Genomic DNA, 57,671 nt, shown 5'->3' with positions numbered 1-57,671 from the left:
ACGGGTTGCTCGCACGGCTCATCGAGCGTTCGCCGCTGCCGTTCGGCCGGCATCGGTGGGTCTTGGATCGTGGGCCGGCGGACATCGATATCGCCGAGCGTGCCCGTCCCCGCGCGGAGCTCAGCGACTGGACCGATGAACGCTCACAACGGCCCGTTGATCCCGAAGCGGGGCCCGGCTGGCACCTCGGTGTCCTTCCTCTGACCGACGGCTCGACAGCGGTCACCCTGGTGGCGTCCCACTACGTGCTCGACGGCATCGGTCTGCTCATCGCGGCGATCGAGGCGATGCTGGGTCAGACGCGCGAGCTCGGCTACCCGCCGCCGCGCTCACGGGGGCGATTGCGCGCGGCGGCGGAGGATGCCCGCCAAACGGCCCGGGACCTCCCCGACGCTGCCCGCGCGATGATCGCGTTTGCACGACTCTCCCGGCGTCAGCGGCGCGACACTGCCCGCCCCGCACTGGCACGGCGGCCCGTCACCCCGCGTGGAGACGGCGGCGGTGACCCGGTCATCTTGCCCGGTGCCTCGATTCTCGTCGACGTGGATCACTGGAATGCCCGTGCGCAGGCTCTGGGCGGATCGAGCAACACGCTGGCCGCCGGGTTGACCGCGAAACTCGCGGAGCACCTCGGGCGCCGGCGCGGTGATGACGGCGCCGTCACCCTGCAGGTCGTCAAGAGCGACCGCACCGAGGGTGATACGCGTGCGGTCGCAGTGTCGTTCGCCCGCGTCACAATCGACCCGACCCGGGTGACGACGGATCTGCGTGAGGCCCGCGCAGCCATCAAACAGGCGCTGCAGGATCTGCGGGAAGCCCCAGGTCTGTCGTCGCAGCTGGCCGCGCTGACCCCGTTCACTCCGAAGCGGACGTGGAGGCGGGGCGTCGATGCCGCGCTCAACGACCCGGATCTGCCGGTCGTTTGTTCGCATCTCGGCGACGTCGGCTTCTCGGTGGGCCTTCTCGACGGCACCCATTGCGACTACGCCTGGGCACGAGGGACGAGGCAACACGTCACGCGACAATGGCTGGAGAGAACCGGCGGGCACCTGCAGGTGTTGTCCTTCAGCTCGCCGGGCCTCGGCAAGGTGTGCATCCACGTCGTCACCTATCAACCGGGCGTCGTGACCACCAAGCCCGCTTTGCGCGAACTCGCCCAGCGCACGCTCGCCGAGTTCGAACTGACCGGCCAGATCGATTGACGACCTCAATTGATGTTCGTGCCGCGGGGGCCTCGGTATGATCACCCGGACCGCACCCTGGGTGTACGCGTGCCGGTCAGCTATTTTCCTCCACAGAGGAACCGGAGGCGTCGGCTGTTGTCCACATCAGTGCTCATCACTGGCGGGGCAGGATTCATCGGGTCCGCGCTCGCGCGGCGTCTCGTCACGGCCGGCTATGACGTCGCGGTCATGGATGTTTTGCATCCGCAGGTGCATGGCGAACGTCCAGCGATCGACCTGCCGCCATCCGTGCGGTTGTTCACCGGCGATGTCACCCATGCGCCCGACTGCGATGCGGTGCTTCGGCTGTGCCGGCCTTCCCAGGTCGTGCATCTGGCGGCGGAGACCGGAACGGCGCAATCGCTTTCCGAGGCCTCGCGCCACGGTTCGGTCAATGTGGTCGGAACGACACAACTCCTTGACGCCCTGAGCCGCTCAGCGCAGGTCCCCGACCAGCTCGTCCTGGCGTCGTCCAGGGCGGTCTACGGCGAGGGTGCCTGGCAGTGCGGCTCCCACATCTTTTATCCGCGGCCTCGCGACCACGCTCAACTCGTCGCCGGTATCTGGGATCCGCACGGGCCCACGAACGATGCGCCCGTCCCGCTTGCGAGCTGTGCCGGTCGAACGGAGCCGCGGCCGACCAACATTTACGCCGCGACCAAACTCGCCCAAGAGCACATCCTGACCGCCTGGGCCGCCGCGCACGACACCCGTCTCAGCGTGCTGCGGCTGCAAAACGTATACGGGCCGGGCCAGTCGCTGACCAATTCCTACACGGGAATAGTCGCTCTTTTCGCACGGTTGGCGCGCGAGAAGCAGCCGTTGGAGGTCTACGAAGACGGGCGGATCGTGCGCGACTTCGTCTATATAGAAGATGTCGTCGAAGCTTTGTTCGCTGCAATCGAGAATCCTGCGAATCGATCACGCTGTGTCGACATCGGATCGGATGTCCCGACAACCATCCATGAGCTGGCTCGCAAGATCGCCGCAATCTGCGATGCGCCCGAACCGGCCGTCGTGGGCAAATTCCGCGACGGCGACGTACGCGCGGCGAGCTGCGACATCGAGCCGGCCAAAAGCGAGCTCAGCTGGCGTCCGCGGTGGGCCCTCGAGGACGGTCTGCGGGCTCTGCTCGATTGGATCGGCGATCAGCCCGAATCATCTGCCGAGCCAAGCGATCACTCGCACATGACGGCTTTGCTGAAGTAACCGATCCTCTTACCGAGTAGGTGATCTTGCCCCAAGCGGACAGCGTCAGCCCCGCCGAAGGGCTGCGCGGTCAACACCCGACACCATCGAGGTTCCGGCCGGACATCGAGGGATTGCGCGCCGTCGCGGTGGTCGCCGTTGTCCTGTTTCACGCCGAGGTCCCGGGGTTGGGTGGCGGGTTCGTGGGTGTGGACGTCTTCTTCGTCATCTCGGGCTTCCTGATCACCGGGATGCTCTGGCGGGAGGTGGACGCCAATGGCACGGTTGGGCTACGCCGCTTCTATGGCGCGCGGGCCCGCCGACTGCTACCTGCATCGGCCGCGGTAGGCGTCGCCACCCTGATCGCCTCGACGGCCCTGTTACCTCCCTTACAGGCAAAGGTCGTCATTGGTGACGGCATTGCCAGCGCGCTGTATGTCAGCAATCTGTGGTTCATCGGGCAGAACGTCGACTACTTCGGCGGGCACCTGGCCGCCTCGCCGTTCCAGCACTATTGGTCGTTGGGCGTCGAGGAGCAGTTCTACCTGGTGTGGCCGGCGATGATCATCGGGATGGCATGGCTCATCCGGCGTCGGCGCAAGAGTGCCGATGGCCCTGCTTCGGGGGGCCCGTATCTTGCAATCCTCGCGCTGGTCGCGGTCTCTTCGTTCGCGCTGTCGCTGCTGATGTCGTACTTGGTGCCCGCCGCGGCGTTCTTTTCCTTACCGACCCGTGCCTGGCAATTGGCCGCCGGCGGTCTGGTGGCCCTGACGGCCGGCCGGTGGCGCCGACTGCCGCCGCGAACTGCCGCAATCACCGGATGGGCAGGGCTGGCCCTCATCCTGCTGGCCTGCACCTGGCTGGGCCCGGCCACCCTGTATCCAGGTATCGCCGCGCTGCTGCCGACCATCGGCGCCGTGCTGGTGATCGGCGCGGGCTGCGCCGCAGCTACGCAAGGATGCGGTCGCGTCCTGGCGATACCGCAGATGCAGGCCATCGGCCGGGTGTCCTACTCCTGGTACCTCTGGCACTGGCCAGTGCTGGTCCTGACACCCGCATTGCTGGGCCACCCACTCGGGCTGGCCGGCCGGCTCACAGCGGCCCTGGTCTCGGCCGGGTTGGCGGTGCTCACCCTGCGTTACCTCGAAAACCCGCTGCGATTCGCCGCCCCGATCCGCCGATCGGCCCTGGCCAGCCTCGGACTCGGCGCCGCCGCAACCGCGACCGCGGTGGCTGTGGGCGCGGCACTGCTGGAACTGGTACCGAACCCGGTCGGGCACGGCTCTGCGGCCGCGGCGCTGACCATCACCGCCGCACCTCCCCGCGCGGGCTCGAGCATCGACGCCTACGACGCCGCAGTGCGTCAAGCGTTCGCCCAAGTGCACGCCGCGGTCGCCGCGTCGACCGACCTCAAAGCCGTACCCTCCAACCTCAACCCACCGCTCGCCGACGCAGCGGCCGGTCAGAAGGCCATGCGGTTCAACGGCTGCTTTCGGACAGACAAAGAAAGCGGGCAGCCCGAATGCGCCACGGGCGACACCGCCTCGACGACGACGGTGGCCCTGCTCGGCGACTCGCACGCCGCAATGTGGAACGCGGGCTTCCAGGAGATCGCCACGCAACGGCCCTGGCGGCTCGAGTTCATGGCCAAGGCGGGTTGCCCGCCGATAGACGTGCCCGTTACCAATCACCTCGATCGGGTGGTTGAACATTTTCGCCACTGCGAGCAGTGGCGCGCGCAGATCCTCGCCCGGTTGGCGGCCGAGCACCCCCGGCTGGTCGTGCTGAGCATGTGGCGGGGTTACGGTGCCGGCAATTGGCAGCCCGGTTTCACGCCCTACAACACGACGTGGATCGCGAGCCTGACCCGCCTCGTGCAGCAGCTGCGTAGCACCGGCGCGCAGGTGCTCGTACTGGGGCCGGTCCCGGATCCGCGATCAATGGTGCCGGTCTGCCTGTCCGGCCACCTCGATGACGCGAACGCCTGCTCGCCGCCACGATCGGCTGCGGTGAACGAATCCGGCATCGCCGCCGAGGCCGCCGCCACCAAGGCCGGAGGCGGGCAGTACGCCGACCTCACCGAACTGTTCTGCACCGTGGGCCGTTGCCCGGTCATCGTGGGCAACACGCTGGTCTACCTCGACTTCGATCATGTGACCCCCGAATACTCCCGCCAGTTGTCACCGGTAATCGGGGCGTTAGCCGACCGCGCGCTGGCCAGTGGGATGTGACAAGAGCTCGACGCCCTCGCCGATCTCAGCCGACACGTTTGGTGCGGGCGAAATCTTCGACCAGATCAGCGGCGACCCTTACGCTGTCGGCCGATTTGGTCATCTTGGAGGCGAGTTCGCGGGCCCGGGTGAGGCATTGCGGGGCAAGGGTGGTGCGAAGGTCCGCGACCAGCGACTCGCGGGTGGTCGCCGAAAATAGCCGCCCGGTGCCAACCTTCAGCCGCTTGACCCGGGCTCCCCAAGCCCCCTGATCGGGCAGCGTCCAGAGGATCAACGTGGGGAGTCCGGCGCGCAGGCCCGCGTTCGTGGTGCCCGCGCCGCCGTGGTGAACGAAGGCGCGGCAGGCAGGCAGGGCGGCAGCGTAATTCATGACTCCCACCACCTTCACGTGCTCGGCCCGCGAGATGTTGCTGAAGTCGGTGCCGGCGGCGCAGATCAACGCCCGCTCGCCCAACTCTTCGCAGACCGAGCTGATCATCGCCAGCGTATCGACCGCGGATTCCACCCCGACGCTGCCGAACCCGAAACAGATCGGCGGTGTTCCCGCCGCAATCCAGGAGGCGACCTCGTCATCGGTGTCCGTCGGCAGCTCCATGGTCAGCGCTCCGACGAAGGGGCGCTGGCCGTCCCATTTCGCCCATTCGGCCGCCAACCCCGGATAGCAGACCTCATCGTAGGCCTGTATCTCCAGGGATCCGCGTTCGGCGATCCGCCGCGTCCAGGGGGTTGTGGCCTCCGGCAGCCCGAGTTCACGGCGCTGCGCGTCCTCGACCTTCTTCGGTCCGCGCCACGACAGCCACTCGAACGCCGTCATCGCGGCGCGGCCCAGCGGCGCCGGCAGGTATGGCAGGAGTTGGCCGTTGGCCCGCCACGGGAAGATATGCAGCGTGGCCAACGGGATGCCGTAATACTCCGCGACGTTGGCGGCGGTGTCCTCATAGTTCATGCCGGTGAGGATCAGTTCGGCGCCGTCGGCCAGTGACGTCAGCGTCCTGCTGACCTCGCCGCGGCACTCGGTCAGCGGCCCGGAAACCTCGCTCCACATCCTGCCCAACTCGCGGATCTTCCAGGGGTTGCCGAAGAAGTAGGTCCAGAAATCGCGGTGCGGGTCCAGGATGGCTTTCAACTCCGGTCCATAGGCAAGCGCAGCCGGCCCCGCCGACTCGACGAAGTCGACCATTTCCGGCGCGACAGCCATGCGCACGTCATGCCCGCGGCGCACCAGTTCGCGGCCGACAGTGACATAGGGCTCGACCTCGCCGCGCGTTCCCCAGTTCGCGAGCACGAATTTCATCGCGGATCCTGACCTTTCACTTCCCCTCGCATTCTGTGGAATGAAAGCGGCGGCCCCGCACCCCTGGCTCAGCCGCCCAGGAGCATAACCCGACGGCCGCGTGGCACCGACGTGAAAGCCAGAAGATCTTTGGACAGGTGGTCAACAGCACCGGGCCGGTCGGGAGCGCCGGGAACCAGTGCGCGGCGTCCGCTCGTGCCGGAATGGCCGAAAGGTATTGGACGGGTGTGTGATAATGCCACGACTCGAACAACCCGTCCTCGTCCAGGTAGGTGACCGTGCGCCAGGCCGCGAGCGCTAGCCCTACCGAAAGACGGGAACCTCAACGCTCGGAACGGTCGGGGTTTCGTCCGGACATCGAGGGCTTGCGCGCGGTCGCGGTGCTGGCGGTGGTCCTCTTCCACGCCGAGGTGCCCGGCATCGGCGGTGGCTACGTCGGCGTGGACGTGTTCTTCGTCATCTCGGGCTTTTTGATCACCGGGCTGCTGTGGCGCGAGGTCAGCTCCACCGGCACCGTCGGACTGCGCCGCTTCTACGGGGCACGCGCCCGCCGGCTGCTACCCGCGTCGGCCGCGGTAGGCGTTGTCACCGCGATCGCGGCGGCGGTCCTGCTACCCCCGCTGCAGGCGTCGAGCGTCCTACTGGAGGGCATCGCCAGCGCGTTGTACATCAGCAACTACTGGTTCATCGGCGAAGGCGTCCACTACTTCGGGGGTCACCTGCCGCCGTCGCCGTTCCAGCACTACTGGTCGTTGGGCGTCGAGGAGCAGTTCTACCTGGTGTGGCCCGCATTGATCATCGGCACGGCATGGCTCATCCGGCGTGGGCGTCGGCGCCGCGCCGCCGACGACTCCTCGCAACACCCGTATGTGGTGGTCCTTGCGCTGGTCGCGGCCGTATCGTTCGCCCTGTCGCTGGTGATCACGTACGTGATGCCCGCGGTGGCGTTCTTTTCGCTGCCGACCAGGGCCTGGCAGTTGGCCGCCGGCGGCCTGGTAGCCCTCACGGCCGGCCAGTGGCGCCGGCTGCCGTCACACGCCGCCGCCATCACCGGGTGGGCGGGGTTGGGCCTGATCCTGCTGGCCTGCACCGTGTTGAGCCCGGCGACCTTCTATCCGGGTATCGCGGCGCTGCTGCCCACGCTGGGTGCCGTTCTCGTGATCGGCGCCGGCTGCGCCACGCCCACGCAAGGATGCGGCCGCGTGCTGGCCGTATCGCCAATGCGAGCGATCGGCCGCATCTCCTACTCGTGGTATCTGTGGCACTGGCCGGTGCTGGTGTTGACACCCGCACTGCTCGGCCACCCACTGGGCCTGGCCGGGAGGTTGGCGGCCGCCCTGGTCTCCGGCGGGCTGGCGGTGCTCACCCTGCGGTGCATCGAGAACCCGCTGCGATTCGCCGCACCCATCCGCCGGTCTCCCCTACGCAGTCTCGCGCTGGGCGGTGGCGCCACCGCGGTCGCCGTGGCGGTCGGCGTGGCTCTGCTGGTCGTCGTCCCAATCCCGGTCGGCCGCGGCGCGCCGGCCGCGGCGCTGACCATCAACGCGACACCCCCTCCCGCGGGCTCCGACATCGATGCCTATGACGCGGTGGTGCGGCAGGCGTTCGCCCAGGTGCAGGCCGCTGTCGCGGCGTCGGCCGACGTCAAAGCGGTGCCATCCAACCTGGCACCGCCGCTGGCCGACGCGACAGCCGAACAGCACGCGTACTCGTTCAACGGCTGCCTGCGCACGCCTTTCCAAGGCGGACAACCCACCTGCGCGACGGGCGATACCGCCTCGGCGACGACGGTGGCCCTGGTCGGCGATTCGCACGCCGCGATGTGGGATCCCGCGTTCGAGCAACTCGCCACCCAACGGCACTGGCGACTGGAGCTGTTGAGCAAAGGGGCCTGCCCACCGCTGGACCTGCCCATCACAAGTCACCTCTTCAGTCGCCTGGTTGAAAACGTCGAACACTGCGATCAATGGCGCGGCCAGATCCTCGCCCGGCTACGCGCCGAGCACCCGCGGCTGATCGTGGTGAGCATGTGGCGGGGCTACGGCGCCGGCAACGGCAACGGCTGGCTCTCCGGCTTCTCGGCGTACGACCCGGCGTGGATCGACGGCCTGACGCGCCTCGTGCGCCAGCTGCGCGGCACCGGTGCCCAGGTGCTGGTGCTCGGGCCGGTGCCGGCTCCGGACACATCGGTGCCGGTCTGCCTGTCCGGCCACCTCGACGACGCGACCGCCTGCTCGCCGACGAGGGCGGCGGCCGTGAACCAAACGGGCATCGCGGCCGAGACCGCCGCCACCAAAGCCGGCGGCGGACAATACGACGACCTCACCGAGTTGTTCTGCACCGCCAACCGCTGCCCGGTGATCGTCGGCAACACGCTGGTCTACTTCGACTGGGAGCACCTGACGCTCGAATACTCGCGGATGTTGGCGCCGGCGATCGGGGCGCTGGCCGACCGCGCGCTCATCCCCGGCTGAGAGATCGCGGGTATTGGCAACGAGGTTCCGAGAATGATCGGATCAAAATTTGCTCACCTAACGCGTCACTAATGCCGCGAAAGCGCAGGCCTCGCGACACCTGAAGCTCTGATCGGCTTGCCTCATGGACGTTGCGCGACCTGCCGCCGCGTTCCCGGACACGGTGCCATACTGCACCAATGAGGCAGGCGCATCAGATCGTCAACCGCTACTGGTATCCCTTCCATACCCGCTTCCTCAGCAACGACGACAGGGTTTTCATGAACTGGGGCTACGAGGAAGATCCGCCGATGGCCCTGCCGTTGGCAGAGTCCGATGAGCCCGATCGGTACTCCATTCAGCTTTACCACCGCACAGCGACCCAAGTGGATCTCACCGGCAAATGCGTGCTGGAGGTTAGTTGCGGCCACGGCGGCGGCGCCTCGTACGTGATGCGCACCCTGAGCCCCGCCTCCTACACAGGGCTGGACTTAAACCCCGTCGGCCTGGAGTTCTGCCGAAAAAAGCACCAAGTGCCCGGCCTGGATTTCGTGCACGGCAGCGCCGAGGCGCTGCCATTCACAGATCATTCGTTCGACGCGGTGATCAATATCGAAGCGTCGCACTGCTATGCTCGACTCCCCCGATTCCTCGCCGAAGTCGCCCGCGTATTGCGACCGGGAGGCTATTTCCTATACGCCGATGTCCGCAAAAATCGAGATATCGCCGAATGGGAGAAGGACTTAGCCGACGCCCCGCTGCGGCTCGTTTCCAAAAGGATCATCAATGAGGAGGTTGCGCGCGGCGTGGAGAAGATATATCTGTCTGAGTCCAGTAGTCGGCGCCGCCTTCTGCCGTCTTGCGGCTCTTGGTTATGGACGGAATCCCGCCGCGCGTTGCAAAACAACGAGACCAGCTACCGGACGTACTGCTTTGCCAACGTGTGAACCGGCCTCCTGGCCCGCCTCGCGAGCGAGCGTCAGGCACTGGTTATCGTCAGCAGTCATCGTTGCCCCGCAGGCTCCTGGTCGCGCGAACCGGTCCCCATGCTGATCCCGTTTCTTACGCCCGATACCCAGGGATTCTTCGCGCTACCGCCCGATTGCCCGCGCCCACGGGCTCGACAACATCTGCTGCTATCATTCGGCGATGCAGTGGCAGCGAAAAGAGCATGCTAAGCAGATGCCGGAGAGCAACGGGCCGGCATTGAGCCGCGGAGAGTCGGCGCAACGAGGCAGTTATGTCGACAGGAAAGCATTCCTGAGAATTGGCGCGGCCCTTTACGAATCCATGCCAACGCCATGGGAATTCGTGAAGAAAATTGCCGCTCCTCCGCTGGCCCGCTACTTTTACCAGCCGACGGGCTCGGAACCTAATGAATACCATAAGTGGTATTACAACACTGAAGTGTTCAATAAGATTACCTGGATGGGCGTCCACTGCCAGAAGTCGGCCAGCGATATGTGGAATTACCAAGAGATTTTATTTGAGTTGAAGCCGTCCCTGGTAGTCGAATTCGGCACACATTACGGTGGTTCGGCCTTGTTTTTCGCGAACGTCATGAGGCAAATCGGCCGACCATTCAAGGTGCTTTCGGTGGACGTCTACCACGGTCCCCTTGAGCCCAAAGCCCGCCAGGATCCCGATATCACGTTCTTCGAATCGCGGTCCACGGTCCCCGCTGTCGCCGAGTGCATCCGGGACCTGAGAAGCCAGTTCCCCGGCAAGGTCTTCGCGATCCTCGACAGCGACCATTCGATGAATCATGTGCTGGCCGAGATGAAGCTGCTGCGGCCGTTGCTGTGCGCCGGCGACTACCTCGTAGTAGAGGACTCGAACATGAACGGACACCCTGTCCTTCCTGGATGGGGCCCGGGCCCGTATGAGGCAATCGAAGCCTACGAGCATGAATTCCCAGACGACTACACGCACGACGTGGCGCGCGAGAACAAGTTCGGCTGGACGCAGGCGCCCAACGGGTACTTGATCCGCAACTGATGCACAGCCGGATACGGGCGTTGCGCCCTCATGCGCCTCGTCCGCGCGTCTTCGGCCGTGTTACGGCTGATCCCCCGCGGGTGCCTTGAGGTACCACGGGTTGGCCCGCGCCCACTCGATGGTGCGCCGGATCCCTTCCTCGACGTCGACCTCGAGGCGCCAGCCCAGCTCGCGTTGGGCTTTGGTCGAGTCCGGGATGCGACGAGGGATGTCCTCATAGCGAGCGCCGTAGCGCGCCGCGGTGTCGACGTGTTCGACGCTGGATACGGAGTCGACATTTGCGATCTTGATCGCCAGATCGACGGCCTCCCCGATGGTCGTCTCGGTCATGCTGCCGACGTTGAAGGCCTCGCCGATCGCCGCGTCGCTGTCGGCCGCGAGCAAGGTGCCGGCGATGGCGTCATCGACGTAGGTGAAGCAGCGGGTCTGGTCACCCGAGTCATACAACAACGGCGGGAGGCCACTGAGGATGCGGTGGATGCTCTGCGAAACGACGAAGATCGGGCTTTGCCGCGGGCCGTAGACGTTGAAGTAGCGCACCACCGTCACCGGTAGCCCGTAGGCCGTGTGCATCGCGAAAACGAGGTGCTCGGCCATTGCCTTGCTGGTGCTGTAGCTCCACCGCGCGGTCTTCGTCGACCCGAGGACGCGGTCGTCGTCCTCGGCGAACGGCGGGTTGGGGTTTTTCCCGAACACCTCTGAGGTGCTGGCGAACAGCACGCGGATTCCGTGCCGTTGGCTGAGCTCCAGCACGTTGCGGGTGCCGGTCACATTGACGTCGAGCACCCGCAGCGGATCGTTGAGGTAGTTCTTCACGCCGACGACCGCGGCCAGGTGGAAGACCGTGTCGACGTCGGGCGTCAGCGCCCGTTCGAGCGCACCGATATCGGTCACGTCGCCCTGCACGAACCGGAAGTTGGCGTGCCGGTCGAAGTCGATGCTGGTGTCACGGGTGTTCTTCGCGAAGTCGAACACGGTCACCGTGTCGCCGCGGTTCAGCAGGGCGGAGACCAGGTGTGATCCGATGAAGCCGTAGCCGCCGGTCACGACGACATTGGACATATTCGCTCTTTCGTTTCTGCGTACAGTTTGCGCTCCACTGCCTAGCGGCTAGCGGCCGATCCCTTTGTAGACGAAGCCGGCGGCGCGCACCGCCGCGGGGTCGAAGCTGTTGCGTCCGTCGAGGAACACGGAACCGGGTGCTGCCAGGTCCGCGAGCCGCGCCAGCGGGATCTGGTGAAATTCGCGGTGGCCCGCCAGGACCACCAGGGCGTCGGCGTCCTTGACCGCGGACTCGATGTCCGGGGTCAGCGGGACCTTGGTCACCGTGTGGGCCTCTTCGTCCGGCACCCACGGATCGTGCACCGTGAGCTGGCAGCCGGATTCCTCGAGCAGGGCGACGACATACTTCGTCGGCGTCAGCCGACAGTCGCCGGTGTTGTTCTTGAACGCGATGCCCAGCACCGCGATCTTGCTGGTCTCGATCGTCTTGCCCTGCTCGGCCAGCAGCTGCGTGAGCAGCCCGTAGGTGTAGGCCGGCATCGTGTCGTTGACCGTCCTCGAGGTCCGCGGAATCGACAGCTCCAGCCCCACGGATTGTCCCAGGTGATTGACGAACCACGGATCCTTCGTCAGGCAGTAGCCGCCCACACCCATGCTCGGCCGCAAGATGTTGGCATCCCGGCCGCCCTTCGGCATCGTGTTGGCCGCCTCGATGACTTGCAGGGCGTCCATCCCGAGCCGATCGCACACCTTGGCCAACTCGTTCGCCAGCGCGACGTTGAGGTCGACCCAGAGGTTGTCCGCGAGCTTGACCATCTCGGCGGTCCGCGGATCATTGACGACGACGGAGTCCACTCCCAGGGCGTGCCGCCACAGTGTGGAGCAGGCGCGGGCGCTGCGCTCCTCGACGGCACCGACCACCACCGGGATCGACGTCAGCTCGTGGATGGCTTGACCCTCGGCGAGCCGCTCGGGGCAGAACGCCAACCCGAAGTCGACCCCTGCCCGCAGGCCTGAGGTCTCTTCCAGGATCGGCCGGACGAGCTTTTCGGTGGTGTCGGGCGGGACCGTGCTCTTGAGGATGACGAGGTGCCCGGCGTGCAGGTGCTCGCCCACGGCCCGCGCCGCGGCCTTGATGTCGTCGACGATGGGCTCGAAGTCCGGGCCAAGCGGCGTACCGACGGTCACGATGATGAAGTCGTTGTCGGCGAGGGCCCCGAAATCGGTCGTGGCGCGCAGCCGACCGACTCGCGCGGCGTTGGCGACGAGTTCGCCCAGTCCCGGCTCGGGCACGGTCGTCTTGCCCAAGTTAATCTCGTCGACGACGCTCGGTCGGACGTCGATCCCCGTCACGGGCCAGCCGCGATCGGCCAGCACGGCACCGATCACCGTGCCGATGTAGCCGAAACCCACCACTGCGATCCCGGACCGCATGCCGCGCACCAAGAGGTCGATCTCAGCGTCGCTGCGCCCGAACACGCCTTCAGCCATCGCGGAACCTAGCCCTCCAGTCCCCCGTGGCGTTTTGTGAGATATGGGCCCTCCCGGCCTCAGGCTAACCAACCCAGCACTCTAATCCAACACTCGTGCAATAGACCCGAGATCGGCAAGGTTGGCGACCTTGCTCGGATCGTCGGTCATTCGTCGAGGGGCTTGCTGTCATGCAGCCGGTAGCGCGGCGCGGACGCAATTAGACGCGTGTGCGATGATGCCGCGGGTGCATACCGCGTCCTCTTACCAGTTAGGTGACCGTGCGCCAGGCCGATAGGGTCGACCCAACCGCGGGACAGCGGCATCCGCTCTTTGGGCCAAAGTCTTTTCGGCCCGATATCGAGGGGTTGCGCGCCGTTGCGGTGGTGGCCGTTGTTTTGTTTCATGCTGACGTGCCGGGGGTGGGTGGCGGGTTCGTCGGAGTCGACGTGTTCTTCGTGATCTCGGGCTTCTTGATTACGGGGATGCTCTGGCGGGAGGTAAGCGCCACCGGCACGGTCGGACTGCGCAGCTTCTACGGGGCGCGGGCCCGCCGATTGCTACCGGCATCGGCCACGGTAGGCGTGGTCACATTGATCGCCTCGGCAGTCCTGCTATCCCCGCTGCAGCTGCGTACCGTCACTTATGACGGCATAGCCAGCGCGGTTTACGTGGGCAATATGTGGTTCGTCGCGCAGAACACCGATTACTTCTCCAGCGAAGCGACGCCTTCCCCGTTCCAGCATTACTGGTCTTTGGGCGTCGAAGAGCAGTTCTATCTTGTGTGGCCGGCGTTGATCATCGGGACCGCTTGGTTTGTCAGGCTCGCGCGTCGGCGCACTAACGCCGCCCAGGCCCGGTCGGCGGTGGGGCCGTATCTTGTGATCCTCGTCGTGGTCGCGGCGGCGTCGTTTGCGGTATCGCTGGCGCTCACTCGCATGTGGCCTCCGGCTGCCTTCTTCCTCATGCCCACCCGGGCATGGCAGTTGGCCGTGGGCGGTTTGGTGGCCGTTTCGGCCGCCCAATGGCGCCGGCTTCCCGCGCCATTGCCCGGGATCGCGGGATGGGCGGGTCTTGGGGTGATCCTGCTGGCATGCACTCGATTGAGCGCAAAAACGCCTTATCCGGGTACCGCTGCGCTGCTGCCCGTGCTCGGCGCGGCACTTCTGATCGGCGCGGGCTGTGGCACCCCTGCTCAGGGGGGTGGGCGTGTGCTGGCGTCACCACCGATACGGGCGGTCGGGCGCATTTCTTATTCCTGGTATCTGTGGCACTGGCCGGTGCTGGTGCTCGCACCGGCGTTACTGGGCCACCCACTGGGGCTGGCCGATAGGCTGGCGGCGGTCGCCGTCTCAGTCGGGTTAGCCGTTCTCACACTGCGATTTATTGAGAACCCGCTGCGTTTTGCCCCTTCCGTGCGCCGCTCGGCAATGCGAAGTCTCGCACTCGGCGGGGCCGCCACGGCGGTCGTGCTTTGTGTCAGCGCAGCACTGCTGGTGTTTACGCCCCCGCCGGTCGGGCGCGGCACCGCGGCTCCAACACTAAATGTCAATGCGGTGGCCGCGGGGACCGATATTGACGCCTACGACGTGGCGGTGAAGCAGGCGTTCGCCCAGGTGCAGACGGCGGTAGCCGCATCGGCGGACGTAAAGGCCGTACCGTCAAACCTCGCCCCGCCCCTTGCCGACGCGGCAGCCGAAGAGAAGGTCATGGGACGCAAGAGCTGCGCGCTCAATCTTTTCCAAGTCGCACAACCCGACTGTGCGATGGGCGACGCCGCCTCGACGACGACAGTGGCTGTGATCGGCGATTCGCATGCCGCGATGTGGAGCGCGGCGTTTCAGCGGATCAGCACGCAGCGACACTGGCGGCTGGAAATGCTGACCAAGGGGTATTGCCCCGTGCTGGATTTACCCATCTTCAGCCCCCTGCTTCGCCGCGAATACACCGAGTGCGAGCAATGGCGCCGTCAGATCGTGATCCGGCTCCAGGCCCAACATCCGCGACTCGTGGTGCTGAGCATTCGCCGCGTCTACGACGCCCAAAGTTTCGCTCCTTACGACCCTGCATGGATCCTTAGCCTGACCCGCCTGGTACACGAGCTGCGGGGCACGGGCGCGCAAGTGCTGGTGCTCGGGCCGATCCCGGATCCGCACTCAGTGGTGCCGTTTTGCCTGTCGCGCCACCTCGATGACGCAACAGCGTGTGCCCCGCCACGGTCGAGCGCGGTCAGCCAGTCCGGCACTGCCGCTGAGAACGTTGCCACCACGGCCGGCGGCGGACACTACGCCGACCTCACCGAGCTGTTCTGCACCACTGCCCGCTGTCCCGTCATCGTCGGCAACGCGCTCGTCTACCTTGACTCGAATCATCTGACGCTCGAATACTCCCGACTCTTGGCGCCGGTCATCGGGCTGCTAGCCGGCCGGGCGCTCGCCCACGGTTGACGCGCGCAGGGAACGACGGTGGGCCGTTGCTGACGGCGGGTGATACGATCCCGATTCGCTCAGACCAGGCCAAGCTTTGGCCGATCATCCGCTGAGGAGCTTGATTGCCGGACGGCGAACTGAATGCACGCGACATCGAACGCTTGGTGTGGGACGTCATCGTCGTGGGCACCGGCATGGGCGGTGGGATGCTGGGCTACCAGCTGGCCCGCTTCGGCCGCCGGGTGCTGTTCGTGGAAAAAGGGCGCTCGACACTTCCCGGTACGCCCGGAACGATCCGCTCCGCGATCCCCGAACTTGCCGAGCCGTGGACCGCCGGGTCCCCTCAGGCCTACTACGATGCCCTGGCGCGGGCCGGACGCTCGACCGACGAGATCGAAGACGTCAGCGGGCGGCGCTCGAAGCGGTTTGTGCCGTTCATGGGCAGCGGAACGGGGGGGTCCTCGGCCCTGTACGGGATGGTCTGCGAGCGCTTTTTCGCCGGCGACTTCACCCCGCGGCAAAACTTCCGCGACCCCGGCGAGTCCACCGTGCCCGAGGCCTGGCCGCTTACCTACGAGCAGATGAGCCCCTGGTACGCGCAGGCCGAAAAGCTGCTGGGAGTCCGCGGCCAGCCCGACCCCATGCGCCCGGAGGCCGCCGAAGTGGGCCTGCCCCCGGCACCGCCGTTCTCGGTCGATAACCAGCCGCTCGTCGACTATTTCTCAAGCCGCGGACTGCATCCCTACCACCTGCCGATGGCCTGCGATTACACCGACGGTTGTACCACCTGCCAGAGCTACCTGTGCCCGCAGTCGTGCAAACACGACGCCGCCCGCAACGGCGTGCTCCCCGCCGTCGCCGAACACGGCGCCCACCTGCTGACCGAATGCCGGGTCGTGCGCCTGGACGCCGACTGCACCCAGGTCCGGCAAGTGATCTGTCAGCATCGCTCCGGCACGCTGGCCCTCAAGGCCAAGGTGGTGGTGCTGGCCGCCGGGGCGCTGGTCACCCCGGTGCTGTTGCTCAATTCCCGCTCTGGCGATTGGCCACGTGGATTAGCCAACGGCTCAGACCTCGTGGGACGCAACCTGATGCGCCATCTGGCTGACCCAATCCAGATCTGGCCGCAACCCGGCAGCAAGATCACCGCAGAGAATAAGGAGATCGGGCTCAACGACTTTTATTTCTGGAACGGCCAGAAATACGGCACCGTGCAGTCATTCGGTGCGATACCGCCCATGGAGATGGTGACGCACCGCCCCAACTGGCAGGGGAAGGCCATGCGATTGATGAGCCCCGCGGTGCGGCGGGTCTACGAGCGGTTTTTCACGGGCGGATTGGTGCTCGTCGCGATCATGGAAGATCTGCCCTACCTGGATAACCGCGTCCTGCCCTCCGATCGGCCCAAATCGGACGGTCGCCAGCGGCTGCGGCTTGAGTATCGACTACACGCGAGCGAGATCGAGCGCCACGCGGCATTCTTGTCGGAGCTGAAAGACGTGTTGAAGCCGTTTCGGCAGATCGGCCTCGGCAGCGGCGAAGAAAACGTGAACCTTGGCCATGTCTGCGGCACATGCCGCTTTGGTACAGATCCCAAAACCAGTGTGCTGGACCCGCACAACCGGGCCCACGAAGTTGACAACCTCTATGTGGTGGACGCCTCGTTCTTCCCGTCCAGCGCAGGTTTAAACCCCAGCTTGACCGTCGCTGCAAACGCCCTGCGGGTAGCCGCGCATGTCAACGACGCCCATTTCGCCGCGTGACCCGACCGATCCGCTCCGCGGATGTGGCGCCCCGCTGATCGTCCGGATACCAACGGCGCGAAAGGATTCCGTTCAGAGCGGCATTCGGGGCGAAAGGCCCGCAGCGCGATACATCGCATCGATCACGGTCATGTTCTCGACCGCGTCTTGCGGGCCCGTCTTCACCGGTTCCCCGCGCAGGACGGCCGCGGCGAAAGCCTCCAGTTGATAGGCATAGGTGGCGCGGGCCGGGAACTGCTCTACACGCTTGCCGTTGGCCGAGCGGACGGAGAACCGCTGGAATGGCATCAGCGGATGCAGCCGCAGCTTGCCGCGATCGCCAACGAGCCTGGCGGTGAACCGCGGGAGATCGGTCGACCACATCGAGCAGTGAATCCGGCCGGTGTGGCCGCCCGCGAACCGCAAATCCGCCGTCATGACCCGGTCCACCTCGGGACTACGCAGTTTCGCCCGTGCCGAAACGACTTCCGGGGTCGAACCGCCGAACGTGCGCGCCATATCGACCGCATAGCAGCCCAGGTCCATTAGCGCACCACCGCCAAGGGAGTAGTTGTAGCGGTTGGCGGAGAATTTCGGCATCCAGTAACACCAGTCCACCTCTACCCGCCGCAGCTCGCCGAGTTCCCCCGAAGCAATGATTTCCTCGACGCGCGAAGCAAACGGGTGATAGCGGTAATGAAACGCCTCCATTACCACCCGGTCTGCCTTGGCGGCCAATTCGGCGATCTCGCGGGCCTCATCGGCATTGGCGGTCAACGGCTTTTCGCATAGCACGTGCTTGCCCGCATCAAGCGCAGCCCGGGTCCACCTGCCGTGCAAGCTGGTCGGCAGCGGGTTGTAGACCGCATCCAGGTCGGGGTCGTCGAGCAGCGCCTCATAGCTTTCGTGCACCCGGCCGATACCGTGTTCTGCGGCAAAGGCTTGAGCATGCGACACATCGCGAGCGGCGACCGCCGCCACCACGACTTCGTCGTTTTCCTTGGCCGGCTTGATGACCGCCGACGATGCGAGGCGCGCTGCCCCGAGCAGGCCGATCCGCATCGGGGCGCCGGGTCCAGACATGGACGGGATCGTAGCACCGGGATCCGGCTCGCTACGGAGATCGGCTGAGACTATGCGGCGCACTTGTCTGACCCATGAGGGACCGATGTCGGCGCATAACTCGGGCCCCGTGCAGATCGCGCGGTAACGCCAATGGCGGAGAACGTCCCAAAGACTTCTTGCTCCGAGAGATCACAGCTAGTCCTGTGGATGTCGACGACTTTGCGGATACGCATGCTTCAGGCGAAAACGCCACTCAGCAAAAGCGGGCCTGGTACGAGAACCGGCCTGTCGTGCATGAGCTGGGCCGTGCGGAGCAGCACCGCCCAGCGCGCAGGACGCCCGTCGGACCAGCGCCTCACAATCTCGGCATTCTCAGGACCTCGCATGCACACGTGAAACGACAGATGCAGCAGACGCATTGATGTACGGTCGCGCCGAGCTGGCGGTTGTCCGTCAGCTGAGTGACGATGACTGATTCGGACACAGCCCGATTTTGGGCGACCGGGGCGGCGCTTACACAGCGCCGCAGCGTGTTCAGCCCGAAACGCCACTGAGCGGCGACCCTGCTACGTTTCTAAAAACCGTAGTCAACACAATTATCGCCAAGTCGGTACATGATTGGAACGCACAAGTCGAGCCGCAAGCCAAGACCGGATACAGCTTGTCTAAGAAGACCGAGAGACAACGGCCAGACTGACAATAAATGCCCAATTTCGCTGGTTAGCGCTCGACCTCGTCCTATGCATTTCGCGCTGTCTCTGCTAACAGACGCCTGCAGAAAGGGCGGGCACGCATCCGCAGGCGTGTGCTTCCAGGCGTTCGTGACGCGGCGTATTGGCAAGGTTCCACAAGTCCACTACACGGGATTCATAGGCTTTCGTAGGACCACCGCATCCTGCGGATCAATCCCACGTTCAATATAATCTACTATGTCGAAATACGCCGACCACTCCTTATAAACGTACTCCTTCGTATGAAAAGCGGCCTGGTAAAAGTCAGGGAATCCATCGAGCTTAAACCTTCCTTTTGACAAGGTAACGAATATAAATCCACGCTCATTAACCGTGTCCGAATAAGAACTATCCTTGCGAAGCCATTTCATTGTATTTTCGCCCTGCACCGTTAATATTAGAATTGCTCCAGGTCGCGCGACGCGTTGGAGCTCGCGAAGCCATGCATGCTGGAAGTCCTCGTCCAAGTGGGAAAAAACAGATATGCCGTAAATCAAATCAAATGCATTTGCGCCAAAAGGCAATGGTGGTCGGTGACCATTTACACTCCAACGGATATCAGGTAGGTTGCCCTTGCCCCAGCTCGCCAACTCCGGATCAATGTCTGTGGCGTACAAAGTGCATGACGTAGACCGACCTCGGAAATTTTGGATTACCCGCCCGCAACCACTTCCGAAATCTAAAATATCCGTGAAAGAGTCGAAATCGCGGCCCGCAATCGCGCACAGGTCCTGAATACTCTGCGCAATTACTTTCCCAGCTTCGAGGTATGCATTCAGGTCCTCATTCGCCTGGATTCGCCATCGCAATCTAGCCGGAGGGACCGGCCTCAGCGTCGGATCTCTACTAGCTCTTCGGTCGCGAAACGTTGCTAATAAGAGCCGAATTCGAAACAATGGATATGCACAGGCATAGAATGCGTTTAAGGCTGGCTTGAACTCTATTAACGTTCTGCGGATCCCCATTGCACCTCTCGCACGTAGTCCGACCCGGACCGTATCCCGGGCAGGCTCGCCGGTCAAGAGGTGGCCGAAGCCTCATCGCCAAGCGACGCGAAGCGCTTTAAGACGCAAGGGTTGCGTCAAGGGCGGCGCGGGCAGCCAGCCCAGCGTCCTAAATCAGCCAAGCTCCGCCTGTCAGCGTATGAGAGCTATTGAAAGGGCTAATATCGAGCAAATCAGCCGGGGAAGCAACCAGCTTTTCAGAGTTCGGCCTGCGACCCGGTGTGCATGGGTTTGAAAGTCCGTTGATGACTGAAGTAGGCAATTTACAGGCGTAAGAGTCTCCATGCGGCCAGCAAACTGCGCTGTAGCTTTGCTCAGCGGAAACAATCACGCAAACCAGCTGTAACCCCGAAAACACGGTAGTCGGTGTCAGCTTGCGCACACGTCTTCACGGCCAGGCTGTCATCACGGATGCAGAGATGCCATCTCTGCCCTGGGTGATCTCGTCAGCGACATTGTGTCACACGTCGATTCCTGGCCAATAGGCAAGCCGGACGCACGTCGGTACCGTGCGCCGCCTGGAACCTGGGCTTAGCTCGCGCAGATTTCCGGCGCACATTACTACGAGCCGAACTCGAGCAGGGGCAGGGCCGCAACCGTCGGCCACACCAATTGGTCCAGCACCGGTCCGCCCCCGCGGGGCGGCCTCACATTTTGGACAGCCCGAATGCCCGGCACGGCGTTCGGCAGGCCGGCAATCTCCCTCGCGGAGAGGCTGAACGGCGTCCGCGGCCATCCACCGCGCAAAGTTGTCCAGACACGCTGTCGGGCCAGGAAAGCCTGAAATTTATTCGGCAGGTCGAAGATCATCTGGCCGCCTGGGAAGCGGCGCGCGCATTCGCGGATCACGCTGAACGCCTGCTCGGGCTGCAGGTACGGCAGCAGGCCCTCGGCGGTGATGAACACGCCGTTTTCCGGGTCCACCCGATCCATCCAGGTGAAGTCCAGCACCGACTGCGCGCATGTGGATATGCGCGGCGAATGCGGCAACAGCCGCTCGCGAAGCTCGATAATCGGCGGCAGATCCACAGTCAGCCAACGAAATTGACCACCGAGGCCGGCGGCGTCGAGACGCCAGAAGCTTGTCTGCAGCCCTTCGCCGAGAGCGACGACGGTCGCTTCCTGGTGGTCAGCGAGATAGCGGTGGGCGTGGTTATCGAACGCAAGGGCCCTCAGCGCGATGTCCTGGCGAGTGCCAGGGGCGCTGAACTTGCTGAAGTCGTAGTCGATCGAATCCATCAGCCGAACGGCCATCGGATCGTCAATTATTCCGCCTTGGCGCCGCGCTTCGTTCGCGCGGCTCCACAGCGTCAGCAACGCCGTCTCGGGCAGTGTGATGGTCTCGGCCTTGGTCATCGTGCTGACGATACTCGGCGGACCAGCAAGAATTTCAATCGTTCTCCGACATGGATGGCGTCATTTCTCTGTGGCCGTAGCGCAACGATCGGCCCGCACGCACTGGCCTCCTGATCATGATGATTAGTCCCGAAGCGGCTAATCAACAGCCCGGGACCATATCGATCAGGCCGGCCGAAACCTTTCAGATCGCCTGTCACAGCCGCACGCTCGATCGACGCCCCGCTAGCACGTCGGATTGACACTGGTTGGCATTACGCAAATGCGCCATTCGCATACACTCAGCACAAATGTTCGCCATCGATACCTTGCGCCGCATGGGACCTCGGCTTCGAGCAATCAGGGCATTAGGCAGACGGAGCCCGCTGCCCCGGGTAGTGGTGGTCTCCAACGTGGGTACCTTCGGCGGCGGCGGCGTCGTGGGATTTCGTGACATGCTGTTGGCGCTCCAGAAAAAACGCCCGGACCTGGAACTTGTCGCCGTCGTTCCGCAGAAGGGAAGCGTGGCGGAGCAGTGCGCTCTGGACGGTATCCAGACCGAGATCGCGTGGACACCGTGGTGGGCTTTTGGGAAGTGGCCGCGCATGCCAGGCATTCACGCACTCGTCGGCGCGCTTCCCTACTCCGTGATTCTGGTTCCAGGCATCGTTCAAGCAGTGTTCCTCCTTGCTCGCCTGCGTCCGACGGTTGTCCTCAGCAACACCATGCTCATTCCGTCGCATGCGATCGCCGCCAAAATGCTCGGCATCCCGCACTACTGGATGGTCCGCGAATTTGGAAGAGACGACCATGGGCTTTGGTTCCTCTTCGGTTACCGCAGGACCATCCGCCTGATCAACCAGCTGTCTGAGTCGGTGATCTGCAATTCGCGTGCGGTCGAGCAGGCTCTGCTCGCAATGGAACCAAAGATGAAGACGCGCGTGCTCTACCCGGTCGTCGACACCCCACTCGGCACGCCACCCGAACGGCACCCCGGCGAGCCCATGCGCGTCGTCCTCATCGGTTATTTATCTCAAGCCAAGGGACAGCGCTTAGCAATCGAGGCTATAGGCATCGCCCGGAAGGCCGGCGTCGACATCGAGCTGACGCTCGTCGGTGCCGGCAGCCACAAACCACTTCGCAAGCTCGCACGACGCTTGGGCGTCGAGGACCTAGTGAATATTCACCAACCAACCCGCGACCTCGGACGCTATTGGGCGGCTGCCCATGTCGGTCTGATGTGCAGCCAACGCGAGGCATTCGGCCGCGTTACCGCCGAGGCGATGAGAGCCGGATTGCCGGTGTGCGGGACGAGCTCGGGTGGTACCTCGGAGATCATCGAGCCGGGAGTCAACGGACTGCTAAGCCCCGCCGGGGACGCGCACGCACTCGCAGCAAACCTCATGACGCTCCAGTCCGACGAGGATCTGCGGCGTAAACTCGCTGTTCGTGCGGCGGAAACGACGCAGCGCTTCGAACGTGAACGTCACGACGACGAACTCGTCACCATTCTTGGCCTGCGTTGAGATGCATGCCCGAGATGGATTTCCGGCCGAAGACAGACCGTTGCTCTCAGACGCGGCTGACGCCAATCAGCTAACCCGCCGCAAGCGGGCGAAATCCTCCACGAGATCAGCGGCGGCTGTGACGCTTTCGGCGGGTTTGGTCATCCGGGTGGCCAATTCGCGGGCCCGGGTGAGGTATTCCGGCGCAAGTATCCGACGCAGGTCCGCAACCAGCGACTTCTCGGTAGTCGTCGACAAGCGCCGGGCGGTGCCAACCTTCAACCGTTTGACCGCGGCTCCAAAAAGCGGCTGATCGATGAACGTCCAGAGGATCAATGTGGGAACTCCTGCGCGCAAACCGGCGGCTGTGGTGCCACCGCCACCGTGATGCACGACGGCGCGGCAGGCTGGAAAGATCGCGGCGTAATTCATCGTGCCCACCACTTTGACGTGCTCGAAATGGGGGGCGCGGCTGAAGTCAGTTCCGCCAGAGCCGACCAACGCCCGCTCGCCCAGCTGTGCGCAGGCCGCGCCGATCATCGCGATCGTGTCGGCGGCAGATCCGAGCGGAATGCTGCCAAAGCCGAAGAAAATCGGTGGTGTACCCGCGGCGATCCATGAGGCGACCTCCTCGTCGACAGCTGTTGGCAATTCCAACGCCAGCGTGCCGACAAAGGGCCGCTGGCCGTCCCACTTCGCCCATTCGGCCGCCAGCCCGGGAAAGCACACCTCGTCGTAGGCCTGGATTTCCAGAGATCCGCGCTCGGCGATGCGGCGGGGCCAAGGGCATGTTGCGTCGAGCAGTCCGAGTTCACGACGCTGCGCCTCCTCAACGTCCTTCACCGCACCGCCCCAAGACAGCCGTTCGTACATCGTCATTGCGGAGCGGCCCAACGGCGCCGGCAGCAATGGCAGAAGGTGGCCGTTGGCCCGCATCGGAAGGAAATGCAGCGTGGCCAATGGAAGGTCGTAATGCTCCGCTACATTGGCAGCGAACTGCTCGAAACCCAGACCGGCGATAAGTAGGTCGGCCCCTTCAGCCAGTGACTTCAGCGTCGTGGTTGCCTCCTGTGTCCAGCACTGGGTAACGAAATCCGAAATCTTGCGCCCCAATCTGTCCAGCTCCCGGGTCCGCCAGGGGCTGCGGAAGAAACACGTCCAGTAGTCGCGCTGCGCTTCCACAAGCGGTCGCGAGTCCAGTCCGTAAGCGAGCGCCGTGAGCCCGGCCGCCTCGGCGAAGCCAACCAAGTTTGGCGGCACGGCCATCGACACGTCATGCCCCCGGCGCAGCAACTCACGACCCACGACGACGGCGGGCTCGACATCGCCGCGCATTCCATAACTTGCCAGCACAACTTTCATAGTGGATCTAGCCTTTCAGCCTCATGCGCATAGGCAAAGTCAGTGGCATCGGTCATTATTACCGGTTCTTCGGCGGTCGACTGCGCGTTCGGCCAGTCGCCTCGGGGGTGGATCGTTCACCGTTGGTTCCGGCGCGGAGTGGACCGTTCTGCGCTGCAAAGCGCCCACGCGGACGGGATGCCGCTGCCCGCCTATGGCTGGGAGGCGTTGAGAGCGAGGTGCGCCAGGCCCATCCGCGACCTGCGAGCCGCCGCGTATGTCGCGCGTTCGCGCCGATGCAGCCGTCCTGAGCGGCAACGCATTCCGGCCGCCTCGGGCACCGAGGTTTGTGCCATGGTCGGGTACGCAGCAAATGGTACGATCTCGGTTTGCCCAGGCCGGGCCATGCTTGGGCCATCATCCGCTGAGGAGCGTGATTTGGCTGACGGCGACCTAACCGCGCGCGAGGCCGAACGCGTGCTGTGGGACGTAATAGTCGTGGGCACCGGGATGGGTGGCGGGATGCTGGGCCACCGACTGGCCCGATCCGGTCGGCGGGTGTTATTCGTCGAAAAGGGGCGCTCGACACTCCCCGGGGCGCCCGAAACCATTCGCGCTGCCATGCCCGAACTGGCCGAGCCGCGGGCCTACCGTTCGCCAGATACCTATTACGACGCCTTGGCCCGGGCCGGACGCAGCACCGACGAGATCGAAGACATCAGCGGACGCCTCCCGAAGCGATTCGTACCGTTCATCGGCAGCGGCACCGGCGGCTCCTCAGCCCTGTACGGCATGGTCTGCGAACGCTTTTTCACCCAAGACTTCACCCCCCGGCAAAACTTCCGCCACCCCGGCCAATCCAGCGTGCCTGAGGCCTGGCCCATCACCTACGACCAGCTAAGCCCCTGGTACGCCCAAGCCGAAAAACTGCTCGGAGTGCGCGGCCAACCCGACCCCCTACGTCCCGAGGCCGCCGACGTCGGCCTGCCCGCGGCACCGCCGTTCTCGCCCGACAACCAACCGCTGGTCGACTACCTGACCGGGCGCGGACTACACCCCTACCACCTGCCCATGGCCTGCGATTACACCGAGGGCTGCGCCACCTGCCAGGCTTTCCTGTGTCCTCGCTCCTGCAAAAACGACGCCGCCCGCAACGGCGTGCTGCCCGCGATCACCGAACACGGCGCTGGGCTGCTGACCGAATGCCGTGTCGTACGCCTGGAAGCCGACCGCACCCGAGTCCGCCACGTCATCTGTGCGCATCGCACCGGCATGCTGACCCTGCAAGCCAAAGTCGTGGTACTCGCCGCCGGCGCCCTGGTCACCCCGGTCTTGCTACTCAACTCCCGCTCCGCTGATTGGCCACGCGGACTGGCCAACGGCTCAGACTTAGTCGGACGCAACCTGATGCGCCACCTCCACGACTGGATTCAGGTCTGGCCGCAACGGGGCTCCAAAATCACGGCCGAGAACAAGGAAGTCGGGCTCAACGACTTTTACTTCTGGGAGGGGCAGAAATACGGCACCCTGCAGTCAGCGGGTGCGATGGCCTCGCTGGCGTCCATGGACATGCTGACCAACCACCCCGGCTGGCAAGCGACGGTGCTGCGCCTGATGAGCCCGGCGGTCCGGCCAATCTATGACCGCTTCGTCAACGGCGGACTGGTGCTGGCCGCGATCATGGAAGATCTGCCCTACCTGGACAACCGCGTGCTGCCCTTCGATCGGCCCACCGTCGATGGCCGCCAGCGGCTACGGCTTCACTACCGTCTGCACCGCAGCGAGATCGAACGCCGCGCGGTTTTCTTGCGCCAGGTGAAAGAAGTGTTAAAGCCATTTCGCAAACTCACCCTGCGCACCGGCGAAAACAACACGACCCTGGGCCATGTTTGCGGCACCTGCCGCTTTGGCACCGATCCCAAGGCCAGCGTGCTCGACCCCCAAAACCGGGCGCACGACGTGGACAACCTCTATATCGTGGACACTTCGTTCTTCCCCTCCAGCACCGGTCTGAACCCAAGCTTGACCGTCGCCGCCAACGCCCTGCGTGTGGCCACCCACATCAACGAGGTGCATTTCCCCACCTGACAGCCGAGCTGGAAATAGCGTCCATCTGCGGCTTCGTTGTTGGCGGGCACGGTACGGATCACTGCTGGGGGTGACGCGGTGTACGCATTGCAAATCGCACCCGGCACCGCTAGTCAGCGATCACAACACACACCGGCTGACTGGACCGCAGGAACGAGTCGTAGCGAAACTGCAGTTGTCTTCCTTCCACGAACTCGGTGAACGCTTTGTGCTCATGCAGTTGCCAGCCGGGATAGTTGAAATACTCGTCAAACAGCAGAACTGCGCCAGACCGGATGCGATCACCTAGCTGTGCCAGCACGAATGCGGCTGATGAATACAGGTCCGAGTCGATATGCGCAAACGACACAGGTTCGGGATGTTCGGCGAGAAACCTCGGCAACGTATCGGAGAACCATCCCTTTACCAATGTCACATTCGCTGGAACGGGCGGAAGGTCGTCGCGGGCGAACGCCCCGCGCTGATATTGGCCATACCACGATTCGGGCAACCCCTCAAACGAGTCGAACCCGTACACCGGTCCAGTATGGGAGTTGGCAATAACGCTGATGGTTCGTCCCGTGGCCACGCCGAACTCCAAGAATAAGCCATCAGTTTTGGCTAAACCGACAGCATGCCGCAGCAGATCATCGTGGCGCTCGAACTCCCGCGCCGTCAGCAGATGCTCAGTGTAGAAGCGCGCCGACTGCAGACCGGCTTCATAGTGGGCGAGCGCCACGACATCGTAGTTACCTCGAAAATGAGATTGCCAGCCCATGTAACGGCCAAGCTGGCTAAGTTTGTCTTGAAACCGTTGCTTCACCGCATTCCCCTCGACACACCCGACTTGTCGCCCGGCGACTCTACGCCAACTCCTGGGGCTGATCCCGCCGACCCCGGAGGCCACGCCGACGATGGTGATGGCCATTTCTAGGAAACGCCGCAATCGCCTTGGGCTGGCGTCGACGTTTTGACCACTAGCTGATGCGATTTGAAGATTGCTATGTGCCAGGGTGCTAAACAGTTGAGGACAACCAAGTCGGCAGAGCTGTGAAGGTTGCCCCGCCCGTAGTATCAGTATCACCAGCGCGGCTAGGTTCGTCGGCGCGAACAAACGCGGCGCTGCCTTTCGGCGCCCCTCGCGCGCTTCCATCGATCTCTTCACAACCGCCGCAAGACGCCCTCTGGGGCCGTGCTTCGCACCCCCAGGCCAGGAAAATCGGCCACCTACATTGCAAAACACCGTGATACAGCCAGTCAGAACCGGACGAAGAGCAATTTCACATGTTGGGGGGGAAAATGGCACGGACGTCATCCAGGAAGTCAGCAGGCTCCTGTGCAATTGCTTGCCGATAGGTGTTGAACCGCATTTGCTGGCGCTCAAAGTCGTTCATCAAGAAATGAATCTTATCCGCGGCAAGGCTTTCGAAAGCAGGGCTTCGGTCTTCGATCTTTAAGTCTTCGGCGATCGGCACATCAATCGAATTTGCGGCACTACCTCTTCGGTTTACCAGGATGCAAGCACCAAGCGCAGCCGCTTCCCGCGGTATCCGGTCCTTACCGGGGTGGTCACCGAAATCGATATAGACCTTGGCGCGTCCAAGAAGCGCTCGCACCTGATACAGTGACATACCCTTTAGGGGAACAACTTTAGGCATCGGCCTACCGCTATCATTCAGCGCCTTAAGGATCAACTCGGTCCGTTGCAGCCCCTTCGCCGGATTGTAGACAAGAATATCTTCGCGAGGCCAATTGGGCGGGTTCGCGATCGCCTGAATATACTCATCTGCTAGGCAGTCCGAGAGGCGGCAAGCTGGCTTTAGCAAAACAGAATCTAAGAACTCGCGCGCATACTCACTCTGATACATGTGCCTTGCGGCTCGGCGTTGGAGGAGCCCTAACTGCCTCTTTGCGACGCGCTGTGCTCCCAAGAGTCTTCCCATAAAAGTACGACCCGCTGACCCGAAGAAATTGTCTACACTCATCCACCAGAGATATACTTGGGCCTGTGGAAACCGATTAACCAGGAAGACCAAGACCTCCGGTAGAACAACTATCGAGCCAGGCTCAACATCACGTAAGCGTGCACTATCGACATTGTATTTTTGGTAAGGTTCGGGGGTTTCCCATTTTCGGTGAAATGGTGTGTATATGATAAAAGCACGTTTGGAGTCACGATTAAGCCTATCAGCGAGCTGATGGCACAGTTCTACGCCGCCCGTGACGTTGCTGGTTGCAACGATGAATATCTTCTTCATGGATTAGCTGGGAGCCAAGACGGATCGGCCGCATCCGTGAGTGGAACACTCACTGACGGCGGCCTGTTCGAATAATACATGTGGTCGTGTCTATCACTCGGGCGTGGATCGGGGTACCGAAACGCCTCTTACACGCTGGACTCGGCGGCGAGCCGATAGCCGCGGACGGCCAACGGGATGAACAATGCCACTAGCGCGAATGCCCAGATGAGCGTCACCGCCAGAGGCCACACAAGGGGGCCGCCATGGGCCAGCGCCCGCATCACCTCGATGGGTGGCGACATCGGTTGCACGCGGACCCATGGCTGAAGCCACTTTGGGAACAGGGCGATTGGAGTGATACCGGGATTGATGAACGCCAGCGAGACGGTCACGGTCGTAAGCAAGGTCATGGCGGTACGAGCACTCTTGCGGATGGAAAGCGCCATCACAAGCGCCGCGAACCCGGCCACTACGATCGGCGGGATCAGAATGTACAGCAGTGCCGCCGGCCAGCCGTGCGTGAAGCGTAGTCCCATGGCCACTCCGAGGGCCGTGATAAGGATCGTTCCGATGAGCGCGCGCACGGCCTCGGCGGTCAACCGTCCGGTGAGCGCGCTTGCCCGGTGTATCGGCAGCACCCACATCCGGCTGAGCAGCCCCAACTGGCGGTCCATCACGATGCTGTCCGCTGTGCGCAGGGCGCCGAGCACCCCCGACAGTACGGCGCACACTGGGACGAGGCCGTAAACACTGGCTACGCCGGTGACCTTATGCACCTGCTCGCCTAGCACCGCTTCGTAGGTGAGCAGGATGCAGACAGGCACGACCAGCGATCCCGTCATCACGGCTCGCTCACGCCGCCACCGGGTGAGGAGTCGACCGGCTTGCACCCCGGTCTGAGTCAGCAACGAGCCTTGCATTTTGAGCTGCGTTATCACTTAACCCCGCCTCTGCAAGCGCAGGGTGATCGCGCCGAAGACCAGCACCATGCCGAGACACCAGGCCAGGCTGGCCGCCAAGTTGGGGACCGCCACCGTCCCGGTAGCCAGGCCGCGCAGTGTTTCGGCGAGCTGTGACACCGGCTGATTACGCACGTACGGGCGCAACCAGTCGGGAAAGGTTTTCTCCGGGGCGATTCCGGTGGATAGCAGAAGAAGCAGCAGCTGGGGGGCCCTCACTAGCTGGCCGGTCCCCTCGACACTTTTGGTCCCCGACCCCAGCGCGTCGGCGCCCAGCGCCACCGCCAGGCAGAGGAACAACGTGACGAGCACAAAGGCCAGCGCGTAACCGGGTCCGCCCGTCATCCGGAATCCGAAGGCATAGCCGGCGACCAGGGTCGCCGACAGGGCGAATGCGGCCCGAATCAAGGTGGCCAGCATGCGAGCGCCCAGGGGGACTGCCATGGCGATCGGGAGCGTCGCCAACCGTTGGGTCAGCCCAAGCAGGTGATCATAGGCGGCACGGCCGCCGGTTAGAAGCGCGACGAAGATCACCGACTGGATGACGACAACAGGCACCAGATACTGCGCATAACTCATGCGGCCGGTGTCAACTAGGCCGTGCAACGCCACGGTGAAGAGTGCCAAATACGCGGCGGGCGAGAGGATCTCGAAAATCATGCCGCCGTCGCGCGCGGCGGCGATCAATGAACGTTCGGTCAGGGCGACCAGGGCGTTCATATTTGGGCGACGGTCGGTTCGGTCAGCTGCAGAAACGCCTCGTCTAGCGAAGGTTTGCGCAGCGAGATGTCGACGAGTTCGATGCCCAGCGCATCGACACGGCGAAACACCTCCCCCAGCGTGGCCACCCCGTCTGGGGCCAACATAGATACCGAGTTCGTCTCGGCCTCAATATCAATCCCGTCAAACCCGGCTAGCGCCGCCACGACCCGGGGCAAATCAGCCGGATTGGCCGGGGTCACCTGGCAGTAGCTGCTGCCTACCTGGCGCTTAAGATCGTCGGCGGTGCCGCTGGCGATCACCTGCCCGTGGTCGATGACGACGATCGAGTCGCTGAGCACGTCGGCCTCTTCCAGATACTGCGTGGTCAGCAACACCGTGACGTCTTGCTGAGCCAGCGAACTGACCAGGGCCCAGACATCGCGGCGGCTGCGCGGGTCCAACCCCGTGGTCGGCTCGTCAAGGAAAAGCACCTTCGACGGCACCACCAGAGCGGTCGCCAGATCAACGCGCCGCCACATGCCCCCCGAAAAGGTGTTTACCCGCCGGTCGGCGGCCGCGACAAGATCGAACTGTTCGATCAACTCGTCGGCGCGAACTTTGGCCTGGCGGCGAGGCAGTCCGCGCAGCCGGCCGAACAACACCAGATTCTCCCGGGCCGTAAGCAGAGGGTCCATCGCGGTGAACTGCCCGGCCATCGCGATGCTGGCGCGTACTCGGGCGGCCTGGCCGACGACGTCGTATCCGGCCACGACGGCACGGCCCGAATCCGGGCGGATAAGAGTGGACAGAATGTTGATGGTGGTCGTCTTGCCGGCGCCATTGTGGCCGAGCAGGCCGCACACCGTCCCCGCCGGAACCGAAAAGCTCACACCACAAAGTGCAGGCGTGGATCCCCCGAATGTCTTCGCAAGGCCAGAAACCTCGATCGCAAGTGAGCTCACCGCAGAAAGTATTTCATAGTAGCTGTGGTACGTGGAAAAGGATGGTCGAGGGATGACGCCCTGGGAGATACCGTAAGGCTTCTCCGCTGCTGTATTTTTCCCATGTCCGTTCTGTCAATATTTTCAGGGCCCCTTCCGGCTTAAGGCCCGGCCGCCTGACCGGCTATCCGCGGGTCGTGGACGCAACTACTTCAACGGCGATTTTTCGAGCCAAGCCTGAATCATGTCGTGCAACCGCGGCGAGTTTGCAGTCGGGCGAAACGCTCCACATGGTCAGCGGCGGCCACCGCGCTGTCGGCAGGCTTGGTGATGCGGGGGGCGAGTTCGCGGGCCCGGGCGACGTATTGCGGAGCCAGGATCCGCTGCAGGTCCGCGACCAATGATTTCTCGGTGGTCGTCGAAAAGCGCCGCCCGGCGCCCACTTTCAGGCGTTTGAGCTGAGCCGCGAAGAACGGTTGGTCGGGCAACGTCCAGAGGATCAGCTGAGGAACTCCGGCCCGCAGGCCCGCCGCCAGGGTGCCCGCGCCACCGTGGTGCACGATCGCACGGCAGGCCGGAAATATCGTGGCGTAGTTGACCACGCCGACCACCTTGACGTGGTCGAACTGGGGAACGTTGCCGAAGTCGGTCGAGCCGGCGCCAACCAATGCCCTCTCCCCCAGGCGCGCGCAGGCCGCCCCGATCATGGAAATCGTGTCGGCCGGCGATTCCACCGGGATGCTGCCGAACCCGAAGAAGATCGGTGGCGTCCCCGCGGCGATCCAGGACATGACCTCCTCATCGGCATCGGTTGGCAACTCCATCGCCAGCGCGCCGACAAAGGGCCGGAGACCATCCCATTTCGCCCACTCGGCGGCCAGCCCGGGAAATATCACCTCGTCGTACGCCTGGATCTCCAGTGACCCGCGTTCGGCGATCCGCCGGGGTACGGGGCCGGCGGCCTTCGGCAGGCCCAGACCACCTCGCTGCGCGTCCTCGCGCTCCCGGGTCCCGCGCCACGCCAACCAGTCGTTCGCGGTCATTGCCATCCGGCTCAGCGGCGAAGGGAGGAAAGGCAGCAGCCGGCCGTGGGCCCGCACCGGGAAGAAATGCAGCGTGGCCAACGGAATGTCGTGATACTCAGCGACATTGGCTGCGGGCTGCTCGAAGATCAAGCCGGTGAGTAGCAGGTCGCTCCCGCCCGCCACCGATGCCAGCGTGGTGGACATTTCCGCCCAGCACCGGGTGGCGAACTCGTGGGTCTCTACTCCCAACGCGTTCAATTCCCTGATCTTCCAAGGGGTGCGGAAGTAACACGTCCAGTATCTGCGCTGCACTTCGAGGATGGCCTTCGAATCCAGCCCGTAGGCGAACGCAGCAAGCCCGGCCGCCTCCGCGAAGCCGACCAGGTTGGGCGGCACGGCCATACACACGTCATGCCCGCGGCGCAGCAACTCACGACCCACGACGACGGCGGGCTCGACATCGCCGCGACCGCCGTAGGATGCCAGCACAAACTTCACGGCGGGCTGCCCTTTCGGCTGTCGACTGGCGTGGCCGGTTCGCGGAGCGAGAGACCGGCGGCGCGGTAGATCGCATCGATGACGGACATGTTCTCGATCGCGGCTTCCGGCGTCGTCTTCACCGGTTCGCCGCGCAGCACCGCCGCGGCGAAGGCCTCGAGCTGGTAGGCATAGCTGGTACGCCGCGGGAAGCGCTCCACACGCTTGCCGCCGGCCGAGCGGATCGAGAGCCGGGGCAAAAGGTGCGGGGCCGCCGGACTGAGGTAATGCAGCCGGCCGCTATCGCCGACCACCTTGGCGCTCGCCCAGAACAGGTTCGACGACCACAGCGCGCAGTGCAGGCGGCCCGTGTGCCCGCCGGCAAACCGCAGCTCGGCCGTCATGACCCTGTCCACCTCGGGGCTCTCCAGTTTCGCCCGCGCCGCAACCACTTCCGGGGTCGAACCGCCGAACGTGCGCAGCATGTCGACCGTGTAAATTCCGTCGGTCATCAGCGCGCCGCCGGCAAGGGAGTGGTCGTAGATGTTGCTGTTGGAACGCTTGGGCAGCAATACGCACACGGCGACCTCGACCCGCTGCAGCTTGCCCAGCTCCCCCGAAGCGATGATCTGCTCGACGCGCAACGTCAACGGATGGAAGCGGTACTGGAGCGCCTCCATGACGACCCGATCTGACTTCGCGGCCAACTCGGCGATTTCGCGGGCCTCGGCGGCATTGGCGGCGAACGGCTTTTCGCACAGCACGTGCTTGCCCGCGTCAAGCGCAGCCCGGGTCCACCTGCCGTGCCAGCCGGTCGGCGCCAAGATGTAGACCGCGTCCAGGTCCGGGTCGGCGATCAGCGCCTCATAGTTTTCGTGCACCCGGGTGATGCGGTGCTTGGCGGCAAAGGCGCGCGCACGGGACACATCGCGTGATGCCGCCGCGGCGACTACGACGTCGGTACATTCCAGAGCGGGGTTGATGAGCGTCGTCGGCGCCCACTTCGAAGCGCCCAGTACACCAATGCGCACCGGGCCCGGGCTTTCAGGCACTGATCCGACGCCCGCGCTTATCCCCGGCCGACATCATTACTTGCGCCAAAACACGCCGGTGCCGTCGATCTCGACGATCTCCGCGGTAACTCCGTGTTTCGCGCGATAGTCGGTGACCGCTTGCTCACACGGCTTCAGGGCGTGGTAGTCGTCGATGATGCAGAAGCCCCCGGGGGACAGTCGCGGATAGAGCGCGTCGAGCGCTTGTATCGTCGATTCATAAAGGTCGCCGTCGAGCCGCAGTACGGCGATGCGTTCGATCGGTGCATCGTGCAGCGTGTCCTTGAACCAGCCGGGAAGAAAGCGGACCCGGTCATCCAGCAGCCCGTAGCGCTCGAAATTCGCCCTCACTTCCGCTTCCGAGACGCCCAATATGCCCGCGGCGAGTTCCGCCCTAATCCCTTTGTCCGCTTTGTAATTCGCGGGGTCTGAGCGTGGCACGCCTTGGAAAGAATCGGCCAGCCACACAGATCGGGTCGCGTCGCCGTAGGCTGCCAGCACCGCGCGCATCAGGATGCAAGCCCCTCCGCGCCACACTCCGCATTCGACCAGATCACCCGGGATGTCGTCGGCCAGCGCTGTCTGAACGCATTCCTGCAGACTCGTCAGTCTCTGCATCCCGATCATCGTCTCGGCCTCCGCCGGCCAGTCCAGGCCCAGCTCGCGGGGCGTGGCCCCGGTGAGTCGGTGCGCATTGTTCCGCTCGAGGTGGCGGTTGAAAGCTTTCCAAAGCAGGCGCCGCCGCAGCGGCCAGTCAGCGGGCGTCCGCTCTTGCATGCCGTATCTGGTGAGGTTGCGCCGAAGCAGGTCGAGGTAGAGGGATCGGACGTCGTAGTCGGTGATGGTCAAAACTGCCCCTGTCTCGCATGCCGGCACTTCCGGCGCTGAGTTTAGACGCCTGTTCGACGCATGTTTAAGAGTTTTCCCAGATTAAATTGCCGGGACGTTGGGCGGTTAACAACGCCCATAACTAACCCCGTCTGCCGCGGCAGACGGGTGATACGATCCCGATTCGCCCGGACCGGGCAAAGCGTTTGGCCAGCACCCGTCGAGGAGTTCGATTGGCTAACGGCGAACTGGACGCGCGTGAAGCCGAACGCGTGGTGTGGGATGTGATCGTCGTGGGCACCGGCATGGGGGGAGGAATGCTGGGCTACCAGCTGGCCCGGTCAGGCCGGCGGGTGCTGTTCGTCGAGAAGGGACGCTCGACACTGCCCGGGACCCCGGGCACGATCCGCTCCACGATCCCCGAACAGGCCGAGCCGCGAGCCGTCCGATCCCGCGAGACCTTCTACGACGCCTTGGCCCGGGCCGGACGCTGCACCGACGAGGTCGAAGACGTCAGCGGGCGCCGCTCGAAGCGCTTCGTGCCGTTCATCGGCAGCGGAACGGGCGGGTCCTCGGCCCTGTACGGCATGGTCTGCGAGCGCTTCTTCGCCGAAGATTTCACGCCGAGGCAAAACTTCCGCGACCCCGGCGATTCCACCGTGCCCGAGGCCTGGCCGATCACCTACGACGACATGCGTCCCTGGTACACGCAGGCCGAAAAGCTGCTGGGGGTCCGCGGTCAACGCGATCCCCTGCGTCCGAACGCCGCCGAGGCCGATCTACCCCCGGCACCGCCGTTCTCGCTGGATAACCAGCCGATGGTCAACTATCTGGCCGGGCGCGGGCTGCATCCTTATCACCTGCCGATGGCGTGCGATTACACCGACGGGTGCACCGCATGTCAGACCTATCTGTGCCCGCAACCGTGCAAGAACGACGCCGCCCGCAACGGCGTGCAACCGGCGGTCGCCGAGCACGGCGCCCGCCTGCTGGCGGAATGCCAGGTGGTGCGGCTCGAGGCCGACCGCAGCCACGTCCGGCACGTGGTCTGCGCGCATCGCGGCGACATGCTGGCCCTGCGGGCCAAGGTGGTGGTGCTGGCCGCCGGGGCGCTGGCCACCCCGGTGCTGTTGCTCAATTCGCGCTCCGGCGATTGGCCGCGCGGACTGGCCAACGGCTCCGACTGGGTGGGGCGCAACCTGATGCGTCATCTGCTCGAGCCGCTCGAGGTCTGGCCCAATCCCGAACGCAAGATCACCGCCGCCAACAAGGAGATCGGGCTCAACGACTTCTATTTCTGGGAGGGTCAGAAATACGGCACGGTTCAGTCATTCGGGGCCTTGCCTCCCTTCGAGTGGGTGACCAACCGCCCCGGCCGCCTCGGGAAGGCGCTGCGGCTGGCTACTCCGGCGATGCGCCGAATCTACGACCGGGTCGTCACCGGCGGCCTCGTGATGGCCGCGATCATGGAGGACCTGCCCTACCTGGACAACCGTGTGCTGCCGGCCGATCGGCCCGGCGTCGACAACCGCCAGCGGATGCGCATGCAGTACCGCCTGCACGCCAGTGAGATCGACCGCCGCGCGGTGTTTTTACGTCAGGTGAAAGAGGTGTTCGCGCCGTTTCGCAAACTCACCCTGGGCAGCGGCAAGGAGAACGCGAACTTGGGCCACGTGTGCGGCACCTGCCGCTTCGGCACCGACCCCAAAACCAGCGTGCTCGACCCGCATAACCGGACCCACGAAGTGGACAACCTCTACGTCGTGGACACCTCGTTCTTCCCCTCCAGCACCGGCCTGAACCCGAGCTTGACCGTCGCGGCGAACGCCCTGCGGGTGGCCGCGCACGTGAACCAGGTGCATTTCGCCACCTGACCGCGGATCGTCGAGATAGATGGGAGTGCCTGCTGTGGCGCAATTAGGCAAGGGTGGTGACAGCGCGGGCCCGCTCCGGATCGGCATCCTGGGGGCTTCGCGCTTCGCGCCGATGATTCTCATCAAGCCGGCCCGGGAGAACGCCGACGTCGTTGTCGCCGCCGTGGCGGATCGTGACGAGTCCCATGCTCGGGCGTTTGCCGCCAAGCACGGCATCCCTCGGGTGCACGACAACTACGACGCGCTGATTGCCGATCCGGATCTGGATGCCGTCTACATCGTCCTGCCGAACAGCTTGCACGGCAGATGGACCCGGGCCGCGCTCGCCGCGGGCAAGCACGTTCTCTGCGAGAAGCCGTTCACCGCCAATGCCGCCGAGGCCCGCGAGATCGCCGAACTGGCCGCGAAGTCGGATCGGGTCGTGATGGAGGCAATCCAATACCGCTACCATCCGTTGACTTTGCGCGTCGAGCAGATTCTCGAGTCAGGCGAGCTGGGCAAGCTGGAGCGGGTGGACGTCTCGCTGTGCGTCCTGCTGCCGAAGCGCTCCAACGCCAACGTCTACGACTACTCCCTCGCCGGTGGCGCGCTGATGGATGCCGGAGTCTACGCGGTTGACATGCTCCGCACGTTCGGCGGCTCGACGCCGGAAGTCGTTGCGGCACAGGCGAAACTGCGCGGCGCGCAGGTGGACCGCGCGATGACGGCCGAGTTGCGGTTCACGAGTTGGCTCACGGGCCGAATCCGCTGCGCGCTGTGGTCGTCGGATCTGTTCCGGGCGAGCGCCAAGCTCGTCGGCGACCGCGGCCGGCTGCACTGGCTCAGTCCGGCGGCACCTCAAGTTCTCCCTCGGCTCTCCGTCCAATCGGCCGACAGCAAGCGCGTGGAGCGCTTCCCGCGGCGCGCCACCTTCGCGTATCAGCTCGAGGCGTTTGCCGCGGCGGTGCTGCGTGGCGAACCGGTCAAGACGACGCCGCAGGATGCGGTCGAGAACATGAGCGTCATCGACGCGATCTACCGCGCCGCGGGCCTCTCACCGCGTGAGCCGAGCTGAGCTTCGCCGCAACGGAGGGCATCAGCGACGAACCGAGTCCGGCAGCGCGATCTCAGGCGGCAGGGCCGTACCGGTAAGCCAGCCGTCGACGGTGCGGGCGAAGAGGTCCGGACATTGCAGGGGCCATTCGTGGCCCATACCGGTTGCCAGCCCGTCGACCCCGTTGGGCATTCGCCGCGCGAGCGCCGCCCCCGAATTGCGGACGAGCCGCATCTCGTGGGCGCCGGTGAGGAACAGCGTCGGCGAATCAGATTTGTCGAGTCCCCCGGGAATGGTGAAGCCGCCGGACGCCGCGACGAGATGGGCCATCTGCGCGGGCGGCAGGAGACGCACGTCCTCGCGGTAGCCCTCGGGCTCGGCCGGGGGAACCTGCGCCCGGCGCGCGTTCCGGCGGATGGTCACCGACTGTTTGGCCCAGGCCACCAGCCCCAGCAGTGGCGCCGTCAGCCGAACAGCCGGCATCGCGTTGACGATGGTCCCGCACAGCACCGCCCGACCGACGAGTTCTGGCGCGAGCGCCAGCAGCTGGACCCCCACCTGGGCCCCGAGCGACAACCCGACGAGATGGGCCCGGCCGTCGCTCGCCCGGGACCGGACGAGTTCTGCCACCGCAGTGGCGGCTCCCTCCATCGTGAACGGTCCGTTCTGCAGGCTCTCGCCGTGCTGCGGCAGGTCGGGCACCAAACAGTGATATTGCTGCATCCGCTCGACGACGGGCTGCCAGGACTGACCGCTGAATTCCCCTCCGTGGAGGAATACGACTGTGGGCGCCCCGGCCGGACCGGATTCGCGCACAAACAGGTCCATGAGAGGCGATCCTATTGTTATCTGCCGGGCCGAGAGCGCGGAGTCGCACAATCAGCGAACACGCCGCAGGCGGGCGAAACCTTCCACAAGATCGGCAGCCGCCGCAACGCTTTCGGCGGGTTTGGTCACCCGGGTCGCCAGCTCACGGGCGCGGGCGCGGTATTCGGGGGCCAGGATGGTACGCAGGTCCGCGACCAACGACTTCTCGGTGGTGGCCGAAAACCGCCGGGCGGCGCCCACTTTCAGTCGTTTGACCGCAGCTCCCCAGAGCGGCTGATCGGGCAACATCCAGAGGACCAGCGTGGGGACTCCGGCCCGCAGGCCGGCGGCCAAGGTTCCCCCACCGCCGTGGTGCACCACAGCGCGGCAGGCCGGAAAGATCGCGGCGTAATTCACCGTGCCCACCACCTTGACGTGCCCGGAAGGAGGGACGTCGCCGAAGTCGCTCCAGCCGGAGCAAATCAACGCCCGCTCACCCAACTGCGCGCAGGCCGCGCTGATCATGGCCAGCGTGTCGCTCGGGGACTCGACCGGCACGCTGCCGAACCCGAAGAAAATCGGCGGAGTCCCCGCCGCGATCCACGACAAGACCTCCTCGTCGGCATCCGTCGGCAACTCCATCGTCAGCGTGCCGACAAATGGCCTTCGCGGGGGTGTCCGCCCATTCCATTCCGCCCATTCGGCGGCCAGCCCGGGAAAACACACCTCTTCGTAGGCCTGCAGTTCCAACGATCCGCGTTCGGTGATCCGCCGTGACGCGGGACTCGTGGCCGCCGGGAGACCGAGTTCACGGCGCTGCGCATCCTCGGTCTTCTTCGACCCGCGCCAAGAAAGCCACCACAAAAGGTTCATTGCGGAGCGGCCAATCGGCGCCGGGAGGAATGGGACCAGCTGGCTGCCGGCTCGGACCGGGAACCAGTGCAGCGTGGCCAAGGGGATGTCGTAGTACTCCGCGACGTTGGCGGCGGGGGCCTCGAAATTCAGGCCGGCGAACAGCAGGTCGGCGCCGTCGGCCATCGATTTCATCGTCGCGCCCATCTCCTCCGAACACCGACCGAGGCCCTCGTTGAGTTCGCGCTGCAACCTCGTCAGCTCCCGGAGCTTCCACGGGTTGTCGAAGAAACATGCCCAGTATTTGCGGGAAATTTCCATGATGGCGTGCGTTTCGGGCCCGCACGCGACTGCCGCAAGCCCGGCCGACTCGGCGAAGCCGACCAGGTCGGGCGGAATGGCGATGCGCACGTCGTGCCCCCGGTTCACCAGTTCGCGCCCCACAGCGACGCAGGGCTCCATATCGCCACGCCTGCCCCAGTTCGCCAACGCAAATTTCATCGCGGACCCGGCCTTTCACTTCCCGAACGCCTTTTGCCGATGAAAGCCCCCGCGGCCCCGGAAGTATAGCGCCCGATACCCGCGATTGAGGGCCGCATGGAAATTGCCGAAAGTCCTTCAGGGGCCGCAACGCCGGCCGGCCCGAATTGACCCAGGTAGGCCCCGGACAATTCCATTCGCAAAATCCGACACGGTAGTGTTCGGCGCGTGTGGGGTAGTTCAGTACTGCTGGTGCTGACGCTTCTGCTGACGTTTGATCCGGTGCGTCTGGGCGTCGTTCTTCTTTTGATCTCCCGGCCACGGCCCGTGTCAAACCTGCTCGTTTACTGGATTGGTGCAATGACGGTGAGTGTGCCTTACGTGGTGATTCCCTTGATAGTGCTGCACCTCGTACCCTCCTTCAGGTCTTTTGCCCAGCGCACCGCGCGCACCTTCGCCAGCCCCGCCGTCCATCACATTCAAATCGGTGTCGGCGTGCTAGCAATAACGGTCGCCGCGCTGCTGGCAGCCCGCTTCTGGGCACGCCGCCGGGCGCTCCTGACGGCGCCGAATGGCGGCGCGTCGACGTTGGCGCCTGACTCGAATACGCCGATCCCACCCTTGCAGCGGGATGCGCCGGCGCAGGACGCATCCGTTATTCGGCGGTTTCAGGGTCGGGCCATCACCACGTGGGAGGGCGGATCTTTGAGGGTCCCGTTGGTGATCGGCCTCGCAATGGGACCTCCTCCTCTGAGCGTGCTGTTGGTGCTCACCACCATCGTGGCCTCGGGAGCCGCGATCGGTACGCAGGTCGCCCTCGCCTTCGCATGGGTGTTCGTGATATTCGCGGTCGTCGAGATCCCCCTTCTGAGCTATCTGGCCGCGCCAGCGAAAACCCAAGCGGCACTGCAACTTCTGCACGACTGGGTGTCGGCGAACCGCCGCCAGGTGGTAATCGGCGTGGTCGCGTTGGCGGGGGTCGCCATGTTCGCCGTAGGCATCGGCGGCGTCTGAGCGGAAGGCTTAGAGCAAATCAACCTATACCCTTGAGGCCGGCGAACTCTTCTACAAGGTCCGCGGCAGCCGCGACGCTTTTGTCGGATTCGGTCATACGGGTGGCAATCTCGCGGGCCCGGGCGGCGTACTGCGGGGCCATAATGGTGCGCAGGTCCGAGACCAGCGATTTCTCGGTAGTGCTCGAAAAGCGCCGCGCCGTGCCCACTTTCAGCCGCTTGACCGCAGCGCCCCACATGAACTGAACGTCCGCCATCCAGAGGATCAACGTGGGGACGCCGGCGCGCAGGCCCGCGGCCGTCGTGCCCGCACCGCCGTGGTGAACGACGGCGCGGCAGGCCGGAAAGATGGCCGCATAGTTCACCGCGCCGACAACCTTGACATGCTCGATGTCGGGAACATCGCTGAAGTCCGACCAGCCGGCGCTGACCAACGCCCGCTCCCCCAATTCCGCGCATGCCGCGCCGATCATCGCGATCGCATCGGCCGGAGATTCAACCGGGATGCTGCCGAACCCGAAGAAGATCGGCGGCCTGCCCTCGGCAATCCACGACGCCACTTCCTCATCGGCATCGGTCGCCAACTGCAGCGTCAGTGTGCCGACGAAGGGTCGCCGGTCTCCCCATTTCGCCCATTCGACGGCCAGGCCGGGAAAGCACACCGCGTCGTACGCCTGGATTTCCAGCGCTCCGCGTTCTGCGATCCGTTTGGGCGCCGGGCCTGTCACCTTCGGCAGGCCCAGCTCGCGACGCTGTGCGTCCTGGGCCTTCTTCACCCCGCGCCAAACCAGCCACTCGTACACCGTCATCGCCGATCGGACCAACGGCGCCGGCAGGTTGGGAACAAGGTGGCCGTTGACCCGTGTCGGAAACCAAAGCAACGTCGCCAACCGGATATCGCGGTGCTCGGCCACGTTTGCGGCCAACTCCTGGTAACTCATGCCGGTGAGAAGGACGTCTGCCCCGTCTGCCAGCGAGGTCAGCGTCGCGCTCATCTCGGCCCAGCATCGGATACCGGGCTCCCGAGCTTCCCGCAACAATCTCTTGACATCTTGGATCTTCCAGAAGTTGCGGAACAGTCGCGTCCAGAAGTTGCGCGTTACCTCCAGCCAAGCCTCCATATCCGGGCCGTAGGCGGTCGCCTCGAGTCCAACCGACTCGGCGAACCCAACCAGGTCGGGCGGCACAGCCATGCGCACCTCGTGGCCCCGGCGCAGCAGCTCACGACCGACTGCGATGCCGGGCTCGACATCGCCGCGGGTTCCATAGAACGTCAGCACGAATTTCATGGCCCGGTCTTGGCCCTCCACTTTCCGTGCGCCTTGTGCGCGGCGACGGGGGCAGACTCACACTCCCGGCTCAGCCGACGGGCAGCATAACCCAGGACCGGACACTCGTGCCGAGCACTCCGCTCAACGCCTAGGCCCAGGTTCCGCTGCGCCTGCGAACGATAGCGTTGGCCTCGAGGAACAGGTTCACGAGCGATATCGGGACGAGCCGGTAAAGCTTGCGGAGGTGGTAGTAGTCGTCAAGTGCATTCCGGAAGCCTTGGCCGCTTGCGCGATACGACTCGTAGACGCGATCAAGCGCGGATTGATCCTCTGGCTCGTCGCGGGCGGCCGCACTCAGCGCTTCGTAGGCCGCGGACATCCAGTCCGTGCCGAAAAACTCGGTCACCGGACCGAAGTGTCGGTGGTGGCGTAGCGCGGGCGCGAGAAACTCCTCGACGGCGCTCCCATCGCGGGTATCCAGTTCGGTTGCGATCGCCGCGGAAATTCGCTTTACCTCCCGACGCCAATCGTCCATGAGGTTGTCGTACTCGACGAACACGCGGGGCAAATCGCGCGTCGTCTTCTCGGCCAGCAGACTGTATTTCAACCACAAGGCGCCGCCGAACTCCGGTGAGGTTCGAGCGGCCGCCGCAATTGACTTACTGGCCTCGACCGGGTGGCGCACTGCAATCACGGCCGCGGGATCGAATCCGGCCTGGCGCGCCGCTTCGAACCACATGTCGGAAAGTGCCGTTATCTTCGGGTCCTTGATGACCACAAGCGGCGCTGCCGGCAACGTGCTGAGGTACGCCCGAATCTTGGCGATGTAGGCGGCCTTCGCATCGGCGTCGAGCGCGCCCTCCTCCTGCAGGCGCAGCGTCGGGTCGAACCCAGCGCTGCCGTGGCGGCGCAGGATTGCCCCGTTGAGGTGGACGGCTGGACGCGGCTCCCAAAAGCCAGCGGGGTAACGCGCGGTGGCACCCAGCAGCCTGGGCGGGAGCGTCGCACCGCACAGCGAGAGAACGCGCGTCAGCGCCGATGTGCCGGACCGGGCAAAGCCCAGGACGAATAGGGCGACCGGACGGACCGCAGGCCCCGACGGCGGGATGTCACTCACCGGCAAAGCTCGCCGCTAGACGCCACGCTCGGCACGCGACCCCCTGAACCGATGGAGGAAGTTCTCGCAACGCACTCCGAGACGGTTAGTCGACCCTTAATCACCACAACACCGTAAGTGCCCTACCGGACGGCCGTGCGATTTCTGCAATATCGGGAGTGTCGCTCCGTATTCGGGCGCCTACGGCCAACGCGGTGGCGGCGGGTCTCAACATCTCGCAGGTAAATCATGGGCTGGCGCTGTCTTCGTCAAATCCTGGGCCGCGCCGAAGTCCTCGGGGCTAACCTGATTCGATTCGTTTGGTTCCACCCCATCGAGGCCCACGCCGTCCTGCGCGGTGTGGGCCGCCATGACCGGGTCGACGCCCCGCGGCGGCGCGGCCCCACGCTGTGATATCGGAGGCAGTCAGTGACAACCCGGACCCGCCCCGCGCGCAAGTCCTTACGCCGTCGAGCACCCGGCGGCGATAAGCGGCCGGACAACCTGCTCGCGTTGACGGACCAAGCCTTCTACTGCGGACAACGCGCCATTGGCCAAACGGAAGTCATGCAGGTCGTATGGGTTTACGAGCACCCAATCGACTTCGATGGCTTGAGACGTTTTCACCACAATCTCGGCTACGGGTTGTCCGGACGGCTCATCGAACCTTCACCGCTGCCGTTCGGGCGGCACAGGTGGGTCTTGGATCGGGGGCCGTCGGATATCAATTTTGCCGAGTGCGCCCGTCCGCGCGCTGAACTCAGCGACTGGGCCGACGAACGCTCGCAAGTACCGGTTGACCCCGAATCGGGACCCGCCTGGCATCTCAGCGTGCTCCCTCTGACGGACGGCTCGACCGCAGTCACCTTGGTGCTCTCCCACTACTTAATTGACGGCGTCGGGGGTCTCGTAGCCGTAGCCGATGCGGTCCTGGGCAACAATCGCGATCTCGGCTACCCGCCGCGACGCTCCCGCACCCGGTTGGCCGCGGTGCTTCAGGACGCCCGTCAAGTGGTTCGAGACGCACCCGAGGTCGGCCGGGCACTGGTCGCGGCCGCGAAATTGTTCCGCCGCCAGCGACTCGATGTTGCCGCGTCACCAACGCAACCCCCGCCCGTCGTCCGCCGCACAGACGACGGCGACGAGCCGGTGATTCTGCCCGGAGTCGCGGTCCTCGTCGACCAGGCCGACTGGGATGCGCAGGCGGCGGCCCTCGGCGGCACGGGGACCACGCTCGCCGCCGCATTCGCCGCGAAACTCGCGGAGCACCTGGGTCGTAGGCGTAGCACCGACGGCGCCGTCACCCTGCGAATCGTGATGGCCGAGCGCACGGAGGACGACACGCGTGCGGTCGCGGTGAACTTTGCCCGCATCAGCCTCGACACGACGTCGATAACGAAGGATCTGAGCGAGGCACGGGTCGCTATCAAGGAGGCACTAAACGGTCGACTTGAAACGCCGGACGAGGCGTTGCAACTCGCTCCGCTCGCCCCGTTCACGCCCGAGCGGATGTGGAGACAAGGAATTGACGCGCAGCTCAACGACCCCGATCTGCCGGTGGTTTATTCCAACCTGGGCGACGCCGGCATGGTGGTGAGCCGTGCCGACGGCACCCAGTGCGAGCACGCCTGGGCGCGGGGCACGAGGCAAAACGAAACCCGACAGCAACTCGAGCGGACGGGCGGCCACATGCAGGTGGTGTCTTGCCGCACGCCGGGGATCGGCAAGATTTACATCACCGTCGTGGCCTACCAACCGGGCGCCGATAACACCAAGCCTGCTTTGCGTGAACTCGCCTTGCGCACGCTGGCCGAGTTCGGCCTGACGGGCGAGGCGGACTAGCGAATCGGCCGGCCGAGACCTGAGCCACGTACCGGCCCCCGGCCAGTCCTCTAATTTCGTTCGGAAATCGCTATTGCACTTATGTTGACTAGATGGCCTGGAAGCCGCGCCGATTGCCAGCATCGGCCCTGAACAACTTCGGGCCCGCGTCGGCGATCTCGACGGTGCCGCCGAGCCTGGGCGCGCCGATCATGCTGGCCGTCATCCACGGCGTCATCATGTCGCGCACGCTGCACCTGGGCGGCGTCCATGCGCCGGTGAAGTCCATGAACGATGCCCAATTGCACGGCGCTGGATCACGGCTACACCTACGGCTTTCCTGTGGCTGAGCGGGATGGCCATCCTCATCGGCGCGGCGGCGCTCCTCATCCGCTACACCGCGCAGCAGGTGGCGCACGCGCAAGAAGAAGAAGTCGAGGTGGCGATCAACGCCCGGGAAGCGTAGCCGCGTGCCGGATTTCGCCGCCCGCGCGCCGCTCGCAGGGCGGACACCTGGAACTTTATGGAAAAACTCAGGTAGACCGTGTTGGCCTGGACTATGTTAAGAATCCGTTATTGGACTCGTGTCGGCTTAAGGTGGTGCGGTGGTTGAAGGCAGCGTGCGGAACGCTGAGCGAGCTGAGTCCGATGTCGCCACGCTAGGCGGTCAAGAGCCTGGCCAACGGCCCGGCCGACGACTTTTTCGCCGGCGGGCTGCGAGCGAACCTTCGCCCGCGCCTCATGCGTCCGGGGGAACCGCAAAGAGGCGTCGTAGCCCGGGATTTGCGATGTTCCAGATCCTGCGCCGGCTGTGGGTCCCGCTGGTCATCCTGGTGGTGATCGGCGCGGGAGGCTTCACCGTCTCGCGGCTGCACGGCATCTTCGGCTCGGATAAATTGCCCGCGTATTCCGACACCAGAAAAGATGAGGCCAAACCCTACAACCCCAAGCATGTGAGATATGAGGTGTTCGGACCGTCGGGAAGTGTTGCCGAGATCAGCTACTTCGACGGCGATGGCAATCCGCAGCGAATCAAGGCGGTCCCGTTGCCATGGTCATTGGAGTTCCCGATCGGCTCTGCGACGACCGTCGTAGACGTCGCGGCGCAGGACGATGCTGACAGTATCGGCTGCCGCATCCTGGTGGACGGCGTGGTCAAGGCCGAAAAGACCGCGGAGCACGAAGTCAGCACTTACGTTTCCTGCACGCAGAAGGCCGCATGAGCGACCAAGCGCCGCACGACGCTCGGCCACTGGTGGCGCGGACGATCTATCGCTTCTCTGCGGCAATCATTTTGGCGTGGTTGGCGATCATCGCCGTCTTGGGTATCAGCGTGCCCTCCTTGGAGCAGGTAGAGGCAGAGCGTTCGGTATCCCTTAATCCAACAGACGCGCCGTCGTTCAAGGCGGCTCAGCGCGCGAATGAAGACTTCAAGCAATCCGGTTCCAGCGGCGGCATGGTGACGATTGTCCTGGAGGGTCAGCAGCCCCTCGGCGACGAGGCTCACCAGTATTACGACCGTCTGGTTCGTCAGTTGCGAGACGATCCGAAGCATGTGCAGCACATTCAAGACTTCTGGGGTGATGAACTCACCAGGGGCGCCGTGCAGAGCGCCGATGGCAAAGCCGCATATGTGCAGCTGGTTCTCGCCGGCAACCCAGGGCAGACCCTGGGGAACGAATCGATCGAAGCGGTCCAGCGAATCGTCGCGCGGACGCCCGCGCCGCCTGGGGTGAATGCGTATGTCACCGGGCCCGCGGCGGTCGCTGCCGACATGGGCCACAGTGGCGACAGGACCATCATCACGATGACGGCGGTCAGCGTCGCGGTGATCCTGATCATGTTGCTTCTTGTGTACCGTTCGATCACTACAGTAATTCTTTTATTGCTGGTGGTAGGGCTAGAACTGCAGGCGGCCCGTGAAACTGTCGCCTTCCTTGGCCATCATGGGCTTCTTGGTCTGACCACCTTCGGTGTCAATCTCCTGGTATCCATCGGCATCGCGGCCGGAACCGATTACGGGATATTTTTCATCGGGCGATATCATGAAGCTCGTCAGTCTGGCCAGGACCGGGAAGCGGCCTTTTACACCACCTACCGAGGGGTCGCCAAGGTCGTCTTGGCGTCCGGTGTGACGATCGCCGGCGCGCTATTCTGCCTCACCTTTACCCGACTCCCCTTTTTCAAGGCCCTAGGCATCCCTTGCGCGGTAGGAGTATTGGTCGCGGTCGCGGTCGCGCTCACGCTGGTTCCATCAGTTTTGGCCCTAGGAAGCCGTTTCGGCCTGTTCGAGCCAAAACGGAAGATTCGGGTTCGCGGATGGCGGCGGGTAGGTACGGCCATCGTTCGGTGGCCGGCCCCTATCCTCATCGCGACGGTGGCAGTGGCGCTTGTCGGACTCTTGACGCTCCCGGGATACAAACCTAGCTACAATGACCAGAAGTTCATCCCCAAAGATATTCCAGCCAATTTGGGAATTGCTGCTGCAGCGCGACATTTTCCCCCATCGGCGATGATGACGCCCGAAATCCTATTGGTCGAGTCTGACCACGATCTGCGCAATCCGGCAGATTTCTTAGTGCTGAATAAACTGGCAAAGGCCATCCTCAATGTTCCGGGCATCTCTCAGGTGCAGGCCGTCACTAGGCCTCAGGGAACCCCGCTGGCACACACGTCGATACCTTTCATGTTGAGTTTGCAACAGGCCGCCATGTCACAAAGCATGGGCTTCCAGCAAGCGCGTATGAATGACATGCTCAAGCAGGCCGACCAGTTAGCAGAAACTATCAGGATCATGGAGCACATGTATGACCTAATTCGTAGCCTCGTTGCCACGACCCATCACATGATCCAGGAAACTCACGAAATGCAGGCGATCACGAACGAATTGCGGGATCATGTCTCCGATTTCGAGGATTTCTTCAGGCCGATTCGCAGCTATTTTTACTGGGAAAAGCACTGCTACGATATCCCGGTCTGCTACTCATTGCGCTCGCTGTTTGATGCAATCGACGGTGTCGACGCCCTTACCGATAAGCTTCAGGAAGTGCTGGTAGACCTCGATCAGCTTGATGTGCTCATGCCGCAACTCGCCGCCGAATTCCCGCCGATGATCGCGATCATGAAAAGCATGCGAGCCATGATGCTGACCATGCATAGCACGATGTCGGGAACCATCGGCCAGATGGACGAGAACGGCAATAACGCAACTGCCATGGGGAAGGCGTTCGACAAGGCGGAAAATGACGATTCTTTCTATCTGCCGCCAGACGCGTTCAAGAATAAGGACTACAAACGAATCATCGACGTGTTCTTGTCGCCGGACGGGAAGAACATGCGCATGCTCATTTCACAGAAGGGAGATCCCGCCTCGCCCGCGGGCATCTCGCGGGTGGATGCGATAAAGAGTGCCGCCGCCGAGGCACTCAAGGGAACACCGCTGGAAGACTCGAGGATCTACCTCACCGGCACCGCAGCGATCACCAAAGACCTCGTCGTCGGTTCCACGATCGACCTCATCATCGCGGTCGTCGCCGCGCTCTGCCTCATTTTCATCATCATGCTGCTGATGACGCGGAGCTTTGTCGCAGCCCTCGTCATCGTCGGCACCGTATTGCTGTCGCTAGGGGCGTCCTACGGGCTGTCCGTGCTGGTCTGGCAGGACTTGCTCGGCATACAGATCCACTGGGCGATTCTCGCCACGTCAGTGATCCTCCTTTTGGCTGTCGGGTCGGACTACAATTTGCTGCTGGTCTCCCGGATGAAAGAGGAAATTGGCGCCGGTATCAACACCGGCATCATTCGGGCAATGGGTGGTACCGGCAAGGTCGTTACGAATGCGGGCCTGGTGTTCGCCTTCACGATGGCGTCCATGCTGGTTAGCGATTTGCTCAGCATCGGCCAGATGGGCACCACGATCGGGATCGGCCTGCTCTTCGACACTCTGATCGTGCGCGCGTTCATGACCCCGTCCATCGCCGCACTGCTGGGCCGTTGGTTCTGGTGGCCGCAACAGGTGCGCCCGCGCCCGGCCAGTGCATTACTTCGCCCGACCGGCCCCCGTCCGTTGGTTCGCGCCCTATTGCTGAGATAGCGGCACCCCAGTGGCAGATTTCCAGCTCAGCGCAAAGTCGGCGACCCGTGGGAGCATCGTGGTACACAGCGATAGCGACAGCAGGGGCTGCCGTATCGAGGTGCCCGGTGTGGTCAAGACCGAGACGACTTCGCACGAAGCGGGCGCGGTTAGCTTCTCCCGGTTGACGGCCACATGAGCACCGAAAGCCCTCGGCCCCCTTTCACAGCGCGGACGATCCGCAAGCTCTCGCCCTTCATCATCCTGGCGTGGGTGGCGGTGACGCTCACCGTGACTTTCGGGGTTCCACCGCTCGAACGGGTCGGCGAAGAGCATTCGGTGCCATTGGTCGCTCAAGACGCGCCCTCGGTGCACGCCATGACACGGATGGGCAAGCTCTTCAAAGAATCCGATTCGGACAGCTTCGCGATGATCGTGCTGGAGGGACAGCAACCGCTCGGCGACGAGGCCCGCACCTACTACCGCGAATTAATACGCAAGTTGAGAACCGACCCGCGGCATGTTGAATTCGTACAGGATTTGTGGGGAGACCGCCTCACGGCGGGGGGTGTGCAAAGCCCCGATGGCAAGGCCGCATATGTGCAATTGAATCTCGCCGGCAACCAGGGCACCACCTTGGGACAGGAATCCGTGGCGGCGGTCCGGAATATCGTGAAGCAGACTCCGCCACCACCCGGTATCGAGGTCCATGTCACCGGCCCGGCAGCGCTGGTTCCGGACATGGTGCGCAGCGGCAACCAATCCATTCTGAAAATGACGCTGATCGGCGCCGTGATCATCTTTGTGGTGCTGCTTCTGGTCTACCGTTCGGTGACCACGGTGGTGCTGTTGTTGATCGGAGTCGGGATCGAAGTGCTTTCGGCCCGGGGAATCATCGCATTTCTGGCCGACAACAGCATCGTCGTACTCTCCACGTTCGCCATCAATCTGCTGGTGGCGCTCGCGATGGCCGCCGGAACCGACTACGGCATATTCTTCTTCGGCCGGTACCAGGAGGCGCGTCAGGCCGGCGAGGACCCCGAGACGGCTTACTACACCACCTACCGCGGGGTCACTCCCGTCGTCTTGGGTTCCGGTTTGACGATCGCCGGGGCAATGTTGTGCCTGAGCTTTACCCGGTTGCCGATCTTCCAGACGATAGGCGTGCCGTGCGCCGTCGGCATGCTCGTCGCGGTCGCGGTGGCACTCACGCTGGTGCCGGCAGTGCTGGCGGTCGCCAGTCGCTTCGGTATGTGCGACCCCAAACGGCGAATCGCCCAGCGCCGGTGGCGCGGGGTCGGCACGGCGATCGTCCGCTGGCCGGCACCGATTCTGGTCACGACGTTGGCAGTCGCACTGATCGGTTTGGTGACGCTGCCCGGCTACAAAACGAGCTATAACGACCGGCTCTATCTGCCGAAAGACATTCCGGCGAATTTGGGCTATACGGCCGCTGACCGTCATTTCTCGCAATCGCGAATGATGCCCGAGATTTTGATGATCGAAACTGATCATGACATGCGCAATCCAGCGGACTTTCTAGTGCTGCACAAGCTTGCAAAGCGAATTTTTCGCGTTCCGGGCGTTTCACGCGTGCAAGGCATAACGCGACCCGAAGGGACACCGATCGAACACACTTCGATACCCTTTATCATCAGCATGCAAAATGCGGCCATGCTGCAAAGCATGAAAACCACAGAAGGCACTCTCAACGATATCCTCAAAGAGGCCGATATGCTGGCGCAGCAAATCGTTATCACGAAACGTCTATACGCCATTCAGTTGCGGATGAATGAACTTACTCACCACACGATCGTCAAAACGAATGAGATGGCTCAACTTGTTTATGAGTTGAGAGATAGCATTGCAGATTTTGAGGATACTTGGAGACCGATTCGTAGCTACTTTTATTGGGAAAAGCACTGCTACGATATACCAATATGCGTGTCGTTGCGATCGATATTTGACCTCGTCGACGGTGTCTACGAGTTGAGCGACAAACTCACCGATATCGTGCACGATCTCAACAAGCTGGACCTGCTGTTGCCAGAATTAACCAAACCGATGCCGCGGCTGATCGCGATAGAGGAAGATGCGCGGGCGATGCTCCTGACGATGCACAGCACCATGTCCGGGACTTTCGGCCAGATGGACGATTCTGGCCGGGATGCCACCGCCATGGGGCAGGCGTTCGACGCGGCCAGGGACGACGACTCCTTCTATCTGCCCCCGGAAGTTTTCGCGAATCCGGACTTCCAGCGCGCAGAAAGTTCTTTCGTGTCCCCGGACGGCAAAGCGGCCCGATTCATCATCCTGCATCGGGGCGATCCCGGGACTCCCGAGGGCATAGCGCGCATCGATCAACTAAGGGCCGCGGCCGAGGAGGCGCTCAAGACGACGCCCCTGAAGGACGCCCAGATTTATCTCGCCGGCACCGCGTCGACCTTCAAGGACTTCCGGGACGGCTCGAAATATGACCTGCGGATTGCGTTCGTCGGTGCACTCTGCCTGATTTTCGTCATCATGCTCGTACTGACGCGCAGCTTCGTGGCCGCGCTGGTTATCGTGGGTACGGTCGTGCTTTCGCTGGGCGCCTCATTTGGGCTTTCGGTACTTGTTTGGCAGTATCTTCTCGGCATCAAATTGCACTGGATGGTGCTTCCGATGTCCTTGATCGTCCTGTTGGCGGTGGGTTCTGACTATAACCTGCTGCTGGTATCCCGGATGAAAGAGGAAATAGCCGCAGGCATCAACACCGGAATTATCCGCGCCATGGGGGGCACGGGCAAGGTCGTGACGAACGCGGGACTTGTGTTCGCCTTCACCATGGCCTCGATGATTTTCAGCGATTTGCGGATTATCGGTCAGGTCGGTACCACCATCGGCCTGGGGCTGTTGTTCGACACGTTGGTCGTGCGCTCGTTCATGACACCGTCAATCGCCGCGCTGCTCGGGCGTTGGTTCTGGTGGCCTCAGGTAGTCCGTCCGCGCCCGGCCAGTTTCATGCTTCGATCCGAGGGACCGCGTCCGCTGGTACGAGAATTGTTGCTGCACGACGACGTCGCCGACGACGCGGTCACAACCGAGCTCCCGAGGCTCTCGGTCTAGGCCGGCGCTCGCCACTCACCAGGGATCCGGTATTTCCATTAAGCGAGCACTCGACACCGGCGGATGAGCCGGCTGTGACACTGTGCCGCTACCCAAAAATCGGCATCCCCAGCGCCAGAATCGGGATGATCATTTTCAATACCTCCGCCGACACATAGGCGAATGCGTAGAGGAGCAGAAGAAGTTGTTGAATAACGTAATGTTCTAGTGAATTCAAAAAGCCCGGTGGTAACACGTTGAGCAATTGGCTCAGTGCACCGTTGAACAAACCGAGTATCGAGCTGGGAAACGCGGCTGCGCTGGTGGACGAGGCCGCCCCCCCAACCAAGGGTTGCAGTACCGCGGTGTTGGCGGCCTCACCGGCCAGGTACGAGCCCGCGCCGGCAGCCAAGTGCTGCACAAACTGCTCATGAAACGCCGCCGCCTGCCCGGCCAGGGCCTGATACTCCTGGGCGGCACGGGAGAACAGCCCCGCGACGGCCGCCGACACCTCATCGGCAGCGGCGGGCGTCACGGTAAGGGTCGCGCCCCCAGCAGCCGCGTGGGCCGCGCCGAGGTTCGCGCCGACAGTTGCCAACTCCGTTGCCGCCGATGTCATCATCTCCGGCGCCGCGATCACATACGACATGTCGGTCCACCTACTAGCAAGCCCCCGATTGTCGCTAGGCCCGGGCGGTCCTCCACCGTCAGACCACAAGGATTCTAGGCGGACTGAAGTCGTCGCCTACGGCTTTTCACGGAACATGAATCCGACGTGACGGTGAGCCATCCGGCACGCGGGCTGACTTCAAGGCCGCGAGCGATGTGGCCGAGCGCTTCCCCCGCACTCTGGTCGGCGTCGCCCCGAACGGTTCGCGGCGGCACCGGCTTCACACGACGCAGAGCAATCAGCGGACGGCAATTAAAACGGGATAGGCACGCCGAAAGAAGGCAGAACGGACTTCAACAGCTGCTCCACCAAAACGGACAACTCGTAAGCCACAACCAACCCGAGATATGAATCAAAGTATGCCAGAGATGCCAATGCGCGGAACTCGGCGACAAAAGTCGATAACAAAGTCAGCGGACCCGTTACAGCACTGAATAACTGGCTCGGCAAGTTGGGTATGACGCTGGCGGCCGAGCCGGCACTCGCGGTTGACTGCAGCAACGACGCGGTGCTGGCCGCCTCAGCGGCCACATACGAGCCCGCGGCGGTGGTCAAGTGCTGAACAAACTGCTCCCCAAACGCCGCCGCCTTTGCGGCCAGCGCGTGAAACTCCTGGGCCGCCCCCGAGAACACCTGCGCGACGCTCGCCGACACCTCATCGGCGGCCGCGGGAATCACCGAGACGGTCGGCACCGCCGCCGCCAGGTGGGCAGCGCTGACCGCCGAACCAACAGCCGCCACGTCCGCTGCCGCCGCCGCCATCATCCCCGGCGCCGCCAACACATACGACATCTTTGTCCTCCGACCCGGTCATTATGAAAATTTAATTGCGATCGACTAAGCCAATCAGAACGGGACCGATATCCCGAGCCCGAAGAGCAATGCCGCCTTTAAAAATAGATCCGCAAAAGCCAGCGTCAGAAACGTCGCACCCAGCGTGAGATATGTCGTGAGAATTGTGACGAACGGAATGGCCTCCAAGAAAAATGGAATGGTCTCCAATAAAAATACTACGGCCTGCCCCAGGAACAATGCGGTGTGTCCCAGCAGCGCGAGACCGTTGAGCGCGCCGGACAGGCCCGGCACGTTGGGTATGACACTGGCAGCCGAGCCGGCGCTCGCAGTGATGTGCAGCAACGACGCGGCGTTGGCCGTCTCAGCGGCCAGGTACGAGCCCGCACCGGCAGTCAAGTGCTGGACAAACTGCTCTCCAAACGCCACGGCCTTTCCGGCCAGCGTGTGGAACTCCTGGGCCGCCCGCGAGAACACCTGCGCGACGCTCGCCGACACCTCATCGGCGGCCGCCGGTATCACCGCGATGGTCGGGGCGGCCGCCGCCAGGTGGGCAGCGCTGACCGCCGAACCAACAGCCGCAACATCCGCTGCGGCCGCCGCCATCAACTGCGGCGTCGCCAAAATATACGACATATCTATCCTCCCACCTGGTCATTCACCAAACCCGGCGGCAAAGCGCGAAGCATGCCCGCGGTCACGCTCGGTAGGGACCTTACATACAAATTGAATCGCGCGTGGCGCTTCTTGCACACAAGTAGAACGCTGCTGGGAGTTCCTGATCCCGACGGACACCAAACTGCCGGCACTGCAAACTGGCCGCGACTGGACAGCTTTGCGCCGAGACGGGCGGCTTGCCACACCTAGCGAGCTCGCCGACGCGATGCCATACCGAGGTGTCTGGCCTCGGCGCGGTGCAGCGGACAGGCCGTAGGCCACCTGAACCGGAACGTCAGCCGGCGTCGCGCAGGAGCGGATGCGTCGTCGACGGGACCTCGACAACCGGCGCCAACTCGGCGAAGAGATCGATGGCCGCCGCGAGGGTGCGGTCGACGAAAGAGCCGAACCGGTCGAAAGAGATGCCTTCGCGGATCCACTGGGATCGACGGGCCACAACGGCGATGCGCTGTGGATCCGAGCAGCCCTGCACGACGGCGGTGACGTCGCGATTCCGCCGGTTCCACGCATCGGCCATGTGCGTCAGCCGCCGACGGTCGGCGACCGGAAAGGCGTTCGCGGGAGTCACCTGGACGGTCAGCACGTCCCCAAACGAGGGGGAGATCTCCAGGTGGACACGCAGCCGCTGGTGATCGGCACTGGGCACGAAGAAATATGCGCCGCCGCGCTCGTCCTGCAGGAAGCGGACGTCGCACGTGGACAGGTAGCGTTCGATCAGGTCCGCGCAGAGCGACTCACGTGTCATGGGGATCAGTGTGGGGCCGGCGACTTTGAGGACCCTTTGAGCCAAGCTAGCCGGCATCGAAGAATCTCCTGAGAGTTCACTGAGTCACCAGGACGGCTCAGCCGACGAGCCGGGCGACCTCGAGCATCGCGGAACTGATCTGCCCGATCTCCTCGCCCGAGCAGATATACGGGGGCATCGCGTAGACCAGGTTGCGGAACGGGCGCAGCCAGACGCCGCGGTCCAGCGCCGCCGGAGTGGCGACGGCCAGGTCCACCGGACCGGCGCATTCGATCACGCCGATGGCGCCGCACACCCGCACGTCGCGGACACCGGGGAGCGCCCGCGCCGGTTCGAGCCCAGAGGCCAGCCCGGCCCCGATCTCCCCCACCCGCGACCGCCAGTCCTGGCCGAGCAGTAGTTCGATGCTGGCCACCGACACCGCGCAGGCCAGCGGATTGGCCATGAAGGTGGGGCCGTGCATCAGTGCGCCGGCCTCCCCCGAGCTGATCGTGCGGGCGATGTCGGTCGTGCACAGCGTGGCGGCCATGCTGAGGTACCCGCCGGTCATGGCCTTGCCGACGCACATGATGTCCGGGCTCACGCCGGCGTGGTCGGCGGCGAACAGCTCGCCGGTGCGGCCGAACCCGGTCGCGATCTCGTCGAAGACGAGCAGCACGTCGTGCCGGCGGCACAGCTCGCGCAGGTCGCGCAGGTAGCGGGGGTCGTGAAAGCGCATCCCGCCAGCCCCCTGCACGACGGGCTCGACCACGACGGCCGCCAGTTCGGCGGCGTGCTGGCTCAGTTGCGCCTCGAACGCCGCGACGTAGGCGGGGTCGTACTCGCGCGGCACCTGCGGGGCGAACACCTGCCGGGCCAGGATGTCGGTCCACAGCGCGTGCATGCCGCCGTCGGGGTCGCAGATGCTCATCGGGGTGAAGGTGTCCCCGTGGTAGCCGCCCCGCCACGTCATCAGCCGGTGCTTGCCGGGCCGGCCCAGGCTGCGCCAGTACTGCAGGGCCATCTTCACCGCGACCTCGACCGACACCGACCCGGAGTCGCTGAAGAAAACCGTGTCCAGCCCCGCCGGGGTGATGTCCACCAGCAGCTGTGCCAGCCGGGCGGCCGGTTCGTGGGTCAGTCCCCCGAACATGACGTGGTTCATCACGCCCAGCTGCGCGGTCAGCGCCGCGTCCAGCTCGGGATGGCCGTGCCCGTGGATTGCGGTCCACCAGGAGCTCATCGCGTCGAGCGCCTCGATCTCACGGCCGTCCCGGATCAGCGTCAGCCGGGCGCCGCGGGCCGCGACGGCCACCACGGGCGCCACCGCCTCCGCGCCGATGGTGCTGTAGGGGTGCCAGAGGTGCGCCGCGTCGATCGCGCTGATTTCCTCGGGCGTCAACCGCGCCCTGGTCGCAGGCATAGAGACCGAGCGTAAAGCAGCCGGCTCGCACAATTCGCGGCCATCGGGGACCATCTAGGGCCATGGACCCCAATCCGGGTGACCGCATCGCCGTCCCGCCGACGCCCGACACGCGCGACGCGCCCGACCAGCCCGAGCAGCCAAGCCACGAGCCACCTCGGGTGCTGCGCCTGCGGATAGTCCCCTGGGACGTCATCTGCACCGTCTCGCTTTTGGTGCTGCTGGTGGTCCTGGCGACGGTTACGACGTGGCCGGCGCGGCTTTTCGGCTTCCTCGCGAACGTCTGCGTAGGGGAAGAATGCGGACCGGTCCCCTTCGGGGTCGACTACTACATCCGCCCGCTGGTGTGGGGCGGCATCGGCGCCGCGATCGCCGCGGCCGCGATCGGCCCGTTCGTTTCCCTCTTGAAGGGCTGGTACATGTCGTTCTGGCCCGTGCTGTCGTTAGCCCTCCTGGTGGTCGCCTCCGTGGCCGGCTCGATCCTGACCGCCTTCAGCGCGCGCTACTGGCTCTGAGCGGGCTGAGACCCAAATCACAACTGCGCGGGCCCGATTCGGCCCGCCAGTCACCGTCCGGTCACGTTCCGACAAAAAATCCCCTGTGGACCTCACCAGGTATTTTCCGCCCGCGAATTGTGTTGTAGAAGTGTCTGTAGTGACTGGTGTGAATCTGGACGGCTGAGCCGACCGGCTTTATACCAAGCGTCATGCAGCGGCGTCGGGCCCTGAGGGGGGAAGGCCCTCAACCTCGAAGCCGCCTGCACTAGCGGCCGACGCGCGAAGTCACCGCGACGGAGGCCCAGGACCCAAGAAGGTGGGATCCCAATGAAACGCATCTACGCTTTCGCGATCGGTGTCGCGATGCTGGTGGCCCCGGTGGTCACCGCCAGCATCGCGGCCGCCGACCCGGGCACCCGATCGATGGACTACCAACAGGCCACCGACGTCGTCGTCATGCGCGGCCTTTCGCAGCGCGGCGTGCCGTTCTCCTGGGCCGGCGGCGGTGTCACGGGCCCAACCCGCGGCAAGGGCACCGGCGCCATGACCGTCGGTTTTGACGCCTCGGGCCTCATGCAGTACGCCTACGCCGGCGCGGGCATCAAGCTGCCGCGCTCCTCCGGCGAGATGTACCGGCTCGGGCAGAAGGTCCTGCCCCAGCAAGCACAACGCGGCGACCTGATCTTCTACGGACCTGGTGGCACGCAGAGCGTCGCGATGTACCTCGGCAACAACCAGATGCTGGAGGTGGGTGACGTCGTCCAGGTGTCGCCGGTGCGCGCCAACGGCATGACGCCCTACCTGGTCCGTGTCCTGGGGACCCAGCAGACGCCGTTCCAGCAGGCGCCGGCGCAGCAGCTCCCCGCCCAGCAGGCACCGGTCCAGCAGGCGCCGGCGCAGCAAGCCCCGCTGCAGCAAGTGCCGACGCAACAGGCCCCGCTGCAGCAGGCTCCCGTCCAGCAGGCCCCGGTTCAGCAGGCCCCGGCCCAGCAGGTTCCGACGCAGCAGGCGCCGCTGCAGCAACTCCCCCTGCTGCAGCCGCCGACGCAGCAGGCGCCGGTGCAGCCGGCCCCGTACGGCATCACGCGGTAAACCCGCGCGCGGCACTCCCTGACGCGCCGGACACCCGCCACTCGCTCCCGTCGGGAGCGGGTGGCGGTTTTCGGTAAATTGGCGGTC

Annotated in this window: 45 protein-coding genes (1 of these 45 only partly in view); 21 read left to right on the top strand and 24 right to left on the bottom strand. The window is 64.3% G+C overall.

What is annotated here, in order from left to right; genetic code table 11:
• The 3 genes from A5705_RS22100 to A5705_RS22090 form a co-directional block, all read left to right on the top strand.
• Positions 1-1,202, top strand: partial view of a hypothetical protein gene (locus A5705_RS22100; protein ID WP_231964527.1) — the 3' portion only. Its footprint begins 148 nt before the window's first position; the window shows 1,202 of its 1,350 coding nt (coding positions 149-1,350); its start codon lies off the left edge, out of view; its stop codon occupies positions 1,200-1,202.
• A gap of 129 nt (positions 1,203-1,331) precedes the next feature.
• Positions 1,332-2,432 (top strand): NAD(P)-dependent oxidoreductase, encoded by a 1,101-nt coding sequence (locus A5705_RS22095; RefSeq protein ID WP_067882737.1) that lies wholly within the window; start codon positions 1,332-1,334, stop codon positions 2,430-2,432.
• 26 nt (positions 2,433-2,458) lie between these two features.
• Positions 2,459-4,642, top strand: coding sequence for an acyltransferase family protein (locus tag A5705_RS22090; RefSeq protein ID WP_067882757.1), 2,184 nt, complete (start codon positions 2,459-2,461; stop codon positions 4,640-4,642).
• 25 nt (positions 4,643-4,667) lie between these two features.
• On the opposite strand, the gene A5705_RS22085 is transcribed toward A5705_RS22090, so the two are convergent.
• Positions 4,668-5,936: a glycosyltransferase gene (locus tag A5705_RS22085; protein WP_068280029.1), complete on the bottom strand. Its 1,269-nt coding sequence runs from the start codon at positions 5,934-5,936 to the stop codon at positions 4,668-4,670.
• Positions 5,937-6,208: 272 nt separating this feature from the next.
• Between A5705_RS22085 and A5705_RS22080 the strand changes: the two genes are divergently transcribed.
• The 3 genes from A5705_RS22080 (at position 6,209) to A5705_RS22070 (ending at position 10,387) form a co-directional block, all read left to right on the top strand.
• Positions 6,209-8,410, top strand: a complete 2,202-nt coding sequence (locus A5705_RS22080) for an acyltransferase family protein (RefSeq protein ID WP_067882735.1) — start codon at positions 6,209-6,211, stop codon at positions 8,408-8,410.
• Between the two features lie 179 nt (positions 8,411-8,589).
• Positions 8,590-9,336, top strand: a complete 747-nt coding sequence (locus A5705_RS22075) for a phthiotriol/phenolphthiotriol dimycocerosates methyltransferase (RefSeq protein ID WP_082956630.1) — start codon at positions 8,590-8,592, stop codon at positions 9,334-9,336.
• Positions 9,337-9,679: 343 nt separating this feature from the next.
• Positions 9,680-10,387, top strand: a complete 708-nt coding sequence (locus A5705_RS22070; RefSeq protein WP_067882734.1) for a rhamnosyl O-methyltransferase — start codon at positions 9,680-9,682, stop codon at positions 10,385-10,387.
• Positions 10,388-10,447: 60 nt separating this feature from the next.
• Here A5705_RS22070 and A5705_RS22065 read toward each other — a convergent pair whose 3' ends face one another.
• The gene (locus A5705_RS22065) at positions 10,448-11,449 is read right to left on the bottom strand and encodes an NAD(P)-dependent oxidoreductase (protein ID WP_067882733.1); all 1,002 of its coding nucleotides are present in this window, start codon (positions 11,447-11,449) and stop codon (positions 10,448-10,450) included.
• 48 nt (positions 11,450-11,497) lie between these two features.
• On the bottom strand, positions 11,498-12,880 hold the full coding sequence (locus A5705_RS22060; protein WP_082956629.1) for a nucleotide sugar dehydrogenase: 1,383 nt from the start codon (positions 12,878-12,880) through the stop codon (positions 11,498-11,500).
• Positions 12,881-13,134: 254 nt separating this feature from the next.
• Here A5705_RS22060 and A5705_RS22055 point away from each other — a divergent pair, with 254 nt between their 5' ends.
• Both A5705_RS22055 and A5705_RS22050 read left to right on the top strand, forming a co-directional pair.
• On the top strand, positions 13,135-15,306 hold the full coding sequence (locus tag A5705_RS22055; protein WP_082956628.1) for an SGNH hydrolase domain-containing protein: 2,172 nt from the start codon (positions 13,135-13,137) through the stop codon (positions 15,304-15,306).
• A 104-nt stretch (positions 15,307-15,410) separates the two neighbouring features.
• Positions 15,411-17,051, top strand: a complete 1,641-nt coding sequence (locus A5705_RS22050) for a GMC oxidoreductase (protein WP_067882732.1) — start codon at positions 15,411-15,413, stop codon at positions 17,049-17,051.
• Positions 17,052-17,123: 72 nt separating this feature from the next.
• Here A5705_RS22050 and A5705_RS22045 read toward each other — a convergent pair whose 3' ends face one another.
• From A5705_RS22045 to A5705_RS22040, 3 genes are all read right to left on the bottom strand, one after another.
• Complete coding sequence (locus A5705_RS22045; RefSeq protein WP_067882731.1) at positions 17,124-18,113, bottom strand: Gfo/Idh/MocA family protein; 990 nt, start codon at positions 18,111-18,113, stop codon at positions 17,124-17,126.
• 838 nt (positions 18,114-18,951) lie between these two features.
• Complete coding sequence (locus tag A5705_RS27500) at positions 18,952-19,791, bottom strand: class I SAM-dependent methyltransferase (protein ID WP_082956627.1); 840 nt, start codon at positions 19,789-19,791, stop codon at positions 18,952-18,954.
• 600 nt (positions 19,792-20,391) lie between these two features.
• Complete coding sequence (locus tag A5705_RS22040; protein ID WP_067882730.1) at positions 20,392-21,186, bottom strand: class I SAM-dependent methyltransferase; 795 nt, start codon at positions 21,184-21,186, stop codon at positions 20,392-20,394.
• Positions 21,187-21,476: 290 nt separating this feature from the next.
• Here A5705_RS22040 and A5705_RS22035 point away from each other — a divergent pair, with 290 nt between their 5' ends.
• A complete protein-coding gene (locus tag A5705_RS22035) occupies positions 21,477-22,691 on the top strand; it encodes a glycosyltransferase (protein WP_082956626.1) in 1,215 nt (404 codons plus the stop codon).
• 66 nt (positions 22,692-22,757) lie between these two features.
• On the opposite strand, the gene A5705_RS22030 is transcribed toward A5705_RS22035, so the two are convergent.
• Entirely contained in the window at positions 22,758-24,032 is a 1,275-nt protein-coding gene (locus A5705_RS22030) for a glycosyltransferase (protein WP_067882728.1), read from the bottom strand.
• A 417-nt stretch (positions 24,033-24,449) separates the two neighbouring features.
• Here A5705_RS22030 and A5705_RS22025 point away from each other — a divergent pair, with 417 nt between their 5' ends.
• Entirely contained in the window at positions 24,450-26,099 is a 1,650-nt protein-coding gene (locus A5705_RS22025; protein WP_067882727.1) for a GMC oxidoreductase, read from the top strand.
• A 109-nt stretch (positions 26,100-26,208) separates the two neighbouring features.
• On the opposite strand, the gene A5705_RS27495 is transcribed toward A5705_RS22025, so the two are convergent.
• The 8 genes from A5705_RS27495 to A5705_RS21985 form a co-directional block, all read right to left on the bottom strand.
• Positions 26,209-27,006 carry a class I SAM-dependent methyltransferase gene (locus tag A5705_RS27495; protein ID WP_197517024.1) on the bottom strand — a complete coding sequence of 266 codons (798 nt, stop codon included), beginning with the start codon at positions 27,004-27,006 and terminating at the stop codon, positions 26,209-26,211.
• Between the two features lie 352 nt (positions 27,007-27,358).
• Positions 27,359-28,336 (bottom strand): hypothetical protein, encoded by a 978-nt coding sequence (locus A5705_RS27935; protein WP_156738495.1) that lies wholly within the window; start codon positions 28,334-28,336, stop codon positions 27,359-27,361.
• 128 nt (positions 28,337-28,464) lie between these two features.
• Positions 28,465-29,238 (bottom strand): ABC transporter permease, encoded by a 774-nt coding sequence (locus A5705_RS22010; RefSeq protein ID WP_082956634.1) that lies wholly within the window; start codon positions 29,236-29,238, stop codon positions 28,465-28,467.
• 18 nt (positions 29,239-29,256) lie between these two features.
• Positions 29,257-29,997 carry an ABC transporter permease gene (locus A5705_RS22005; protein ID WP_067882725.1) on the bottom strand — a complete coding sequence of 247 codons (741 nt, stop codon included), beginning with the start codon at positions 29,995-29,997 and terminating at the stop codon, positions 29,257-29,259.
• Positions 29,994-30,941, bottom strand: coding sequence for a daunorubicin/doxorubicin resistance ABC transporter ATP-binding protein DrrA (locus A5705_RS22000; RefSeq protein WP_067882724.1), 948 nt, complete (start codon positions 30,939-30,941; stop codon positions 29,994-29,996). The genes A5705_RS22005 and A5705_RS22000 overlap by 4 nt, the downstream gene beginning before the upstream one ends.
• Before the next feature lie 221 nt (positions 30,942-31,162).
• The gene (locus A5705_RS21995; RefSeq protein ID WP_067882723.1) at positions 31,163-32,443 is read right to left on the bottom strand and encodes a glycosyltransferase; all 1,281 of its coding nucleotides are present in this window, start codon (positions 32,441-32,443) and stop codon (positions 31,163-31,165) included.
• On the bottom strand, positions 32,440-33,474 hold the full coding sequence (locus A5705_RS21990; RefSeq protein ID WP_068280028.1) for a Gfo/Idh/MocA family protein: 1,035 nt from the start codon (positions 33,472-33,474) through the stop codon (positions 32,440-32,442). Before A5705_RS21990 ends, A5705_RS21995 begins: the two co-directional genes overlap by 4 nt.
• A 36-nt stretch (positions 33,475-33,510) precedes the next feature.
• A complete protein-coding gene (locus tag A5705_RS21985) occupies positions 33,511-34,323 on the bottom strand; it encodes a TylF/MycF family methyltransferase (protein ID WP_156738494.1) in 813 nt (270 codons plus the stop codon).
• Positions 34,324-34,535: 212 nt separating this feature from the next.
• Here A5705_RS21985 and A5705_RS21980 point away from each other — a divergent pair, with 212 nt between their 5' ends.
• Complete coding sequence (locus A5705_RS21980) at positions 34,536-36,176, top strand: GMC oxidoreductase (RefSeq protein WP_068280024.1); 1,641 nt, start codon at positions 34,536-34,538, stop codon at positions 36,174-36,176.
• Between the two features lie 34 nt (positions 36,177-36,210).
• Positions 36,211-37,230, top strand: coding sequence for a Gfo/Idh/MocA family protein (locus A5705_RS21975; RefSeq protein ID WP_255400508.1), 1,020 nt, complete (start codon positions 36,211-36,213; stop codon positions 37,228-37,230).
• A gap of 21 nt (positions 37,231-37,251) precedes the next feature.
• Here the strand turns inward: A5705_RS21975 and A5705_RS21970 are convergent, their stop codons facing one another.
• Both A5705_RS21970 and A5705_RS21965 read right to left on the bottom strand, forming a co-directional pair.
• Complete coding sequence (locus A5705_RS21970) at positions 37,252-38,037, bottom strand: alpha/beta fold hydrolase (RefSeq protein ID WP_068280019.1); 786 nt, start codon at positions 38,035-38,037, stop codon at positions 37,252-37,254.
• A 51-nt stretch (positions 38,038-38,088) separates the two neighbouring features.
• Positions 38,089-39,369 (bottom strand): glycosyltransferase, encoded by a 1,281-nt coding sequence (locus tag A5705_RS21965; RefSeq protein WP_068280016.1) that lies wholly within the window; start codon positions 39,367-39,369, stop codon positions 38,089-38,091.
• A 231-nt stretch (positions 39,370-39,600) separates the two neighbouring features.
• On the opposite strand from A5705_RS21965, the gene A5705_RS21960 reads away from it, so the two are divergent.
• Complete coding sequence (locus A5705_RS21960; RefSeq protein ID WP_197517023.1) at positions 39,601-40,362, top strand: GAP family protein; 762 nt, start codon at positions 39,601-39,603, stop codon at positions 40,360-40,362.
• A gap of 19 nt (positions 40,363-40,381) precedes the next feature.
• Here A5705_RS21960 and A5705_RS21955 read toward each other — a convergent pair whose 3' ends face one another.
• Entirely contained in the window at positions 40,382-41,650 is a 1,269-nt protein-coding gene (locus A5705_RS21955) for a glycosyltransferase (RefSeq protein WP_067882751.1), read from the bottom strand.
• Between the two features lie 130 nt (positions 41,651-41,780).
• Complete coding sequence (locus A5705_RS21950) at positions 41,781-42,740, bottom strand: sulfotransferase family protein (RefSeq protein ID WP_067882750.1); 960 nt, start codon at positions 42,738-42,740, stop codon at positions 41,781-41,783.
• Between the two features lie 501 nt (positions 42,741-43,241).
• Here A5705_RS21950 and A5705_RS21945 point away from each other — a divergent pair.
• The 6 genes from A5705_RS21945 (at position 43,242) to A5705_RS21925 (ending at position 51,729) form a co-directional block, all read left to right on the top strand.
• Complete coding sequence (locus tag A5705_RS21945; protein ID WP_231964525.1) at positions 43,242-44,570, top strand: wax ester/triacylglycerol synthase family O-acyltransferase; 1,329 nt, start codon at positions 43,242-43,244, stop codon at positions 44,568-44,570.
• Between the two features lie 92 nt (positions 44,571-44,662).
• On the top strand, positions 44,663-44,899 hold the full coding sequence (locus tag A5705_RS29235) for a hypothetical protein (RefSeq protein WP_156763191.1): 237 nt from the start codon (positions 44,663-44,665) through the stop codon (positions 44,897-44,899).
• A 438-nt stretch (positions 44,900-45,337) separates the two neighbouring features.
• Positions 45,338-45,772: an MmpS family transport accessory protein gene (locus tag A5705_RS21935; protein WP_156738492.1), complete on the top strand. Its 435-nt coding sequence runs from the start codon at positions 45,338-45,340 to the stop codon at positions 45,770-45,772.
• Positions 45,769-48,642, top strand: coding sequence for an RND family transporter (locus A5705_RS21930; protein WP_067882714.1), 2,874 nt, complete (start codon positions 45,769-45,771; stop codon positions 48,640-48,642). The genes A5705_RS21935 and A5705_RS21930 overlap by 4 nt, the downstream gene beginning before the upstream one ends.
• A gap of 10 nt (positions 48,643-48,652) precedes the next feature.
• Entirely contained in the window at positions 48,653-48,820 is a 168-nt protein-coding gene (locus A5705_RS29230) for an MmpS family transport accessory protein (protein WP_082956623.1), read from the top strand.
• Positions 48,817-51,729 (top strand): RND family transporter, encoded by a 2,913-nt coding sequence (locus tag A5705_RS21925; protein WP_068280013.1) that lies wholly within the window; start codon positions 48,817-48,819, stop codon positions 51,727-51,729. Before A5705_RS29230 ends, A5705_RS21925 begins: the two co-directional genes overlap by 4 nt.
• 88 nt (positions 51,730-51,817) lie before the next feature.
• Here the strand turns inward: A5705_RS21925 and A5705_RS29055 are convergent, their stop codons facing one another.
• The 5 genes from A5705_RS29055 to A5705_RS21900 form a co-directional block, all read right to left on the bottom strand.
• On the bottom strand, positions 51,818-52,357 hold the full coding sequence (locus A5705_RS29055; protein ID WP_067882712.1) for a PE family protein: 540 nt from the start codon (positions 52,355-52,357) through the stop codon (positions 51,818-51,820).
• 273 nt (positions 52,358-52,630) lie between these two features.
• Positions 52,631-53,170 carry a PE family protein gene (locus A5705_RS21915; RefSeq protein ID WP_067882711.1) on the bottom strand — a complete coding sequence of 180 codons (540 nt, stop codon included), beginning with the start codon at positions 53,168-53,170 and terminating at the stop codon, positions 52,631-52,633.
• A gap of 54 nt (positions 53,171-53,224) precedes the next feature.
• Positions 53,225-53,806 (bottom strand): PE family protein, encoded by a 582-nt coding sequence (locus tag A5705_RS21910; RefSeq protein WP_067882710.1) that lies wholly within the window; start codon positions 53,804-53,806, stop codon positions 53,225-53,227.
• A 316-nt stretch (positions 53,807-54,122) separates the two neighbouring features.
• Positions 54,123-54,593: a YbjN domain-containing protein gene (locus A5705_RS21905; RefSeq protein ID WP_067882709.1), complete on the bottom strand. Its 471-nt coding sequence runs from the start codon at positions 54,591-54,593 to the stop codon at positions 54,123-54,125.
• A 97-nt stretch (positions 54,594-54,690) separates the two neighbouring features.
• Entirely contained in the window at positions 54,691-55,995 is a 1,305-nt protein-coding gene (locus tag A5705_RS21900; protein ID WP_068280010.1) for an adenosylmethionine--8-amino-7-oxononanoate transaminase, read from the bottom strand.
• Between the two features lie 86 nt (positions 55,996-56,081).
• Here A5705_RS21900 and A5705_RS21895 point away from each other — a divergent pair, with 86 nt between their 5' ends.
• Together A5705_RS21895 and ripD are read left to right on the top strand one after the other, a co-directional pair.
• On the top strand, positions 56,082-56,510 hold the full coding sequence (locus tag A5705_RS21895; protein WP_068280051.1) for a hypothetical protein: 429 nt from the start codon (positions 56,082-56,084) through the stop codon (positions 56,508-56,510).
• Positions 56,511-56,819: 309 nt separating this feature from the next.
• Entirely contained in the window at positions 56,820-57,584 is a 765-nt protein-coding gene (ripD, locus tag A5705_RS21890) for an NlpC/P60 family peptidoglycan-binding protein RipD (protein ID WP_068280008.1), read from the top strand.
• Positions 57,585-57,671 lie beyond the last annotated feature (87 nt).

The organism is Mycobacterium sp. E787 (genome assembly GCF_001668725.1).
GTDB lineage: Bacteria > Actinomycetota > Actinomycetes > Mycobacteriales > Mycobacteriaceae > Mycobacterium.
Note: the sequence above shows the minus strand (reverse complement) of the source record. Positions and strands in the feature narration are given on the sequence as shown.

Bases quoted from the DNA above. Each gene is read 5' to 3' on its own strand.
- A5705_RS22045 (WP_067882731.1), bottom strand. From the start codon at position 18,113: ATGTCTGGACCCGGCGCCCCGATGCGGATCGGCCTGCTCGGGGCAGCG.
- A5705_RS27495 (WP_197517024.1), bottom strand. From the start codon at position 27,006: ATGGCCATCACCATCGTCGGCGTGGCCTCCGGGGTCGGCGGGATCAGC.
- A5705_RS22030 (WP_067882728.1), bottom strand. From the start codon at position 24,032: ATGAAAGTTGTGCTGGCAAGTTATGGAATGCGCGGCGATGTCGAGCCC.
- A5705_RS21970 (WP_068280019.1), bottom strand. From the start codon at position 38,037: ATGGACCTGTTTGTGCGCGAATCCGGTCCGGCCGGGGCGCCCACAGTC.
- A5705_RS22070 (WP_067882734.1), top strand. From the start codon at position 9,680: ATGCCAACGCCATGGGAATTCGTGAAGAAAATTGCCGCTCCTCCGCTG.
- A5705_RS22035 (WP_082956626.1), top strand. From the start codon at position 21,477: ATGTTCGCCATCGATACCTTGCGCCGCATGGGACCTCGGCTTCGAGCA.
- A5705_RS22085 (WP_068280029.1), bottom strand. From the start codon at position 5,936: ATGAAATTCGTGCTCGCGAACTGGGGAACGCGCGGCGAGGTCGAGCCC.
- A5705_RS21900 (WP_068280010.1), bottom strand. From the start codon at position 55,995: ATGCCTGCGACCAGGGCGCGGTTGACGCCCGAGGAAATCAGCGCGATC.
- ripD (WP_068280008.1), top strand. From the start codon at position 56,820: ATGAAACGCATCTACGCTTTCGCGATCGGTGTCGCGATGCTGGTGGCC.
- A5705_RS22005 (WP_067882725.1), bottom strand. From the start codon at position 29,997: ATGAACGCCCTGGTCGCCCTGACCGAACGTTCATTGATCGCCGCCGCG.
- A5705_RS21910 (WP_067882710.1), bottom strand. From the start codon at position 53,806: ATGTCGTATATTTTGGCGACGCCGCAGTTGATGGCGGCGGCCGCAGCG.
- A5705_RS22010 (WP_082956634.1), bottom strand. From the start codon at position 29,238: ATGCAAGGCTCGTTGCTGACTCAGACCGGGGTGCAAGCCGGTCGACTC.
- A5705_RS21915 (WP_067882711.1), bottom strand. From the start codon at position 53,170: ATGTCGTATGTGTTGGCGGCGCCGGGGATGATGGCGGCGGCGGCAGCG.
- A5705_RS29055 (WP_067882712.1), bottom strand. From the start codon at position 52,357: ATGTCGTATGTGATCGCGGCGCCGGAGATGATGACATCGGCGGCAACG.
- A5705_RS21930 (WP_067882714.1), top strand. From the start codon at position 45,769: ATGAGCGACCAAGCGCCGCACGACGCTCGGCCACTGGTGGCGCGGACG.
- A5705_RS27500 (WP_082956627.1), bottom strand. From the start codon at position 19,791: ATGGGGATCCGCAGAACGTTAATAGAGTTCAAGCCAGCCTTAAACGCA.
- A5705_RS22060 (WP_082956629.1), bottom strand. From the start codon at position 12,880: ATGGCTGAAGGCGTGTTCGGGCGCAGCGACGCTGAGATCGACCTCTTG.
- A5705_RS21955 (WP_067882751.1), bottom strand. From the start codon at position 41,650: ATGAAATTCGTGCTGACGTTCTATGGAACCCGCGGCGATGTCGAGCCC.
- A5705_RS29235 (WP_156763191.1), top strand. From the start codon at position 44,663: ATGGCCTGGAAGCCGCGCCGATTGCCAGCATCGGCCCTGAACAACTTC.
- A5705_RS21935 (WP_156738492.1), top strand. From the start codon at position 45,338: ATGTTCCAGATCCTGCGCCGGCTGTGGGTCCCGCTGGTCATCCTGGTG.
- A5705_RS21905 (WP_067882709.1), bottom strand. From the start codon at position 54,593: ATGACACGTGAGTCGCTCTGCGCGGACCTGATCGAACGCTACCTGTCC.
- A5705_RS22075 (WP_082956630.1), top strand. From the start codon at position 8,590: ATGAGGCAGGCGCATCAGATCGTCAACCGCTACTGGTATCCCTTCCAT.
- A5705_RS21925 (WP_068280013.1), top strand. From the start codon at position 48,817: ATGAGCACCGAAAGCCCTCGGCCCCCTTTCACAGCGCGGACGATCCGC.
- A5705_RS22065 (WP_067882733.1), bottom strand. From the start codon at position 11,449: ATGTCCAATGTCGTCGTGACCGGCGGCTACGGCTTCATCGGATCACAC.
- A5705_RS22040 (WP_067882730.1), bottom strand. From the start codon at position 21,186: ATGACCAAGGCCGAGACCATCACACTGCCCGAGACGGCGTTGCTGACG.
- A5705_RS27935 (WP_156738495.1), bottom strand. From the start codon at position 28,336: ATGAAGAAGATATTCATCGTTGCAACCAGCAACGTCACGGGCGGCGTA.
- A5705_RS21965 (WP_068280016.1), bottom strand. From the start codon at position 39,369: ATGAAATTTGCGTTGGCGAACTGGGGCAGGCGTGGCGATATGGAGCCC.